Source organism: Rhizobium sp. CF122, assembly GCF_000282035.1.
GTDB lineage: Bacteria > Pseudomonadota > Alphaproteobacteria > Rhizobiales > Rhizobiaceae > Rhizobium.
The window spans coordinates 1-56,616 of record NZ_AKKA01000079.1 but is presented as its reverse complement, the minus strand read 5'-3'; the positions used below and the strand labels follow the sequence as shown (position 1 = coordinate 56,616).

At 59.6% G+C, this 56,616-nt stretch carries 56 protein-coding genes (1 of these 56 only partly in view); 29 read left to right on the top strand and 27 right to left on the bottom strand.

Annotation, left to right across the window (positions count from 1 at the left end; all coding sequences use genetic code 11):
• The 4 genes in view from PMI09_RS19185 to dnaQ are tightly spaced (each overlapping or abutting the next) and all read left to right on the top strand, a layout consistent with a single transcriptional unit that may run on beyond the window.
• Positions 1 to 358, top strand: the 3' portion of a protein-coding gene (locus tag PMI09_RS19185; RefSeq protein WP_007798131.1) for a Maf-like protein. The gene continues 242 nt to the left of window position 1, outside the view; 358 of the gene's 600 nt are visible here — the last part of the coding sequence; its start codon lies beyond the left edge, outside the window; its stop codon occupies positions 356 to 358.
• Positions 351 to 1,208: a shikimate dehydrogenase gene (locus PMI09_RS19180; protein ID WP_007798129.1), complete on the top strand. Its 858-nt coding sequence runs from the start codon at positions 351 to 353 to the stop codon at positions 1,206 to 1,208. The genes PMI09_RS19185 and PMI09_RS19180 overlap by 8 nt, the downstream gene beginning before the upstream one ends.
• Entirely contained in the window at positions 1,208 to 1,819 is a 612-nt protein-coding gene (gene coaE / locus PMI09_RS19175; RefSeq protein WP_007798126.1) for a dephospho-CoA kinase, read from the top strand. Before PMI09_RS19180 ends, coaE begins: the two co-directional genes overlap by 1 nt.
• A complete protein-coding gene (gene dnaQ, locus PMI09_RS19170; RefSeq protein ID WP_007798123.1) occupies positions 1,812 to 2,519 on the top strand; it encodes a DNA polymerase III subunit epsilon in 708 nt (235 codons plus the stop codon). Before coaE ends, dnaQ begins: the two co-directional genes overlap by 8 nt.
• Positions 2,520 to 2,577: 58 nt before the next feature.
• Here dnaQ and secB read toward each other — a convergent pair whose 3' ends face one another.
• Complete coding sequence (gene secB, locus PMI09_RS19165; RefSeq protein ID WP_007798120.1) at positions 2,578 to 3,060, bottom strand: protein-export chaperone SecB; 483 nt, start codon at positions 3,058 to 3,060, stop codon at positions 2,578 to 2,580.
• 92 nt (positions 3,061 to 3,152) lie between these two features.
• The gene (locus PMI09_RS19160; protein WP_007798113.1) at positions 3,153 to 3,641 is read right to left on the bottom strand and encodes an FxsA family protein; all 489 of its coding nucleotides are present in this window, start codon (positions 3,639 to 3,641) and stop codon (positions 3,153 to 3,155) included.
• Positions 3,642 to 3,766: 125 nt separating this feature from the next.
• On the opposite strand from PMI09_RS19160, the gene PMI09_RS19155 reads away from it, so the two are divergent.
• The 5 genes from PMI09_RS19155 (at position 3,767) to gyrB (ending at position 9,087) form a co-directional block, all read left to right on the top strand.
• The gene (locus PMI09_RS19155; protein WP_007798109.1) at positions 3,767 to 4,465 is read left to right on the top strand and encodes a Tim44/TimA family putative adaptor protein; all 699 of its coding nucleotides are present in this window, start codon (positions 3,767 to 3,769) and stop codon (positions 4,463 to 4,465) included.
• Positions 4,462 to 5,580 carry a murein transglycosylase A gene (gene mltA / locus PMI09_RS19150; RefSeq protein ID WP_007798106.1) on the top strand — a complete coding sequence of 373 codons (1,119 nt, stop codon included), beginning with the start codon at positions 4,462 to 4,464 and terminating at the stop codon, positions 5,578 to 5,580. Before PMI09_RS19155 ends, mltA begins: the two co-directional genes overlap by 4 nt.
• Positions 5,580 to 6,143, top strand: a complete 564-nt coding sequence (locus PMI09_RS19145; RefSeq protein ID WP_037083545.1) for a Smr/MutS family protein — start codon at positions 5,580 to 5,582, stop codon at positions 6,141 to 6,143. Before mltA ends, PMI09_RS19145 begins: the two co-directional genes overlap by 1 nt.
• Positions 6,140 to 6,517: a helix-turn-helix domain-containing protein gene (locus tag PMI09_RS19140; RefSeq protein WP_007798101.1), complete on the top strand. Its 378-nt coding sequence runs from the start codon at positions 6,140 to 6,142 to the stop codon at positions 6,515 to 6,517. The genes PMI09_RS19145 and PMI09_RS19140 overlap by 4 nt, the downstream gene beginning before the upstream one ends.
• Before the next feature lie 134 nt (positions 6,518 to 6,651).
• Entirely contained in the window at positions 6,652 to 9,087 is a 2,436-nt protein-coding gene (gyrB, locus tag PMI09_RS19135) for a DNA topoisomerase (ATP-hydrolyzing) subunit B (protein ID WP_007798097.1), read from the top strand.
• 69 nt (positions 9,088 to 9,156) lie between these two features.
• Here the strand turns inward: gyrB and PMI09_RS19130 are convergent, their stop codons facing one another.
• Both PMI09_RS19130 and PMI09_RS19125 read right to left on the bottom strand, forming a co-directional pair.
• Entirely contained in the window at positions 9,157 to 9,750 is a 594-nt protein-coding gene (locus PMI09_RS19130) for a nitroreductase family protein (protein WP_007798094.1), read from the bottom strand.
• Positions 9,751 to 9,770: 20 nt separating this feature from the next.
• Positions 9,771 to 10,067: a DUF2218 domain-containing protein gene (locus tag PMI09_RS19125; RefSeq protein WP_443216193.1), complete on the bottom strand. Its 297-nt coding sequence runs from the start codon at positions 10,065 to 10,067 to the stop codon at positions 9,771 to 9,773.
• Between the two features lie 145 nt (positions 10,068 to 10,212).
• Between PMI09_RS19125 and PMI09_RS19120 the strand changes: the two genes are divergently transcribed.
• The 10 genes from PMI09_RS19120 (at position 10,213) to PMI09_RS19075 (ending at position 20,159) form a co-directional block, all read left to right on the top strand.
• A complete protein-coding gene (locus PMI09_RS19120; RefSeq protein WP_007798087.1) occupies positions 10,213 to 11,166 on the top strand; it encodes a glutathione S-transferase family protein in 954 nt (317 codons plus the stop codon).
• A gap of 95 nt (positions 11,167 to 11,261) precedes the next feature.
• A complete protein-coding gene (locus PMI09_RS19115) occupies positions 11,262 to 12,104 on the top strand; it encodes a fumarylacetoacetate hydrolase family protein (protein WP_007798086.1) in 843 nt (280 codons plus the stop codon).
• Between the two features lie 206 nt (positions 12,105 to 12,310).
• Entirely contained in the window at positions 12,311 to 13,588 is a 1,278-nt protein-coding gene (locus PMI09_RS19110) for a polyhydroxyalkanoate depolymerase (protein WP_007798078.1), read from the top strand.
• A 145-nt stretch (positions 13,589 to 13,733) separates the two neighbouring features.
• The gene (locus PMI09_RS19105) at positions 13,734 to 14,168 is read left to right on the top strand and encodes a DUF2852 domain-containing protein (RefSeq protein WP_007798075.1); all 435 of its coding nucleotides are present in this window, start codon (positions 13,734 to 13,736) and stop codon (positions 14,166 to 14,168) included.
• Positions 14,169 to 14,263: 95 nt separating this feature from the next.
• Positions 14,264 to 15,025, top strand: a complete 762-nt coding sequence (locus PMI09_RS19100; protein ID WP_007798071.1) for a M48 family metallopeptidase — start codon at positions 14,264 to 14,266, stop codon at positions 15,023 to 15,025.
• 74 nt (positions 15,026 to 15,099) lie between these two features.
• Entirely contained in the window at positions 15,100 to 15,768 is a 669-nt protein-coding gene (locus tag PMI09_RS19095) for a phosphoribosylanthranilate isomerase (protein WP_007798068.1), read from the top strand.
• Between the two features lie 2 nt (positions 15,769 to 15,770).
• Positions 15,771 to 16,991 carry a tryptophan synthase subunit beta gene (gene trpB / locus PMI09_RS19090; RefSeq protein ID WP_007798065.1) on the top strand — a complete coding sequence of 407 codons (1,221 nt, stop codon included), beginning with the start codon at positions 15,771 to 15,773 and terminating at the stop codon, positions 16,989 to 16,991.
• 3 nt (positions 16,992 to 16,994) lie between these two features.
• Positions 16,995 to 17,834: a tryptophan synthase subunit alpha gene (gene trpA, locus PMI09_RS19085; RefSeq protein WP_007798061.1), complete on the top strand. Its 840-nt coding sequence runs from the start codon at positions 16,995 to 16,997 to the stop codon at positions 17,832 to 17,834.
• Positions 17,835 to 17,873: 39 nt separating this feature from the next.
• On the top strand, positions 17,874 to 18,779 hold the full coding sequence (gene accD / locus PMI09_RS19080) for an acetyl-CoA carboxylase, carboxyltransferase subunit beta (RefSeq protein WP_007798058.1): 906 nt from the start codon (positions 17,874 to 17,876) through the stop codon (positions 18,777 to 18,779).
• A gap of 27 nt (positions 18,780 to 18,806) precedes the next feature.
• A complete protein-coding gene (locus PMI09_RS19075) occupies positions 18,807 to 20,159 on the top strand; it encodes a bifunctional folylpolyglutamate synthase/dihydrofolate synthase (protein WP_007798055.1) in 1,353 nt (450 codons plus the stop codon).
• 49 nt (positions 20,160 to 20,208) lie between these two features.
• On the opposite strand, the gene trxA is transcribed toward PMI09_RS19075, so the two are convergent.
• From trxA to PMI09_RS19015, 12 genes are all read right to left on the bottom strand, one after another.
• The gene (gene trxA / locus PMI09_RS19070) at positions 20,209 to 20,529 is read right to left on the bottom strand and encodes a thioredoxin (protein ID WP_007798054.1); all 321 of its coding nucleotides are present in this window, start codon (positions 20,527 to 20,529) and stop codon (positions 20,209 to 20,211) included.
• A gap of 72 nt (positions 20,530 to 20,601) precedes the next feature.
• Positions 20,602 to 24,153, bottom strand: a complete 3,552-nt coding sequence (addA, locus tag PMI09_RS19065) for a double-strand break repair helicase AddA (protein ID WP_007798051.1) — start codon at positions 24,151 to 24,153, stop codon at positions 20,602 to 20,604.
• A complete protein-coding gene (gene addB / locus PMI09_RS19060; protein ID WP_007798049.1) occupies positions 24,146 to 27,340 on the bottom strand; it encodes a double-strand break repair protein AddB in 3,195 nt (1,064 codons plus the stop codon). The genes addA and addB overlap by 8 nt, the downstream gene beginning before the upstream one ends.
• Positions 27,341 to 27,343: 3 nt before the next feature.
• Positions 27,344 to 28,075 carry a nucleotidyltransferase family protein gene (locus PMI09_RS19055; RefSeq protein ID WP_007798046.1) on the bottom strand — a complete coding sequence of 244 codons (732 nt, stop codon included), beginning with the start codon at positions 28,073 to 28,075 and terminating at the stop codon, positions 27,344 to 27,346.
• Between the two features lie 13 nt (positions 28,076 to 28,088).
• Positions 28,089 to 29,603: a bifunctional tRNA (adenosine(37)-N6)-threonylcarbamoyltransferase complex ATPase subunit type 1 TsaE/phosphotransferase gene (locus PMI09_RS19050; RefSeq protein WP_007798043.1), complete on the bottom strand. Its 1,515-nt coding sequence runs from the start codon at positions 29,601 to 29,603 to the stop codon at positions 28,089 to 28,091.
• Positions 29,603 to 32,185, bottom strand: a complete 2,583-nt coding sequence (locus PMI09_RS19045; RefSeq protein ID WP_007798041.1) for a PAS domain-containing sensor histidine kinase — start codon at positions 32,183 to 32,185, stop codon at positions 29,603 to 29,605. Before PMI09_RS19045 ends, PMI09_RS19050 begins: the two co-directional genes overlap by 1 nt.
• A 203-nt stretch (positions 32,186 to 32,388) precedes the next feature.
• Entirely contained in the window at positions 32,389 to 33,789 is a 1,401-nt protein-coding gene (ahcY, locus tag PMI09_RS19040; protein ID WP_007798039.1) for an adenosylhomocysteinase, read from the bottom strand.
• 167 nt (positions 33,790 to 33,956) lie between these two features.
• Complete coding sequence (locus tag PMI09_RS19035; protein ID WP_007798031.1) at positions 33,957 to 34,232, bottom strand: HPr family phosphocarrier protein; 276 nt, start codon at positions 34,230 to 34,232, stop codon at positions 33,957 to 33,959.
• A 16-nt stretch (positions 34,233 to 34,248) separates the two neighbouring features.
• Positions 34,249 to 34,650 (bottom strand): PTS sugar transporter subunit IIA, encoded by a 402-nt coding sequence (locus PMI09_RS19030; RefSeq protein WP_007528763.1) that lies wholly within the window; start codon positions 34,648 to 34,650, stop codon positions 34,249 to 34,251.
• A gap of 153 nt (positions 34,651 to 34,803) precedes the next feature.
• Positions 34,804 to 35,256, bottom strand: coding sequence for an HPr kinase/phosphorylase (locus PMI09_RS19025; protein ID WP_007798027.1), 453 nt, complete (start codon positions 35,254 to 35,256; stop codon positions 34,804 to 34,806).
• The gene (locus PMI09_RS19020) at positions 35,253 to 37,043 is read right to left on the bottom strand and encodes a sensor histidine kinase (protein WP_007798023.1); all 1,791 of its coding nucleotides are present in this window, start codon (positions 37,041 to 37,043) and stop codon (positions 35,253 to 35,255) included. Before PMI09_RS19020 ends, PMI09_RS19025 begins: the two co-directional genes overlap by 4 nt.
• Before the next feature lie 79 nt (positions 37,044 to 37,122).
• The gene (locus PMI09_RS19015; RefSeq protein WP_193385410.1) at positions 37,123 to 37,854 is read right to left on the bottom strand and encodes a response regulator transcription factor; all 732 of its coding nucleotides are present in this window, start codon (positions 37,852 to 37,854) and stop codon (positions 37,123 to 37,125) included.
• Positions 37,855 to 38,195: 341 nt separating this feature from the next.
• Between PMI09_RS19015 and PMI09_RS19010 the strand changes: the two genes are divergently transcribed.
• From PMI09_RS19010 to PMI09_RS19000, 3 genes are all read left to right on the top strand, one after another.
• Complete coding sequence (locus PMI09_RS19010) at positions 38,196 to 39,806, top strand: phosphoenolpyruvate carboxykinase (protein ID WP_007798017.1); 1,611 nt, start codon at positions 38,196 to 38,198, stop codon at positions 39,804 to 39,806.
• Positions 39,807 to 39,902: 96 nt separating this feature from the next.
• On the top strand, positions 39,903 to 40,337 hold the full coding sequence (arfB, locus tag PMI09_RS19005) for an alternative ribosome rescue aminoacyl-tRNA hydrolase ArfB (protein ID WP_007798015.1): 435 nt from the start codon (positions 39,903 to 39,905) through the stop codon (positions 40,335 to 40,337).
• Between the two features lies 1 nt (position 40,338).
• Positions 40,339 to 40,950 carry an alpha-ketoglutarate-dependent dioxygenase AlkB family protein gene (locus tag PMI09_RS19000; RefSeq protein ID WP_007798011.1) on the top strand — a complete coding sequence of 204 codons (612 nt, stop codon included), beginning with the start codon at positions 40,339 to 40,341 and terminating at the stop codon, positions 40,948 to 40,950.
• Here the strand turns inward: PMI09_RS19000 and coaA are convergent.
• Genes coaA through hisB form a run of 7 tightly spaced genes read right to left on the bottom strand, consistent with a single transcriptional unit; the run spans position 40,947 to position 45,600 of the window.
• Positions 40,947 to 41,942, bottom strand: coding sequence for a type I pantothenate kinase (coaA, locus tag PMI09_RS18995; protein WP_007798008.1), 996 nt, complete (start codon positions 41,940 to 41,942; stop codon positions 40,947 to 40,949). The two genes, PMI09_RS19000 and coaA, sit on opposite strands and share 4 nt — an antisense overlap.
• A complete protein-coding gene (locus PMI09_RS18990) occupies positions 41,939 to 42,262 on the bottom strand; it encodes a phosphoribosyl-ATP diphosphatase (protein ID WP_007798005.1) in 324 nt (107 codons plus the stop codon). Before PMI09_RS18990 ends, coaA begins: the two co-directional genes overlap by 4 nt.
• 15 nt (positions 42,263 to 42,277) lie before the next feature.
• Positions 42,278 to 43,060: an imidazole glycerol phosphate synthase subunit HisF gene (gene hisF, locus PMI09_RS18985; protein WP_007798002.1), complete on the bottom strand. Its 783-nt coding sequence runs from the start codon at positions 43,058 to 43,060 to the stop codon at positions 42,278 to 42,280.
• On the bottom strand, positions 43,057 to 43,806 hold the full coding sequence (gene hisA / locus PMI09_RS18980; protein ID WP_007797999.1) for a 1-(5-phosphoribosyl)-5-[(5-phosphoribosylamino)methylideneamino]imidazole-4-carboxamide isomerase: 750 nt from the start codon (positions 43,804 to 43,806) through the stop codon (positions 43,057 to 43,059). The genes hisF and hisA overlap by 4 nt, the downstream gene beginning before the upstream one ends.
• A gap of 26 nt (positions 43,807 to 43,832) precedes the next feature.
• Entirely contained in the window at positions 43,833 to 44,483 is a 651-nt protein-coding gene (gene hisH / locus PMI09_RS18975) for an imidazole glycerol phosphate synthase subunit HisH (protein WP_007797996.1), read from the bottom strand.
• On the bottom strand, positions 44,483 to 44,968 hold the full coding sequence (locus tag PMI09_RS18970) for a DUF2628 domain-containing protein (protein WP_007797993.1): 486 nt from the start codon (positions 44,966 to 44,968) through the stop codon (positions 44,483 to 44,485). Before PMI09_RS18970 ends, hisH begins: the two co-directional genes overlap by 1 nt.
• A 23-nt stretch (positions 44,969 to 44,991) precedes the next feature.
• Positions 44,992 to 45,600 (bottom strand): imidazoleglycerol-phosphate dehydratase HisB, encoded by a 609-nt coding sequence (hisB, locus tag PMI09_RS18965; RefSeq protein WP_007797989.1) that lies wholly within the window; start codon positions 45,598 to 45,600, stop codon positions 44,992 to 44,994.
• Between the two features lie 179 nt (positions 45,601 to 45,779).
• On the opposite strand from hisB, the gene hslV reads away from it, so the two are divergent.
• The 6 genes from hslV to PMI09_RS18935 all read left to right on the top strand — a co-directional run bounded on the left by hslV (position 45,780) and on the right by PMI09_RS18935 (position 52,983).
• Positions 45,780 to 46,307, top strand: coding sequence for an ATP-dependent protease subunit HslV (gene hslV / locus PMI09_RS18960; protein ID WP_007797985.1), 528 nt, complete (start codon positions 45,780 to 45,782; stop codon positions 46,305 to 46,307).
• Positions 46,294 to 46,815 (top strand): GNAT family N-acetyltransferase, encoded by a 522-nt coding sequence (locus tag PMI09_RS18955; RefSeq protein WP_007797982.1) that lies wholly within the window; start codon positions 46,294 to 46,296, stop codon positions 46,813 to 46,815. The genes hslV and PMI09_RS18955 overlap by 14 nt, the downstream gene beginning before the upstream one ends.
• Positions 46,812 to 48,119: an ATP-dependent protease ATPase subunit HslU gene (hslU, locus tag PMI09_RS18950; protein ID WP_007797980.1), complete on the top strand. Its 1,308-nt coding sequence runs from the start codon at positions 46,812 to 46,814 to the stop codon at positions 48,117 to 48,119. Before PMI09_RS18955 ends, hslU begins: the two co-directional genes overlap by 4 nt.
• Positions 48,120 to 48,308: 189 nt before the next feature.
• Positions 48,309 to 49,256 (top strand): DUF1402 family protein, encoded by a 948-nt coding sequence (locus tag PMI09_RS18945; protein WP_007797976.1) that lies wholly within the window; start codon positions 48,309 to 48,311, stop codon positions 49,254 to 49,256.
• A gap of 52 nt (positions 49,257 to 49,308) precedes the next feature.
• Positions 49,309 to 50,721, top strand: a complete 1,413-nt coding sequence (locus PMI09_RS18940; RefSeq protein WP_007797974.1) for a cytochrome P450 — start codon at positions 49,309 to 49,311, stop codon at positions 50,719 to 50,721.
• 90 nt (positions 50,722 to 50,811) lie between these two features.
• Positions 50,812 to 52,983, top strand: a complete 2,172-nt coding sequence (locus tag PMI09_RS18935) for a malate synthase G (protein WP_007797972.1) — start codon at positions 50,812 to 50,814, stop codon at positions 52,981 to 52,983.
• Between the two features lie 75 nt (positions 52,984 to 53,058).
• Here the strand turns inward: PMI09_RS18935 and PMI09_RS18930 are convergent, their stop codons facing one another.
• A complete protein-coding gene (locus tag PMI09_RS18930) occupies positions 53,059 to 53,745 on the bottom strand; it encodes a L,D-transpeptidase (RefSeq protein ID WP_007797970.1) in 687 nt (228 codons plus the stop codon).
• 180 nt (positions 53,746 to 53,925) lie between these two features.
• On the opposite strand from PMI09_RS18930, the gene PMI09_RS18925 reads away from it, so the two are divergent.
• On the top strand, positions 53,926 to 54,420 hold the full coding sequence (locus tag PMI09_RS18925) for an MmcB family DNA repair protein (RefSeq protein WP_037083541.1): 495 nt from the start codon (positions 53,926 to 53,928) through the stop codon (positions 54,418 to 54,420).
• 2 nt (positions 54,421 to 54,422) lie between these two features.
• On the opposite strand, the gene PMI09_RS18920 is transcribed toward PMI09_RS18925, so the two are convergent.
• The 3 genes from PMI09_RS18920 to PMI09_RS18910 all read right to left on the bottom strand — a co-directional run.
• Positions 54,423 to 54,998, bottom strand: coding sequence for an ActR/PrrA/RegA family redox response regulator transcription factor (locus PMI09_RS18920; protein ID WP_007797961.1), 576 nt, complete (start codon positions 54,996 to 54,998; stop codon positions 54,423 to 54,425).
• Positions 54,999 to 55,067: 69 nt separating this feature from the next.
• Complete coding sequence (locus tag PMI09_RS18915; protein WP_007797957.1) at positions 55,068 to 56,378, bottom strand: ActS/PrrB/RegB family redox-sensitive histidine kinase; 1,311 nt, start codon at positions 56,376 to 56,378, stop codon at positions 55,068 to 55,070.
• Between the two features lie 24 nt (positions 56,379 to 56,402).
• Positions 56,403 to 56,616 (bottom strand): ATP-dependent helicase C-terminal domain-containing protein (locus tag PMI09_RS18910; protein WP_007797954.1); only part of this gene is annotated, 214 nt, incomplete at its 5' end.

Below are 56,616 nucleotides of genomic sequence, written 5' to 3'. Positions count from 1 at the left end.
CGGCCCGCAGACCTTTCATAAGCCTAAGGACATGGCCGATGCCGCGAACCACCTTGGAGTGCTGTCGGGCAAGACGCACCGGCTGAACAGCGCGATTGCGATCGCTTACGACGGCGACATCGTCTGGGAGCATGTTTCACACGCAGAGCTTACGATGCGTTCGCTCGGTGCCGATTTCATCCAGCGGCATTTGAAGCGCGTCGGAGAGAAGGCGCTTGCGAGCGTCGGCGCTTACCAACTCGAAGGAGAGGGGCTTCAATTGTTTTCGCGGATCGACGGCGACTATTTTACAATCCTGGGATTGCCGATGCTACCGTTGTTGGAGAAACTGAGAGAATTGGGTGCCATTGATGGATGATTCACGTGAAACATTTGGGCCTCGGGCCTTCGTCACGGGGTTTCCCATCAAGCATTCCCGGTCGCCTCTCATCCATGGCCACTGGTTGAAGACACTTGCACTCCCAGGGTCCTATCGCGCCCATGAAGTTGCGCCGGCCGATTTTCCAGCCTTTGTCGCGTCGCTGAAGAGCGGCGCCTCCGACTTCGTAGGCGGCAACGTCACCATCCCGCACAAGGAAATGGCGTTCAAACTTGCTGACGATCCGGACGCACTTTGCGAAGAGCTTGGTGCGTCCAATACACTTTGGATGGAGGAGGGTCGGCTCAAGGCGACGAACACGGATGGATGCGGCTTCACCGCAAATCTGGATGAGCGACATCCGCACTGGGATAAGGCGCAGTCGGCCGTCGTCCTCGGTGCCGGTGGCGCGAGCCGCGCCATCATCCAGGCTCTGCGCGATCGCGGTGTCAAGGAAATTCATCTGGTCAACAGGACGGTCGAGCGCGCTCAGGAATTGGCGGATCGGTTTGGGCCGAGCGTAAATGCGCATTCGATGGCGGCTTTGTCGGAAGTCATGCGCGGTGCCGGCCTTTTCGTCAACACGACCTCATTGGGCATGGACGGCGAGGATGCCCCACGGATCGATTTTTCGCCGCTGCTCTCGGATGCTGTCGTAACCGATATCGTCTATGTCCCTCTAAAGACGCCCTTCCTTATGCAAGCCGAGCAGCAAGGATTTGCCGTTGTCGACGGACTAGGCATGCTATTGCATCAAGCCGTTCCTGGCTTCGAGAAGTGGTTCGGGCATCGCCCCAAGGTCGACGAGAAGCTACGCACGCTCGTTATCGAGGACATGGACAAGCACTGATGTTACGGATCGGATTGACCGGCTCGATTGGGATGGGCAAATCAACAATGGCAAAGCTCTTCGCGGAAGCGGGAGTGCCTGTGAATGATTCCGATGCCGTCGTCCATGATCTCTATGCAGGGGAGGCAGCGCCCCTGGTCGACGCTGCCTTTCCCGGAACAATGAAGAACGGTGCTGTCGATCGCCAGGAACTCGGTCGCCAGCTGACTGGAAGTCCTGATGGGTTCAAGCGCCTTGAAGCCATCGTCCACCCGCTTGTGAGAAAGCGTGAGGCGGAGTTCATCGAACGCGAGCAGCAACGCGGCTCAGGGATGGTGCTGCTCGATATCCCGCTATTGTTCGAAACGGGAGCCGAGAGCAGGGTCGATGTTATCGTGGTCGTCAGCTGTGATCCACAGATACAGCGGGAGCGCGTACTTGCGCGGCCGGGTATGACAGTGGAAAAATTCAACATGATTCTTGCCCGCCAAACGCCGGACGTCGAAAAGCGGGCAAGGGCCGACTATGTGATCGATACCGGACACAGCATCGAAACGGCCAGAAAACGGGTCGCGGAGATTATCTCGGATTTGAGACGGCGGCTCGCCAGTGGGGAATTCCTGAATGCGTGAGATCATTTTCGATACGGAAACCACGGGGCTGGATAACCGCGTAGACCGGATTATCGAGATCGGTGGTATTGAGCTTTTCAATCATTTCCCGACCGGCAATACGATCCACATCTACATGAATCCGGGCGACCAGAAGGTGCACCCGGACGCGCTTGCCGTGCACGGCATCACCGATGAATTCCTGAAGGACAAGCCTTCATTCGCAGACGTTGCGCAGCAAATTATCGATTTCTTTGGCGACGCGAAGTGGATTGCGCATAACGCCACATTCGATATGGGCTTTATAAACGCGGAATTAGCCCGACTTGATTTGCCGCCGATCCTGCCCGACCGCGTGCTCGACACGCTGTCAATGGCGCGCCGCAAGCATCCGATGGGCCCCAATTCACTCGACGCGCTTTGCCGTCGCTATGGCATCGACAATGCGCATCGTACGAAGCACGGCGCGCTTCTCGACTCTGAACTGCTTGCCGATGTCTACATCGAGATGATCGGCGGACGCCAGGCCGCACTTGTGCTAGGAAACGCCGCAAGCAACTCGGCCGGGCAGGAAATAGTGGTCGAAGAGATCATCATCGCGCTCGAACGGCCGCGGCCCCTTGCGCCACGCCTCAGCGAAGCCGAGCAGCAAGCCCATGACGCACTGATTGCCAAACTCGGCGCGAAGGGTGTTTGGGGAAAATACGATCTCACAAACTAAAAATGCCCGGTCGTGACCCGGGCATCGCGTTTCGTTCTAGCGTGTTATACGCGCGCTGTCAGTTCGTGGTCGTCTGGACCTTGGCACGCGCCTGCTCTTCGGCAACCCGCTGCGCAAACATCTGAGAGAAATCGATTGGATCAATCATCAGCGGCGGGAAGCCACCATTGCGCGTGACATCGGCAATGATCTGACGTGCGAACGGGAAGAGCATGCGCGGGCACTCGATGAAGAGAACCGGTAGCATGTGCTCTTGCGGGAAACCGGCAATCCGGAAGACGCCGCCATAGACGAGTTCGGTATGGAATACCGTCTTATCGCCATCCTTGGCTTCGGCATTCAGAGACAGAACGACGTCGAAATCCGTATCGGAGAGCGGATTGGCGTTGACGTTGACATTGATGTTGATGGCCGGAGCCTTGTCACGCGCCTGCAGCGAACGCGGCGCACCCGGATTTTCGAAGGAGAGATCCTTGGTGTATTGGGCAAGGATAGTAAGGCTCGGGCTCGTTGCACCGTTATTGCTGTTTTCGTCGGCCATTGGCTTTTCCTCGAGGGCATTGGATGGTGCCGCTCTATCATTTCGGACATGGTGTTACAACCCTGGGCCAGTCGGCCGGCTGGGACGGTTCATCACTTGCCAAGATGCTTCCCTGACCAGGGAGAGTTGTCGTTGGGTTCGCGTCGATAATCCTCGTCGTCAAGGTCGACGATCTTGGAGTCCTTGGTGCGTCTTGACGAGTTGAAGCCGCTCGTTGACCCCACGACAACGAAACGGCGGCTAACATATTGCCAGGCGAGATCGCGCACAGCAGGAATGAAGATCAGCAACGCCACGATGTCGGTGATGAAGCCGGGGATCATCAGCAACAAAGAGGCGATCACGAGCATCGCCGGGCGAAGCAGCTCACGCCCGGGCACCATGCCGTTTCGCCCTTCGGCAGACATACGGCGGAGGATCCCGATGCCTTGGCGCCTGAGCAGGGCCATACCGAGCATGAAGCTCAGAATGACAAGCGCCAGCGTCGGCCAAAGTCCAATCGCCTTTCCGACAAGCACGAAACCAGCAATCTCGGCGAGCGGAAGCAGCAGCAGAAAACCAGGCAGGATCTTCAAGGGCATCGTTTTATTCCGGCGTGAGCCGGACTCCGTTGGAGGGTCGCGTTGCCGACCCTATTTGAATCATCTGTATAGGCGGACTATATGGGAGTACAAATCAGGGATGTTAACAGCGGCTGCGGCGGGATATGGGTTCAAACGACTTCATCACATTGTTTTTTTTGGTGGCGGCGGTGCTGATTTTTCTGCAGCTGCGCAGCGTCCTCGGTCGCCGTACGGGAAATGAGAAACCCCCGCGCGATCTCTATACGCCGCGCGATGCTGTGGGACCTGAGTCTCCGGACGCCGGAAAAGTGGTAACACTGCCGCGTCGTGATGCGACCGAAGAAGACGACCGCTTTGCGGCGATTGATGCCTTTGCCCCAGCCGGCACGGCGCTCAACGAATCGCTTCGCGAAATCAATAAGGCCGACTCCTCGTTCGATCCGAAGGAATTCGTGAACGGCGCCCGCATGGCCTACGAGATGATCGTGATGGCGTTTGCCGACGGTGATCGCAAGACGCTGAAGAACCTCTTGTCGCGCGAAGTCTATGACGGTTTCGACGCTGCCATCGCTGATCGCGAATCCAAGGGTGAGAAGGTGAAATCTACTTTTGTCGGTATCGACAAGGCTGAAATCACTAGCGCCGAGATCAAGGGCACGGAGGTTCAGATTACGGTTCGCATCGTCAGTCAGCTGATCTCGGCTACTTACGACAAGGCTGACAAGCTGATTGACGGCGATGCAGAGAATGTCGCTGAGATCAATGATCTCTGGACGTTTGCGCGCGATACCCGCTCGCGCGATCCGAACTGGAAACTCGTGGCCACCGAATCGGAAACATGAGTGAAGACACCTCGGGCTTTGCCCTCCAAGCAATAGGCTTCGATGATCTGGAAGGCTGGAAGGATGATGATCCCTCCGGCCTTTTTGAAGCGATGGAGGCATGCCGGCGGCAGATCAATGAGATTAAGCCATATCGGACTGGCTCACTGGGGCTTGCGGTGCAGGATCTGCTGCCGTTGCTTGAGGCAGCTCAGAGTGAGAAAATATCATCGGCAGCCGATGCCCGGGCCTTCTTCCAGTCCCACTGTCGACCTTTCAGAATTCGCCCGACGGATGGCAGTCCGGGTTTCGTCACCGCCTTCTACGAGCCTGAGATTATGGTTTCAGCCGTAACGGATGATGAATATCGCTTTCCCTTCTATCGTCGCCCCGACGAGCTGATCGATCTTGACGAGGTCAATCGTCCGGCATGTCTGCCCGACAGCTACGCCTTCGGCAGGCTAAGCGACGGCCGGATTGAAGCCTATCCGGATCGGCGTGCGATCGATGAGGGATGCCTCGCAGGAAGGGGGCTGGAGATTGCTTGGGCAAAGTCGAAGGTCGATGTCTTCTTCGTCCATGTTCAAGGCGCCGCGCGCTTACGCTACCCTGATGGCAGCATTGGACGTATTAGCTATGCCGCGAAGGCGGGCCACCCTTTCTCGGCGATCGGCAAGTTGCTCATCGAGCGTGGAGAAATCGAACGATCCGAGATTTCGATGCAGGCCATTCGGCGATGGCTGGACGCCCACCCCCATCAGGTGGATGAGGTTCTTTGGCACAATCGCTCCTACATTTTTTTCCGTGAGGTTCCGACAGCAGACCTGAACGCCGGCCCTGTTGCCGCGGCAAAAGTGCCGTTGATCGCCGGACGTTCGCTCGCCGTCGATCGGCTCATTCATACTTTCGGCTTTCCGTTTTTCGTTCGCTCCGAGAATCTTGTCCATCTCGATGATGGCAAGCCGTTCGCGCGGCTAATGCTTGCTCTCGATACTGGCTCTGCGATCGTCGGTCCGGCGAGGGGTGATATCTTCACCGGATCCGGCGATCGGGCGGGAGAGCTTGCCGGAACAGTACGCCATGACGCCGACTTCGCTATCCTGCTCCCCAACGCGGCAGCGGCGAGGTTCGCCTGATGGCACGAGACCGGAAACTCAATGCCGATGAAAGGATACTTTGGGGTAAGGTGGCGCGGAGTACACGGCCAATGCCTGGCAAAAAGGATGAGTTGGCCGAGCTCGATGCGTTTCTGGCAGAGGCAGAGGTAGAAAAGAAAACGGCGGCAAGCGCGAAACAGACGTCTGCAGGTGTGGGCGGGGCGGCTACACCTGCGGCTCCCAAATCGCGATCCGGTGTTCACCACCCGCTTGAAAGACCCGTCAAACGTAAGATCGCAAAGGGCCAACTGCCGCTGGAGGCCCGGATCGACCTGCATGGGCTGGTCCAGAGCGAAGCTCACATTCTGCTTCTCGAGTTTCTGATGCGAGCCCATGAACGGGGAATGAGACATGTCCTCGTGATTACCGGCAAGGGCAGTTCGCTTGGCAGCGAAGGTGCTCTGAAGCGCGCCGTCCCGATGTGGTTTTCGAAGCCCGAGTTTCGGTATTTCATCTCTTCCTATGAAACGGCGGCCCAGCATCACGGGGGCGAGGGCGCTCTTTACATCAGGCTGTCGCGTCGCCATGGAGAGAGAGCATGACGCCGTTCGGCGAGGCGGTTCGCAAGCTGCGCGAGCGCAAGGGCGTCTCCCAGAAAGAGATGGCTGCGGCTCTCAATGTTTCTCCGGCCTACCTCTCGGCCCTCGAACATGGGCGGCGCGGCTTACCAACCTTCGATCTGCTCCAGCGGATCGCCGGTTACTTTAACATCATCTGGGACGAGGCAGAGGAACTCTTCCTTTTGGCCCGTTCTTCCGACCCCCGGGTGGTTGTCGATACGTCGGGTCTATCGGCCGAACACACCGCATTTGCGAACCTTCTGGCGGGTCGCATTCGGGATCTTGATCGTGCGACGCTCGGCGAACTGACGAACATTCTTAAAAGCGGCAGAAAAGCGGACGGAAAACGGTCATAATCCCCTGATTTATGGCCAGTTTGAGCGCGCCGGCATTGGGAACTGTGATCAAAAACCCTATATTCTGGCATGTAAAAGGCAGGTGATTCGCAAGTCTCGCCTCAGCCCCGACAACAGGGAAATTCTCGAAAAGTATGACCGATATACCCACGACGGAAAACGGCGTTAGCACCGAATATGGCGCAGACTCAATCAAGGTTCTGAAGGGCCTTGATGCAGTGCGCAAGCGCCCGGGTATGTATATCGGTGATACCGATGATGGCTCGGGTCTTCATCACATGGTCTACGAAGTCGTCGACAACGCGATCGATGAAGCGCTCGCAGGCCACGCCGATATCGTGACCGTAGCGCTCAATCCTGATGGTTCGGTCACCGTCACCGACAACGGCCGCGGCATCCCGACGGACATTCATACCGGCGAGGGCGTGTCGGCGGCTGAAGTCATCATGACGCAGCTTCATGCCGGGGGTAAGTTCGATCAGAATTCCTACAAGGTTTCCGGTGGTCTGCACGGCGTTGGCGTTTCCGTTGTCAATGCGCTCTCCGTCTGGCTGAGGCTGAAGATCCGCCGTCAAGGCAAGATCCACGAGATGAGCTTCACGCATGGCGTGGCCGATGCGCCGCTGAAAGTGACCGGCGACGCTCGCGATGAGACTGGCACGGAAGTCAGCTTCATGCCGAGTTCCGAAACCTTCACGATGACCGAATTCGACTACGGCACGCTGGAACATCGTCTGCGCGAGCTCGCGTTCCTGAACTCGGGCGTCCGCATCCTCCTGAGCGACAAGCGTCATTCGGATCTCAAGCAGGAAGAGATGATCTATGACGGTGGCCTGGAAGCCTTCGTCTCCTATCTCGACCGCGCCAAGAAGCCGCTCGTCGACAAGCCGGTGGCAATCCGAGGCGAGAAGGATGGGATTACCGTCGAAGTCGCGATGTGGTGGAACGACAGCTACCACGAGAACGTCCTTTGCTTCACCAACAACATTCCGCAGCGCGATGGCGGTACGCACATGGCTGGCTTCCGCGCTGCGCTGACGCGCCAGATCACCTCCTATGCCGATACGTCGGGCATCACAAAGAAGGAAAAGGTGACGCTGACTGGTGACGATTGCCGCGAGGGCCTGACCGCCGTTCTTTCCGTCAAAGTACCGGACCCCAAGTTTTCGTCGCAGACCAAGGACAAGCTGGTTTCTTCGGAAGTTCGCCCCGTTGTCGAGAACCTCGTCAGCGAAGCGCTAAGCACGTGGTTGGAAGAGCACCCGACGGAAGCCAAGGTTTTGGTCGGCAAGGTGGTCGAAGCTGCCGCGGCGCGCGAAGCTGCCCGCAAGGCGCGTGAACTGACCCGCCGTAAGGGCGCTCTCGACATTGCATCTCTGCCCGGCAAACTCGCCGATTGCTCCGAGCGCGATCCATCCAAGTCTGAAGTCTTTCTTGTCGAGGGCGATTCGGCAGGTGGTTCGGCCAAGCAGGGACGTTCGCGTGAAAACCAGGCGATCCTGCCCCTGCGCGGCAAGATCCTCAACGTCGAGCGCGCTCGCTTCGACAAGATGCTTTCAAGCCAGGAAATCGGCACGCTGATTACCGCCCTTGGTACAGGCATCGGCAAGGACGAGTTCAACGCTGAAAAGCTGCGCTACCACAAGATCATCATCATGACGGACGCTGACGTCGACGGCGCCCACATTCGAACGCTGTTGTTGACCTTCTTCTTCCGCCAGATGCCGGAATTGATCGAGCGTGGTCATCTCTATATCGCCCAGCCGCCGCTCTATAAGGTCTCGCGCGGCAAATCGATCCAATACGTGAAGAACGAGAAGGCCCTCGAGGACTATCTGATCGGCCAAGGCCTGGACGATGCTGCCTTGAAGCTCGGCAGCGGCGAGGTGCGGACCGGCCAGGACCTTGGAGAAGTGATCGGCGATGCATTGCGCCTCCGTGCGCTGCTCGACAATCTGCACTCGCGCTACAATCGCGCTGCCGTCGAACAGGCAGCGATTGCCGGCGCTCTCAATGCGGAAGCCGTCAGCGACCGCTCAAGGGCAGAACAGCTCGCCGGTGAGGTTGCCCGACGCCTTGATCTGATTGCTGAAGAAACCGAGCGCGGTTGGGAAGGCGGCCTGACGAGCGAAGGCGGGCTCAAGCTTGAGCGCATGGTGCGCGGCGTGAAGGAAGTCGTCGTGCTCGACATGGCGTTGATCGGTTCGCAGGACGCGCGGCTTCTCGATCAGCTGTCGGTTCGACTGAAGGAGATCTACCAGACACCGCCGTCACTCTCTCGACGCGACGGTGAGCTGGAAATTTCCGGCCCACGGGCGCTGCTGGATGCGATTTTTGCAAGCGGCCGCAAGGGTCTGACGATGCAGCGTTACAAGGGTCTCGGCGAAATGAATGCCGAACAGCTCTGGGAGACGACGCTCGATCCGAACGTTCGGTCGCTGCTGCAGGTCAAGGTCGCCGACGCGACTGATGCCGATGGCCTGTTTGCGCGCCTGATGGGTGACGAAGTCGAGCCTCGCCGGGAATTCATCCAGGACAACGCGCTGAGCGTTGCAAACCTCGACATCTAAGTGGAACTAGTTTCCCCTGCACGTTGCATCAAAAGCCCCGCGCCGAAGCGCGGGGTTTTTGTTTGAACACTAGTTCGCGATGAACTTGCCTCGGAAGGCGATATCCGAAAGGGGCTTGCGCTGGCTCGGAACTTCCCGCTCTTGGTTACGCTCCGAAAGCACACTCTTGTCGGCAAGACGTCCCACCGCCACGCCTGCTTCGACCCGATAGCCTTCGGGAATAGCAAAGGTTTCCTGGATTTGCTCGTGTTTGATGCCGCCCATTCCGTGTGCGTAGAAGCCTGAGAGCCGGGCCTGCAGGGCGAGATAGCCCCACGCGGCTCCGGCGTCGAACGAGTGCGTGTAGCTCTTCCGTCCTTCGGAAAAATCGCCGCTGAACCCCCTCGAGACGACGTAGATCAGCGCCGAAGCGTTCTTCGCCCATTCCTGATTGGATTCGACGAGGAGATTGACGAATTTGTCCCAGTCTTCGGAACCCTTGAGCGCATAGATGAAGCGCCAGGGCTGTTGGTTGGCGGATGACGGTGCCCAATGCGCGGCGTCCAGAATTGTCAGGAGATCTGATTCATCGATCACTTCGCCGGTAAAGGCACGCGGCGACCACCGTTCCAAGAACAACGGATTGATCGGGCATTGGGATTCGCGATTATTGCTCTTTGTCATGGCTCTTCCGAGTGCGTTTGTCAGGTATTCCAGGTAATGTGCAGTTCTTCGCGGAAAGCAAATCGCTTCAAATGGTCGGCGACGACAGTTTCATATCGCTCAAGCTGTGACGGCTCGGCGACCGATAGCGTCACGTGAAGTGCATTGGCATCAGCCGCAAACGTCACCTCCGCCGTGTCGCTGAAGGGCACGCGGCCATGTTCCGCGGTGAATTCCACGGCAAACTTGTGGCTCCAGTGCTTACATAGTTGCTGAAGGTACTTGCTGGCGTGCGCGGTGGCGACCGTAGACGTTGAAACAGGCATATCAAGCTCCATCTGCCCTGTCTTAGGCCCCATCCAATCGACTTGGCAAGCGAGCTTTGCTCCGCAGGCGGTGACAGTCTGTTTCAACAATAGTGGCCTCCCACGCGCGTAAGGGCACGCTAAGTTTGGCCAAAATCAGCAACCAGAGGAAAGCGTCTTGCTCGTAAATGGGAAGTGGACGGAAGATTGGCAGCCGGTACAGGCGAAGGACGAGAAGGGCGGCTTTGTTCGCCAGACGTCCAGCTTCCGCAATTGGGTAACGCGGGACGGTGCTGCAGGCCCGACGGGGAAAGCTGGGTTCAAGGCGGAAGCTGATCGCTACCATCTTTACGTGGCCTACATCTGCCCGTGGCCGTCACGGACGCTGATCGGCCGAAAGCTTAAAGGGCTGGAGTCGGCCATCTCAGTTTCCATCGTTGAACCGGCGTTGACGAAGCAGGGCTGGCGCTTTGGCGCCTATCCCGGCGCCACGCAGGATCATATCCAGGGCGCAACCTATCTGCACGAGATCTATACCAGTGCTGCGCCCGACTTTACCGGCCGCGCGACAGTGCCGGTGCTCTGGGACAAGCAGCTGCGGACGATCGTCAACAACGAGTCGGCTGACATCCTGAGAATGATGAACGATGGTTTCGGCGATCTTGCTCGCCATCCGATCGATCTCTATCCCGCGGATCGCCGTCCTAAGATCGATGCTTTCAACGAGCGGATCTATTCGAGGCTCAACAACGGCGTCTACCGTGCAGGCTTTGCCACCACGCAGCTCGCCTATGAAGAAGCGTTTGCCGGCGTGTTCGAGTGCCTCGACTGCGTGGAGAAAGAGCTTGGCGATCGGCCGTTCTTGTTTGCTGACCACCCAACCGAAAGCGACATTCGCCTTTTTGTGACGCTGGTGCGTTTTGACACCGCCTATCACGGCTTGTTCAAATGCAATCTGAGGCGTCTTTCCGAGTATGCCAATCTTCGCCGCTTCTGCCGGCGGATGCTCGACTGGCCGGGTGTCGTCGAAACGGTCAATTTCGACCATATCAAGCGCGGCTATTACTCAATCGAAAGCCTCAACCCGACGAGGATCGTGCCGGCGGGGCCTGATCTGGCAGAAATTTTCTGAAGCGGCGTACCGCTTCGGCAAAAAGCCATAATGACACCGGTGAATATCTCGTTCATAGGTGATCAACACTTCGATCTTGCTGAGGAGGAAATGTTATGAAGCTTATGCGTGTTGGAGAAGTTGGCCGGGAGAAGCCAGCCATGCTTGATTCCGATGGCAAGATCCGCGATCTTTCAGGCCACGTTTCGGACGTTGGCGGCGATGCGATTTCTCCTGAGGGCCTGTCGAAGCTCAAGGCGCTCGACCCGAAAAGCCTGCCGGAACTCCTGCCTGGCCGCATTGGTGCCTGCGTTGCCGGTACCGGAAAGTTTATCTGCATCGGGCTAAATTTCTCCGACCATGCTGCTGAAACCGGTGCTACGGTCCCGCCGGAGCCTGTCATCTTCATGAAGGCAACATCGGCAATCGTTGGGCCGAACGACAATGTCTTGATCCCTCGCGGCTCGGAAAAGACCGATTGGGAAGTGGAGCTCGGCGTCGTCATCGGCAAGACGGCGAAGTATGTTAGCGAAGCCGATGCGCTTGATTATGTTGCCGGCTACTGCGTTTCCCACGACGTCTCGGAGCGCGCCTTCCAGACGGAGCGTGCGGGCCAGTGGACTAAGGGCAAGTCTTGCGACACATTCGGTCCGATCGGCCCCTGGCTCGTGACCAAGGACGAGATTGCCGACCCGCAAAACCTCGGCATGTGGCTGAAAGTTAATGGCGAAACCATGCAGAACGGCTCGTCGAAAACGATGGTTTATGGTGTCGCCTTTGTGGTGTCTTACCTCAGCCAGTTCATGTCACTGCATCCGGGCGACGTGATTTCGACCGGTACGCCTCCGGGTGTCGGCATGGGCATGAAGCCGCCGCGTTTCCTCAAGGCTGGCGATGTGGTGGAGCTCGGTATCGAAGGCTTGGGCACGCAAAAGCAGACCTTCCTGGCCGATCGCTGAGCCCGATTTCGCAATCGTTAAGCATTCGAGCGCACCATCATGCCGGGGGTGATTTTCCCGGCATTTCTTTTTGCGGTGCGGATAGCAATGTTGCTGCGCAACAAAAACCTGTTAATCTGCGTTGAGGTGCCAGCACGTCGTTGGAATGAATCCGATGCCTTTTCAATCGGCGTCGTCTTCCAGGTTAGAGAAAGGTGGCGCATCTCATGTTTTACCAGCTTTACGAATTGAACCATGCCGCATTGGCGCCTTATCGTGCTTTTGCCGATATTATGCGCATGGTCTATGCCAATCCGCTCAATCCTATTTCGCAGACGCCCTGGGGGCGTACGATGGCGGCAAGTCTCGAAATGTTCGAGCGCACGACCCGCCGTTACGGCAAGCCGTCGTTTGATCTGAATGACACCGTCATTGGCGACCGAAAGGTTGCCGTGCGGGAAGAGGTCGTATGGTCGCGGGCTTTCTGCAATCTGCTTCATTTCGCGCGCAACGTTCCAAGCGTTCATACGACTGATCCGCGCATTCTCATCGTTGCGCCGATGTCCGGCCACTATGCGACGCTGCTGCGCGGCACGGTCGAGGCGTTGCTGCCTAACGCCGACATCTACATCACGGACTGGATCGATGCGCGAATGGTGCCTATGACGGAAGGCACCTTCGATTTCGATGATTACGTCGACTACGTCATCGAAATGCTCCGCTTCCTCGGCCCGGATACCCACGTGATTGCCGTCTGTCAGCCCTCCGTGCCTGTGTTGGCTGCAGCTGCGGTGATGGAGGCGGACAACGATCCATTTTCGCCTTCCTCGATGACATTGATGGGTGGACCGATCGACACGCGCATCAACCCGACAGCCGTCAACCAGCTTGCCAAGGAACGGCCGCTGGAGTGGTTTGCCGACAATGTGATTATGAACGTGCCATGGCCGCAGCCGGGTTTCATGCGCCCCGTCTATCCGGGATTCCTGCAGCTGTCCGGCTTCATGTCGATGAACCTCGATCGGCACGTGATCGCCCACAAGGAGTTCTTCATGCATCTCGTGAAGAACGACGGCGAGCCAGCCGAGAAGCACCGCGACTTTTATGACGAATATCTCGCTGTCATGGACTTGACGGCGGAGTTCTACCTTCAGACGGTTGACCAGGTGTTCAAAAAACATGCCTTGCCGAAGGGCGAGTTGCTCCACCGCGGCAAACTTGTCGATCCGGCCGCGATCCGCAATGTGGCGCTCCTCACTGTGGAAGGGGAAAACGATGATATCTCCGGCGTCGGCCAGACGAAGGCCGCCCAGACGATCTGCGTCAACATTCCCGAGAACATGCGCATGCACTACCTGCAACCCGATGTCGGCCACTATGGTGTCTTCAACGGATCGCGCTTCCGTCGCGAAATCGCGCCGCGCATCGTCAACTTCGTGAAGGAACATGCACGGACGGGAAAGCCTGTGGTGAAGAGGGTTATCAAGGGCGGAAAGTCCGGCTGATTTAGGAGCATCTGAATTAGTGATTTCATTTCAAAGTGTTGTCCGATTTGGGCGCGGACTGCCTTGAAGCTGGCTGGGGGTGTAACCACATCGATTCCAGCGTTCGGCATCTCGCCGGGCGCGGAAAATGCGAGGACACCGCACGATGAACCAGTCAGCATTGCTTCGGCCGGATTGGACTCCGGCTACCATTGCCCTGATGATCCTCGGCTTCGTGGTTTTCTGGCCTCTGGGTCTCGCCATGCTCGCCTATATCATCTTTGGGGAGCGTTTGCGCGGTTTCAAGCGTGATGCAAACAGCACCGCCGATGGATTCTTCGCCGGCTGCCGACGTTCGCATGGCCGTTATCGCCCTCATTTCTCGACAGGCAATGTCGCCTTCGACGATTGGCGGAAGGCCGAGCTCGACCGGCTGGAAGAAGAGCGTCGCAAGCTTGATGAAATGCGCGAGGAATTCGATTCCTACGTACGCGAACTGCGCCGCGCTAAGGATCAGGAAGAGTTCGACCGCTTCATGCGCGATCGCAAGAACGCCAAGCGCGACGACAACGGTCCGGTAGCAGAATACCAGACTCCGTGATCCCCAGGACTGTTCAGCACTGAAACTTTGAACCGGCATCCTCGATGCCGGCTTTTCTTTGCCCGCAATTCCAGCGAATCATGTAGAAAATGCCGATGTCCCCGCTCCTCGCAAAGCCACGCCGTAGCGTTCGAAAACCGGCTCCGCCCGAGACGCGAACGCTTGAAGTGGCCGGCCGCCGGATGCCGCTGACAATCAAGCAGCACGAGCGGGCAACCCGCATCACCTTGCGCATCGAGCCAGGCGGACGAGCCCTGAGGATGACAATCCCGAGCGGGTTGGCGCAACGTGAAGTGAACGCCTTCCTCGACCGCCATCAGGGCTGGCTACTCACCAAACTTGCCAAATTCTCGAGCGACTGTGGCCTGCGGGACGGTGGCACCATTCTAATTCGTGGCGCATCTCATCGTATTCACCACACCGGCAGCCTTCGCGGCCTGACGGAAGCGATCGTCGTTGATGGCAAGCCGGTGTTGAAGGTCAGCGGCATGCCTGAGCATCTCGGCCGCCGGATTGCCACGTTCCTGAAGAAGGAAGCGCGGGCCGATCTCGAGAGGCTGGCAACACTGCATGCCCGCTCGATTAATGCGCCGATCAGGTCGATCGCCGTGAAGGACACCCGCAGTCGATGGGGTTCCTGCTCGTCGGAGGGAAACCTGAGCTTTTCCTGGCGTATCATCATGGCGCCGCCGTCCGTCGTCGACTACCTGTCGGCCCATGAAGTCGCGCATCTCAAGGAGATGAATCATGGACCGCGCTTCTGGGCGCTCTGCAAAAAGCTCTGCCCGCACATGGAAGAGGCGAAGGCCTGGTTGAAGCGCCATGGCAGCCAGCTTCATGCCATCGATTTCGAGTGACGTAAGGCTTCTAAAATTCAGCTTTTGTCGCGATTTGGCTCGACTCCAATCGCATTTCGTGTCACTTCGCTGCCATGAAACCGGATATCAAAATCTGCGGGCTGAAGACGGCTGAAACAATCGATCGCGCCCTCGCGCGGGGTGCCACGCATATCGGCTTCATCTTCTTTGAGAAGAGCCCTCGCTACGTCGAGCCCGACATTGCTGGCAAGCTTGCGGAGCCTGCCCGCGGCAAGGCCAAGATTGTTGCTGTCGTCGTCAATCCAAGCAACGACGATCTCGATGAAATCGTAGCGCTCCTTAGACCCGATATCCTGCAACTGCATGGCGACGAAAGCCCCGAGCGCGTTCTGACCATAAAGGCGATCTACGGGCTACCTGTCATGAAGGCGTTTTCTGTGCGGACGGCCGATGATCTGAAGCGGGTCGAGGCCTATATCGGCATTGCCGACCGCTTCCTCTTCGATGCGAAGCCGCCGAAAGGATCGGATTTGCCCGGCGGCAACGGGGTTTCCTTCGATTGGAGCCTGCTCACTTGGCTTGACGACAATGTGGATTACATGCTTTCCGGTGGCTTGAACAAAGGTAACATTGCCGAGGCGCTTGCCATTACGAAGGCGCCGGGGATCGACGCGTCCTCCGGTGTCGAAAGCGCACCCGGCGTCAAGAACGTCGCAATGATCGATGAGTTTTTCGATGCGGTCGAGAGGGCCAATCAACCCGAAACGGCCTCAGGGAGTTGAGAGTGAACCAGACGCCAAAACCGAATTCCTTCCGCTCCGGCCCCGATGAAGACGGCCGTTTCGGTATCTACGGCGGCCGTTTCGTCGCCGAGACGCTGATGCCTTTGATCCTCGACCTGCAGGACGAGTGGAACAAGGCGAAGAACGATCCGGAATTTCAGGCTGAACTGAAGCATCTCGGCGCTCACTATATCGGCCGACCGAGCCCGCTCTATTTCGCCGAGCGCCTGACGGCTGAACTCGGTGGCGCGAAGATCTACTTCAAGCGCGAGGAGCTGAACCACACCGGTTCGCACAAGATCAACAATTGCATCGGCCAGATCCTGCTTGCCAAGCGCATGGGCAAGACCCGTATCATCGCTGAAACCGGCGCCGGCCAGCATGGCGTTGCATCTGCGACCGTCGCCGCCCGCTTCGGGCTCCCCTGCGTCGTTTACATGGGCGCGACCGATGTCGAGCGCCAGGCGCCGAACGTGTTCCGCATGAAGCTGCTCGGTGCCGAAGTGAAGCCCGTGACTGCCGGCCACGGCACGCTCAAGGACGCCATGAACGAGGCGCTGCGCGACTGGGTCACGAACGTCGACGACACTTACTACTTGATCGGCACGGCTGCCGGCCCGCATCCCTATCCGGAAATGGTCCGCGACTTTCAGGCCGTCATCGGCACCGAAGCCCGTGAACAAATCTTGGAAGCCGAAGGCCGCCTGCCGGATCTCGTCATCGCTGCCGTCGGCGGCGGTTCGAACGCGATCGGCATTTTCCATCCGTTCCTCGATGACGAGGGCGTCAAGATGGTCGGCGTCGAGGCCGGCGGCAAGGGCCTCGACGGCGACGAGCACTGTGCCTCGATCACCGCGGGTTCGCCGGGCGTTCTGCATGGCAATCGCACTTACCTGCTGCAGGATGGCGACGGTCAGATCAAGGAGGGCCATTCGATTTCCGCGGGTCTCGACTATCCCGGTATCGGCCCCGAGCATTCCTACCTGAACGACATCGGCCGTGTCGAATATGTACCGATCATGGACCATGAGGCGCTCGAAGCCTTCCAGACGCTCACACGCCTTGAAGGCATCATTCCGGCGCTCGAGCCATCGCACGCTCTGGCCGAAGTCATCAAGCGCGCCCCGAAGATGGGCAAGGACGAGATCATCCTGATGAACCTCTCCGGCCGCGGCGACAAGGACATCTTCACTGTCGGCAAGATTCTGGGAATGGGTGAGTAAGTCATGACCGCACGTATGGATAAACGCTTCGCCGATCTGAAGGCGGAAGGCCGGCCGGCACTCGTCACCTATTTTATGGGCGGGGATCCGGACTACGAAACCTCGCTCGGCATCATGAAGGCGCTCCCCGAAGCTGGCTCTGACGTCATCGAGCTCGGCATGCCGTTCTCCGATCCGATGGCCGATGGCCCGGCGATCCAGATGGCAGGCCAGCGCGCTCTGAAGGGTGGCCAGACGCTGAAGAAGACGCTGCAGCTTGCCGCCGATTTCCGCAAGACCGACGACGCCACTCCGATCGTGATGATGGGGTATTACAACCCGATCTACATCTACGGCGTGGAGAAGTTCCTGGACGACGCGTTGGCAGCCGGCATCGACGGGCTCATCGTCGTCGACCTTCCGCCGGAGATGGATGACGAACTCTGCATTCCCGCCCTCAAGAAAGGCATCAATTTCATTCGTCTCGCAACACCGACGACCGACGAGAAGCGCTTGCCGACCGTTCTGCGGAACACTTCCGGCTTCGTCTATTACGTCTCGATGAATGGCATCACCGGTTCGGCCCTGCCGGACCCCTCTCTCGTGTCGGGTGCCGTCAAGCGCATCAAGCAGCACACCAATCTGCCCGTCTGTGTCGGTTTCGGCGTGAAGACCGCCGACCACGCAAAGGTCATTGGCAGCTCGGCGGATGGTGTTGTTGTCGGCACCGCAATCGTCAATCAGGTGGCAACGAGCCTCACCAAGGACGGCAAGGCGACCGCCGATACCGTCCAGGCCGTCGCCACGCTTGTTCGTGGATTGTCAACGGGTACACGCTCGGCGCGCCTTGTTGCTGCCGAATAGTTTCCCCACATTGGCAAGAGTCAATCAGGAGTTTTCGACTTGAACTGGATCACCAACTACGTCCGCCCCCGCATCAATTCCATGCTGGGCCGCCGCGAAGTGCCGGAGAACCTCTGGATCAAGTGCCCGGAAACGGGTGAGATGGTTTTCCATAAGGATCTGGAAGACAACAAGTGGGTCATTCCGGCCTCCGGCTATCATATGAAGATGCCGGCGAAGGCTCGCCTTACCGATCTTTTCGATGAGGGCGCCTTTGAAGCGCTGGTACAGCCGAAGGTCGCGCAGGACCCGCTGAAGTTTCGCGATTCAAAGAAATACACCGATCGCCTTCGCGACAGCCGCATCAAGACCGATCAGGAAGACACGATCGTTGCCGGCGTCGGCAAGGTTCGCGGTCTGAAGCTCGTCGCTGTCGTCCATGAGTTCAACTTCATGGGCGGTTCGCTCGGCATTGCTGCCGGCGAGGCGATCGTCAAGGCATTCGAACGTGCCATCGCAGAGAAGTGCCCGCTGGTCATGTTCCCGGCTTCGGGTGGCGCTCGCATGCAGGAAGGCATCCTGTCGCTCATGCAGCTGCCGCGCACGACCGTTGCAGTCGACATGCTGAAGGAGGCGGGGCAGCCTTACATCGTTGTTCTGACGAACCCGACGACCGGCGGCGTCACGGCGTCTTACGCGATGCTCGGCGACCTGCACCTGGCCGAGCCCGGCGCGGAGATCTGCTTTGCCGGCAAGCGCGTCATTGAGCAGACGATTCGCGAAAAGCTTCCGGAAGGCTTCCAGACGTCCGAATACCTGCTGGAACACGGCATGGTCGATATGGTGGTCAAGCGCCACGATATTCCGGATACGCTGGCACGTGTCTTGAAGATCCTGACGAAGAAGCCGGCTGCGGCGCTTTCCAAGGAAAACAGCGGGACGCTCGCGATAGCCGCGAGCGCCTGATCAAACCAATCACAGGCGGGTTGAGCGATGATACCCAGGGGCCAAGCCGCAGTGAGTGAAGCAGCGCAGGAAATCGACAAGCTCATGGGATTGCATCCCAAGGGCTTTGATCTTTCCCTGGATCGCATCACACGGCTCCTTTCCATCCTCGGTGATCCGCAGACGAAGCTGCCGCCCGTCATCCATGTGGCAGGCACGAACGGCAAGGGCTCCGTGACGGCGTTTTGCCGGGCGTTGCTTGAGGCTGGCGGTTACAGCGCCCATGTCCATACCTCTCCGCATTTGGTCAACTGGCACGAACGCTACCGGATCGGCGTCAAGGGTGGCCGTGGGCAACTCGTGGATGATGCCGTTTTTGCAGAGGCGGTGCGGCGCGTCGCGGCCGCCAATGACGGGCAGAAGATCACCGTTTTCGAGATCCTGACGGCCGTCACCTTCATACTGTTTTCAGAGCATCCGGCCGATGCCGCCATTATCGAGGTTGGCCTCGGCGGCCGTTTCGATGCGACGAACGTCATTTCCGATCCCGCCGTCTCGGTCATCATGCCGATTTCCTTGGACCACCAGCCCTATCTCGGGGATCGGGTCGAACTGATCGCGGCCGAAAAGGCCGGCATCATGAAACGTCGTTGCCCGGTGGTCATCGGCAAGCAGGAATACGATGCCGCACTCGACGTTCTGATGTCGACCGCCGAACGGTTGAACTGCCCGACCGCCGTCTTCGGCCAGGATTATATGGCACATGAGGAATATGGGCGCCTCGTTTATCAGGATGAGTTCGGTCTCGCCGACCTGCCCTTGCCGCGCCTTCCGGGCCGTCACCAATATGCCAATGCCGCTGCCGCGATGCGTGCCGTCAAGGCTGCGGGCTTCACGGTGACCGAAGCGATGATGGAAAAGGCGCTGCTGTCGGTCGAGTGGCCGGGCCGCCTTCAGCGTCTGAACGAAGGACACCTGATGGCCAGTGCCCCGGCCAAGGCAGAAATCTGGGTTGACGGCGGCCACAATCCCGGTGCAGGCGAGGTCATCGCCGAAGCTATGGCAAATTACGAGGAAAGGCAGCCGCGGCCACTCTTCCTGATCATAGGCATGATCAACACCAAGGATCCGGTTGGATACTTCAAGGCTTTCAAGGGATTGGCGGAGAAGGTCTATTGCGTGCCGATTCGCGGCAGCGAGGCGATGATAGACCCGGTCATCCTGGCAAACGCCGCCTACGATGCGGGTCTCGTCGCAGAACCGATGTCGACCGTCAGTGACGCGTTGGAGGCAATCAAGGAAGGTGCCTTTGAACAGGCCCATCCGCCGCGCATCCTGATAGGCGGCTCTCTTTATCTTGTAGGCGATGTGCTTGCTGACAATGGCACGCCTCCGAAATAAAAAAAGCCCGGTCAAATGCCGGGCTTCTTCGTATCTGCTTATGGGTAAATTAAGCGGCGCTTGAGATCCAGCTCGAAAGAGCGGTCTTCGGGGCAGCGCCAACCTTGATGTCAGCAACTTCGCCGGCCTTGAATATGGCGAGTGTCGGAATGGAACGGACGCCAAACTGGGCGGCGAGTTCCGGGTTCTCATCGATGTTGAGCTTGGCGACTTTCACCTTGCCCTGAAACTCGATGGCGAGTTCTTCGAGGCTGGGGGCGATCATCTTGCACGGGCCGCACCATTCAGCCCAGAAATCGACGACGACGGGTTCTGCGGATTCCAGAACTTCCGACTGGAAGTTGTTGATATCGACTTTTACGGTAGCCATAGGCTGCTCCTTTACGGATTCCTGTTGAAACACATGTGAGCGTGCGGTGCGGGCATTTCAATGCCCGGTATTTCACTTTGTCTCAAGTTGCGCAAGCGCCGACGCCAAAGCGTCCGGCGTCAGCGTGTGAACGGAGCCGTTTTCGGTATAGACGAGCACGCAATCGATACGCTTGCCAGGGTAGAGCGGTGCCAGGATTTCACGATAGATGGCAAGCTGCGCCTTGTGGGCAAAAGGGATCGCCTCTGCCGTCTGCGGCGGGACACGATTGGTCTTATAGTCGAGCACCACGACGCGCTCGTCGAAGACTGCCATTCTATCGACGCGACCCGAAACAGCGTGGTCGACTCCGCCGATCGTCAGCGTGCCCATGACCGAGACTTCCGCCTGTGCATGGGTTGAGAATACGGATTCGAGGCTCGGGTCCCGCAATAGTTTCACCACCGAATCGACCAGTTGCTGCCGTTCCGCTTCCGGCCAGAACGACGCGGCACGCTTGGTGTAGCGCACAGCCGCATCCGCCTGTTCACCACGCGGCACATCCGGCAGCGTCTGCAGCATGCGGTGGAGAAGCCGCCCCTTCTCGAGCGAGCGATCGGGCTTGCCTTTTTCGGCGAAAAGCGGGGAGGCGATGAGGAGGTCATCGGCACCATCATCAACGATAGTTCCGACGCCGGACGGGCTAAGCGGGCGAGGCAGTTGTTTGCGCGGCGGCAGCGGCCTGTCCAGGCTGGGCGGGATCGACTCTTGCCTGGCGGTCTGTTGGATGCGTCCGAGCCGTTCAAAGCTTCGCTCCACCCGCGGAACTCTCCATTTGATACCAGCCCAGCTATCGTCCGGTCCGGAAAATGTCGCGGCCGACACATGCGGATGACTGTCCGTCATCGCGGCGGAAATCATCGCATGCCAGGTGTCGGTGTTGGGCCGAATTCCCCGGTAGCCGCAAACGGTCAGCCGGTCGGCGGCCCGGGTCATCGCGACATAGAGCAGCCGTCGATACTCCTGTTCCGCCAGCGATTGGATACGCGTCGCATCGGCTTGGGTCAGGGAGTTGCTGAGATCGCCGAGGGGAACCCAGGCCGGCATGGGCGGTTCGCCCTGTTCCTGCTCAAGTAGCCGAAGTTTTGGCATGTGCGAGGGCGTGAAGGCCTTGGACCCGCCGTCGACCAGGAACACGATCGGTGCCTCAAGGCCCTTTGACGCGTGCACGGTCATGATCCGGACTTCGTTGCGACCCTTGTCCTGCTCACGTTTTACCTCTGGTGCTTCGATCTCAAGCGTTGAAATGAAGGACTGTAGGCCGGGTAGGCCCGCGCTTTCGTGGTCGAGCGCGAATGTCAGGAATTCATCGAGAATATCGCTGACCTCGGTTCCGAGCCGCGCAAGGAATTGTCGTCGCCCGCCGTGGCATCCCAGAACGCGCGCATAGAAGTCATGGACCGACAGGCTCTTAGATTCATCTAGGAAGAGCTTGAGGCGCGTGACGGCCGTTTCGAAGCGCGCGCTGCCGTCGGCGGCGAACTTCTGAACGTGAGTCCAGGCAGTCTCGCCCTCCGCGCGAAGGGCGGCGACTGCGAACACGTCGTCTTCGCCCAGATCGAGAAGCGGGCTCTTCATGAGCGCAGCCAAGGAGAGGTCATCTTCGGGCAATAGCAGGAAGCGGCCGAGCGCCACCAGGTCCTGCACTGCGATGTGGCTCGTCAGGCGCAGGCGGTCGGCGCCGGCAACCGGTATGTCGCCGCGTCGCTTCAACGCACGCGTCAGTGCGTTGACGAAGGCGTCGCGCTTGCGTACCAGCACAAGGATATCGCCGGCCTCGATCAGCCGCTCCTTGCCCTTCTCGACGATGGTTTCCTTGCCGACAAGATTGCCGATCGTGTGGGCAATGCGACGCGCGAGAACGGATGCCGGGGCGCTCTCCGGCGTGGCGTCAAAAGGTGCGGTCCAGTCCTCTTCCTTTATCGTCACCTCAGGCGCAACCATCTCCCAGAGGTCGACCGCGCCGGGGTGGCCGATGCGGTTGGAACGGTGAACCACGGGCTCGCCCGTCGCGCTCAGCCCACGAGCGTTCTCGGCCGGCGTGAAGATATGATCGACGGCGGCGAGCACATCCGAGGTCGATCGGAACGAGAGCGGAAGCCGCACCGTCGAGAAGGCAAGCCCGCCCTGGGAGACGCGCCGGCGCGTCTGCTGGCTTTCCTGCGAGAAGCGTTCGGGACGGGCGCCCTGGAACGAATAGATAGATTGCTTTTCGTCGCCAACGGCAAAAAGCGTCCGCACCGCATTGCGGGCACTTTCGCCGGAAAAGAAATCCGCCGCCAGCGACTGGATGACGCTCCACTGGATCGGGCTCGTATCCTGTGCCTCGTCGACGAGAATATGGTCGATACCCTGGTCGAGCTTGTAGTGGATCCACGGCCCCACGTCGCTCTTGTTCAAGAGCTCGGCCGTTCGCGTTATCAGATCCTCGAAGTCGAGTTGGCTGCGCTGCTTCTTGAGGTCGTCGTAGTCCTTGTTAAGACGGTCGGCGAGAATCAGTGCAGCACGCGTTGCCTCGTACATGCGCGCCGTTTTCAACCGATCCCGGCACAGTACGACGTGCGCTCGCGCCGCTGCCACGGCGTCGATGAGCTCCGGCGCTTCGCTCGACATCGCCTTCACGAGAAACTGCGAATCCGTCTTCGGTTCTCCCTTGCCTGTCAGAAAGATTTTCTCCAGCAGCGAAGCGCGTCGCGCCGAGTCGCGCTCGCGCACCAGCGACCGTAGGCCAGCGGCAATTTCGTGCGCCTTGGCACCGCCCTTTTGGTCAGCGACGTCCAAATACCGGTCGAGTACACTGCCGGTCAGGCCAGGAAGCGGCCAATACTCCTCGGCGATTCCAGTCGCAGTGTCATTGGCGGAAAGGCGAAGCTTCTTGCGCAGTACCACATCGAGGCCACCCTTGCGTTCCGCATCTTGCGTAAAGGCGCGGATTGCATTGCGATTGGCGATGATCTCTTCCAGCAGATTTTCCAGGCCCGACTCATCGCCAAGGTTGAGAACATAACCAAAGGCCTCCGCGAGCGCTGGGTCGTCCTCTGGCGTCGTCGCGGTGAGGAGGAACCGTCGTGCATCCGCGAGAAGCGTTGCGGCTGCCCGATCGTCGAGCACGGAGAAGTGCCCGGCGACATTGGCTTCCAGCGGAAACTGGTGCAGCAGGGCCTCACAAAATGCGTGAATGGTCTGGATCTTCAGGCCGCCCGGTGTCTCCAGCGCTTTGGCAAAAAGCCGCCTCGCTTCCGCGCGCTTTCCCGCGTCCGGCGCCTTGCCCTCGATCCGCGCAATGCGTTCTTCAAGTTCTTCATCTGGCAGGACGGCCCACTCTGAGAGTCGTTCGAAGACGCGGTTCGACATTTCCGAGGCTGCCGCCTTCGTATAGGTCAAGCACAGGATTGCTGACGGACGTGCCCCGGCAAGCAGCAGCCGAATGACACGCTGCGTCAGCACATGCGTCTTTCCGGAGCCGGCATTCGCCGAAACCCAGGCCGAGCGTTGCGGATCGGATGCGATCGATTGCTGGATGGTCGTCCAACTCGTCCAGGCGAGGGGATCGTCGTCCTCGGGCAATGTTGGTTCGTCATTCATCGCCGGCTGCCTCATCGCTCTCTGCGGCTGACCATTCGGAAACGCGCGCCAGATGATCGTAATCACCGCCGAAGTCGAACTGTTGTGCCGGCACAAGCCGCGAGGTGAAGCCCTTCTCGCCCGACTGCAGAAGCGCGACAAACTTTATCAATTGATCGATCGAGTCCGCGCCCAGATCCATCGCCGACTTCGCCTTATCGTTCCTGGTCGATGTCTCGTTGTTAACGGTATCGACCTTGAAGCGATCTCCCGGCCGCAGACGCACATAGAGAAGATCCTGCGGAACCAGACTACCCGCGTCCCGGAAGGCGCCGGCATGGAGCGCGGCCGCCTCCAGCGCCAACTGGGGATCGAGAAGGGCGCGCGCCTGCGCCGGAGAGGGATTGTGTCCAGTCTTGTAGTCGATGATGTCGGCGGTGCCGGTTCCGGTGATGTCGATCCGGTCGGCGACGCCGCTCAGGCGGACATTGATGGGCTCCAACTCGACACCGCCACGCACCTCTGTCAGCGTTCTTCGAATGACCGGTCGTCGCTGCGCCTCCCACTCGAGAAAGGCACGGGCAACTTCCCGGAAACGCGGACGCCACACCGCATCGATGTGCGCGGAGAGCTGCTCCGTATCGAAGAGCTCGGTCAGAATAATCTCCATCGCCGTTTGCGCTGCCGGTGTTCCGGCAACGTGGCCTTCGCGTACGAAGCGGTCGATGATCTTGTGATAGAGCGTTCCGCGTTCCGCAGCGCCAGGGTCTCGGTTGAACGGAGCGACTGGATCGAGGCGTAAAACGCGGCGCGCATAGATCGCATAGGGGTCACGACGCAGGCGTCCGACCTCGCTGAACGAGTACGACTTCGGCTGCATTTCCCGCGGTGGCGCCGGACTTGGACGCTGCGCCGTTGCCTGGCGGTCGCCTTGGTCGATCAGGTTTGCCCAATGCACGAAATTGTCGCCGCGACCCTTGAGTTCGGCTTCGAACACCTTTCCACCGAAGGCAAGCAGTCGCTGCAACCACCGCGACGCGACCGTCGGCGTCGACCCTTGCCTGAGCGCGCGCGAATAGAAGAGATGGCGCGTGCCATTGGCCATTTCGAAATCGTGCGCCAGTTGACCGATTCGCCGCTCCGGCGGCTCCAGGCCAATCTCCGTCTTCATCGTGCGCGAGACGAACGGGTTATTGGACGTTTGTCCAGGCCATGATCCTTCGTTCAGCCCTCCCAGGATGAGCGTATCTACGCTCTGGAGACGTGCTTCCAACGTGCCGAAGATGAACAACCTTGGATGGCTCAGTGCTCGTGGCTTTGCCGCCTGACCCGCCAAGAGTGCCGCGATGATATCGATCCACTGCGGACCGTCGGCGTCGATCTGCCCCTCGGTTTCGATGACTTCGCCGAGCATTGAAGCCAACGCGTTGCCAGCCTCGCCCGACCAGAGTGCCGCAAGGCAGCCACGCTCGTCGCCGACCGCTGCCTCCAGCGCGCGCCCGGTACGTCTTGCCCAATCGGAAAGCGCAAAGCTGGTCGTCAGGCCGCGTTCTTCTGGCAAGCTTCGGACAAGCGCGGAAGCCAGTGGTTCGGTGGCCGTAGCAACCCGGCGGGCTAGCGCGCGCGCGCGATCGACGGCATCGACCGCGAGCGCTTTACGCCATTGCGGCGCATGACGATCCAAGGCGTGCTCCGACAACTGTTGTTCAAGAAGCGGCTCCAGCGCTGCGATGTCGACATCGGCGACGCCACCTCGCAGCGCCAGCAGCTCGAGTGCCGTTACCGCTTCGACAAGCGCGCTGCGCTCCAGTCCGAAGTGTGCCAACGGATGCTTGAGCAAGCCGACAATGGCGACGGGATCACCCGGGCGAAGCGTTGCCTCGAGCAGCAGTTGCAGCAATGTTCCCTGCGGTGTCGCGGAAAGCGGCGTGCCCGCGGAGTCATCCGCAATGATGCCGAAGCGTGACAATTCAGTGGTCACGCGGCGCGCCAGATTCCGATCAGGGGTAATCAGTGCCGCTCGGCTCTCGCCATCCTTACCGGGCCGTTCGAGTGCCAGGCGGAGCGCGATGGCAATGGCAGTGGCCTCCTCTCGCTCATTGCCCGCTTCGATCAACGAGACGTCTGCAAATGCTGAAGAAATGGCAGTATCGGGCAGCCTTGCCTTCCAGGCGCCCCAATCACTGGTGGCTTCAGCCGGCGAGAGGGCATGCGATAGGATTTCGCTGCGCTGCCGTAACTCCTCGGCGGGCTCTGCCAACGACACTACGTCGTCGCGAGTAAGGCTAAGCCGTTTCAGAAGTTGAGCGAGGCCGTATTGCGAGTGGCTGCGGCTTGCTGGATCCGCGGGATGACCTTTCTGATCTTCTGGCGCCACCATTCGCCAATGTTCTTCCGGCATAGTGAGATCGAGACCTGGCAGCACGACAACGCCGTCCTGAAGATTGGCTACTGCCGCAATCAAGTCGGCCGTCGCCGGCACCGAGCCCGTCGATCCTGCAATGATAATGGGTCCCATCGGCGGGACCGTCGCAAAGCGATTTGCTTCGGCACGAAGGATGGCGTTGCGATGCCTTGCGGGAGACGATTTGCCGAGCTCGTTCAGTCTTTCCGGCCAGAAGGCGCTGGCGATCTGCAGGAATTCGGAGGTCAGCTGCCACCAGAGCGCATAGTCTTTCGCGTTCAATCGGGACAGTTCGGTCCAATCCCGATCCTCGGTCTCGATGGCGTCGATCAATTCGGCAAGATTGCGCGCAAGCCAAATGGCGTCGGCCGGGCTCGCGGGAGCGACGAGCGGCGAATCGGAGTGGATGCTGCGCACGATCTCCGGCAGCCTGTTTCGCCAGGCAAGAATGAGGCGCGCGAGCTCCAGCAGGCGCGCAGTGTTCGATAGCGGCTGCGCAAGATCCAACGTCGCCGGCAGGGCTTCATCGAAATACCCGCTGTCGTCGTCGGTTTCGCCGAGCGGGCGGATGACCGGCAAGATTGCCGATCGCCCGCCAAGAAAGTCGACGAATTCGGAGCGAAGGACGCGTGCAGCACGTCTCGTCGGCAGATAGATGGTGACCTTTGAAAGCGACAGAGGGTCGTCGGGATCATACCGAAAACGGGGCGTCAATCTGCCGTCACAGAGGCCTTCCGCAAGGGTCTTCAGGAAAGGAAGCCCTGCTGGGATGGTCAAAATCCTTGGCCGGTGCTGCTCGGCCATCCGTCATGCAAACGTCCGGTAGCGCCGGATCGTTTCCTCCGCTTCGCCGATTGCCTCGGGCGTGCCGACGGTAAGCCAGTGTCCTTGGAGCACTGTGCCGTAGAGCCGTCCCCGAGAGATCGCCTTGTCGAAATAGAGATTGAGGTTGAACGGATCGGCCGGAGCGTCATCGAGGAACGATGTGTCCATGGCGATCGCGCCGGCGTAAACGACCGGGCTCGGCCCGGAATCGGCAAAGCGCGTCAAACGGCCATCCTTGGCCATATTGAAATCGTTCTTGCCGTTGTGCCCGGTGGTATCTTCCAACTTCACGCAAAGCATGGCCATGTCCATGCTTTGTGGTTGAAAGAATCCGGCTAAACGTGTCAAGTTGCTCGGAACACCGGGACGCTCTCCGATCCAGAAAAGGTCGGCATTCGTGACGAATACCTTGCCGGGAGCAAGCAGCTTCAGGCCCTTTGCAAGCCCACCGCCGTTGTTCATCAGCTTCTCGCGCTCGTCGGAGATAATGATCTCGAGGCCTTTGTATGAAGCCAAATGAGCCAGCATCTGGTCGACGTGGTGATGAACATTTACCACGGCCCTTTCGACGCCGGCTTCCACAAGCGAATCCAACGCGTAATCGATCATCGCCTTACCGTCGATCTTCACGAGCGGCTTCGGGATGGTGTCGGTGATTGGCCGCATGCGGGTTCCAAGACCTGCAGCGAGAACCATGGCTTGCTTGATGCTCATCTGATCCGAGAAATTATGATTCGCCTGACACTATTCCAGCCCTTACGAACCAGTCGCGCAAGGGGGCAAGCGTTTCGTGTTTCAACGCTACCGAAAGATAGGAGAGCGTGCGCGGCAGATGCTTCATGTAGCCGGGCTTTCCGTCCCTCTGCATCAAGCGAACCCAGAGGCCGGCAAGCTTGCAGTTGCGTTGCGTCGACATGATTGCCCAACTCTTCAGGAAGCGGGCCTCGTCGAATCTCCCCTGTGCTCTGCGCAGCGCTAGGTAGTCATCCATCAACTGCTGGAACATATCGGGCGCGATTGTGACGCGCGCGTCTTGTGCGATCGAAGCGAGATCGTAAGCCGTGGGGCCGATCATCGCATCTTGGAAGTCGATCAATCCGACGCGCGCAATGCCCGTCTCGTTCTCTCGCCAGATGATATTCGGCGAGTGAAAATCACGAAGGAGAAGCCCCTTTTCGGAGGTCTCCAATTCGTCGATGAGCCCGTCCCAGATGGCGAGGTATTCATTGCGCTCTGCATCGCTGGCAGCAGTGCCCCCGCGCCGCCAGGGGAGATGCCAGTCGAGAACGAGGCGCACTTCCATCTTCATCGCCGTTCGGTCGAAGTCCGGGATGTGGTGGACATGGCTATCCGTGACGCGGATGTCCTGTGGGATTGTCAGCGAATGGAGATGCGCTAGGCAAGCGACGCTTGCCCGGTAGCGATCGCCGATGGGCTGGCCTTGCGTATCCAGAACACCGCCGGTGCCGAGGTCCTCCAGAAGCAGAATGCCTTGGTCGTAGTCGACCCGGTAGACCTCGGGCGCGGCAAAGCCCTCCTGTCGCAGCACATTCGCAATGGCGACAAAGGGATAGGCATTTTCCGCGATATGCGCGACTTTCGGATATGGCTTGCCGTCCAAGACCGGCGGTCCTTCCGGAAGCGGTGGCCAGTCCATCAGGATACTTCGCGTCCCATCGTCAGTATAGACGGCCTCGTAGGCCCGAAGAGAGGCGTCGCCTGTCAGAAAACGACGCTTCGCGCCGGGATATCCCGCGTCAACAAGGAAATCACGTATGGCAAGGACCCGACGGATTCGCGCGGTCTGCTTTTCCGGTGCTGCAATGGTCACACGACGCCCTTGGCCCTCGTGCTCCAGCTTCAGTGCGATCCGGTCTGCCGGCAGCTCGTCGCTCGCCATCTCAGGCCACTCCACCAGACAGATGCCGTCGTGGAGTGCTTCATCGAAGCCGAGTTCTGTCAGTTCGGCCGGATCGCTGAGACGGTAGAGATCGAAATGCGCGACGGGTATGCGCAGGTCATAGGCCTGCACTAGGGTGAAGGTGGGGCTTGGCACCTCAAGGTCGTCGTCAGCCGCCATCGCGCGAAGGAACGCACGGGCAAGTGAGGATTTCCCAGCGCCAAGGTCGCCCGAAAGGGCAAGGCAGTCTCCCAGCTTCAACGCCAGCGCCAAATCCTCCCCAAAGCGGATTGTTTCCGCTTCATCCTTCAGGAAGAGAGAAATGACAGGAGTACGCGCCATTATTCGGCTGCGACGGATGTCGGGAGATCGACCGAAGGAATCCGGCAGGTCACGATCGTGCCCTTGCCCGGCTGGCTGTCAATGGTGACCGTCCCATGGTGAAGACTGACGAAGCTGTCGACGATCGACAGTCCGAGCCCGGCGCCACCTCTCTTGCCGCTCTTTGCGCCAGTCGAGAACCGGTCGAACACGTTGGCGATCATGTCCTGCGAAATGCCGGGGCCGCGATCGCGTACGGAGAAGACAAAATCCGTCCCCTCGCGTCTGCACTCGAGCGAGATCGACGAGCCTTCTGGAGAGAAGTTGGATGCGTTGGAAAGCAGCTTCACAAGGATCTGCTTCAGTCTCTGCGGATCGGCAACGAGCGATCCCAGATGTGCTGGAGCGGTAATCTCGAGCGTCACGCCGCTTTCCTGAAGCCTGTCGGCGATCTGCATCGATACGTCGTCGAGCAGGTCTCCGAGATCGATCGGCGAGTAATTGAGCCGCATGATCCCCGCGTCGACCGTGGCAAGATCGAGGATGTCGTTGACCAACGTCAGCAGGACTGAAGAGGAGGTGGAGATGTGATCGATGTATTCCGCCTGCCGGTCGTTCAGCGGTCCGAGTCCCGGCGTGCGCAGCAGATCGGTGAAGCCGATGATGTTGGTCAGTGGCGAGCGCAGCTCATAGGAAACATGCTGGACGAAGTCGTTTTTGAGCTCGTCCGCCTTGCGCAGCGCTTCGTTCTTTTCCGTCAGGGCGCGCTCGGCTCGGACGCTGTCGGTCATGTTGACGAAAGTCAGCATCGTCTGTGCATTCGGCAACGGAATGACGGCATAGTCGAGCACGAGACCTGAGAACAGCTCGAGCGTTCCCTGGCTGGAGCGGCGCTCGTCGTCGAAGCTGGTGATCAGCTCTGCAAAGGTCTTCCATCCGTCAGGACGATCATAGGACTGAGAGCATGCCTCGCCAAGGGCGCGGATATGCGTGCTGGGTTTTGCCTCGGCCTCAGTGATTCCCCAGAGTGCGCGGAATGCGGGGTTTGAGAGGCGAATGCGCCCGTCCGGCCCAAAGACAGCAACACCTTCCGAGAGATGGTCGATCGTCTCGCCTTGAACCTTGAGCAGCGTATTGTAGCGTGTCTCGAGGTCGACCTGTTCGGTTAGGTTCTCGAACACCCAAGTGGCGCCGCCCTGCGGATGCGCTGTCGCAAAGACCCGCAGTGTCTGGCCGTTCGGCAAGTGCCAGAGGTCTGACTGAGTATCGAGCGCCCGGTAGACCGAAAGCGCGGCTTCCTTCCAGGATTTCCAGTTCAGTTGGTCTGGCAGCTTCTTGGCCGCACGCAGGCGCTCCAGCAGTTCCGCATTGTCGGGGCGCCTCTCGAGGAAGGCGATGTCCAGCTCCCAGAGGGAGACGAAAGCCTGGTTGTAGAACTGTAGCCGACGTTCGCCATCGAAGATCGCCACCGGCGTTGCGAGATGATCGAGTGTTTCGGCGTGGCTTTTCAGCGTCCGCTCCAATTCGGCGCGAACAGCTTCGATGCCGGAAACGTCGACGGCTATGCCTGCGGAGCCGCTTGGGACTTTCACATCGACAACGTCGAAGAAGGTGCGGTTGCCACGCACGACGGTCGAGATCTTGTCGTGGAATGGCGATTCAGTCGTCGCCGTGGCGCGGATGCGCTCGCGGGCAACCGTGGTCAGGAACTCGCGGCCTTCACTGACCGCCTGCTCTGGTGTCGGGGCCTCGACGGCTTCGCCATAGGCGTGATTGACCCAGGTCAGCCGCCCTTCGGTATCACGCTGCCATGCCGGCAGATCGATTGCATCGAGCATGCCCTGGAACGCTGAGATCGACGACAACAGCCTGTCCCGTTCGATCTTGAGCTCGGCAAGTTCGGCACGAAGATTGTTCAGTGCGACAAACCGGACGAATGCCCGACCGCCGGAAACCCGGCCTTGCGCTTCAAGGATTTCCTCGCGGTGGGTCTCAACGACCATGTCGAAGCTGTGGGCTGACCCGCGCAGGCCGTCGATCGCGTGCTCGAGCTCGGATGCAGAGCGGGACTTGAGCCACAGGCCGAAAGCAAGGAATTCGCCGTCCTGTGGTGCTCCGGTTTCGGCTGGAAGCTGACCGATAAGCTCAGGACGCTCATTGCCATCCCAGATTACAATCCGGCGATTCTTGTCGGCAATCAGCGCCTGGTACTGCGAGATCCGCTGTTGCGCGTCCGAGAGGGCGGAGCGGATTTCACGGCTTTCGCTTTCGAGGTTGCCGCGCTGGCGTACAACCCAGAGAGTTGAAAGCAGCGCGGCGGAGATTACGCCGATGACGACGGAGAGGCCGACAACCTGCGACGAGGTGAAGAGATGCGCGGATGCGACAGCCTCGGCCTCGACCTGCGCGAAAACCGGTGGCGCAATCGATGCGATTGCGGTGCCAGCGGCAAAAATCCGCGCCACACGAGCCAATATTCCTGGCCTCTCGGCGACGGTCTTTGAACTGTCGACAGGTTTCCGTTCACCTGAATAGAGCGGGCAGGAGCCAGCGTGAGCGCCGTCCTCCGCCTGTTCGACCAGGCTGTGCATCATTTCCGACATGCGCGGTATGTCTCCGTCCTTTAATGTGCCGCATCACGACAAGACATCCCATTTTCGAAGCAAACGGACACGTCCGTGGCCACGAATCGAGTGTTAAAACAATACTTCGGAAGGGAATCGGCGGGAAGGTGTGTGTCAAAAAATAAGGGCGCCGCATTTGTCAATGCGACGCCCCCTAGATGTTGTGGATATCAATCTGACGGTTAGTATCTGTAGTGGTCGGCCTTGAACGGACCTTGCGGCGTGACGCCGATATAGGCCGCCTGTTCTGCAGAAAGCTGCGTCAGCTTCACGCCGAGCTTGTCGAGATGCAGGCGTGCAACCTTTTCGTCGAGGTGCTTCGGCAGGATGTAGACCTGGTTCTGGTACTGCCCGGGCTTGGTAAACAGCTCGATCTGCGCCAGCGTCTGGTTGGTGAACGAAGCCGACATGACGAAGGACGGATGACCCGTGGCATTGCCGAGGTTGAGCAGGCGGCCTTCGGAAAGAAGGATGATGCGATTGCCCTTCGGGAATTCGATCAGGTCGACCTGCGGCTTGATGTTGGTCCACTTCAGGTTACGCAGCGCCGCAACTTCGATTTCATTGTCGAAGTGGCCGATGTTGCCGACGATCGCCATGTCCTTCATCTGACGCATATGGTCGATGCGGATGACGTCCTTGTTGCCTGTTGTGGTGATGAAGATGTCCGCCGACGACACGACGTCTTCAAGCGTGACGACTTCGAAACCGTCCATGGCTGCCTGGAGCGCGCAGATCGGATCGACTTCCGTGACTTTGACGCGGGCGCCGGCACCCTGAAGCGAAGCGGCCGAGCCCTTGCCAACGTCGCCATATCCGCAGACAACAGCGACCTTGCCGGCCATCATCACGTCGGTGCCACGGCGGATGCCGTCGACCAGCGATTCCTTGCAGCCGTACTTGTTGTCGAACTTCGACTTGGTGACGGAATCGTTGACGTTGATCGCTGGGAAGGGCAGGAGGCCCTTCTGGCTGAGCTGGTAGAGGCGGTTGACGCCTGTCGTGGTCTCTTCAGTCACGCCCTTGATGGCGTCGCGCTGCTTTGTGAACCAGCCCGGCGATGCGGCCAGACGCTTCTTGATCTGTGCGAAGAGGATTTCTTCCTCTTCGGAATGCGGGTTTGACAGCACGTCCTCGCCGGCTTCAGCTCGTGCACCGAGCAGGATGTACATCGTGGCGTCGCCGCCATCATCAAGGATCATGTTGGAAAGGCCACCGTCAGCCCACTGGAAGATCTTGTCTGTGTAAACCCAGTAGTCTTCCAACGACTCGCCCTTGATGGCGAAAACCGGAACGCCGGCAGCAGCGATTGCGGCTGCGGCATGATCCTGCGTCGAGAAGATGTTGCACGAGGCCCAGCGGACTTCGGCACCGAGTGCGACGAGCGTTTCGATGAGAACAGCCGTCTGAATCGTCATGTGCAGCGAACCGGTGATGCGCGCGCCCTTGAGCGGCTTTGCTTCGCCGAATTCGGCACGGCAGGACATCAGGCCCGGCATCTCGGTTTCTGCGATCGTGATTTCCTTGCGGCCGAAGTCCGCGAGGCCGATGTCGGCGACGACATAATCTTTTTCAGTGCTCATTGGATTCTCCAGGCTGAAAAGCGGCTCAAAATTCGAAAGCGCACGTGCATGCGCCAGATAGCGTCCACGCGGCATGCGCAGCTATGGTGGCCGTTTAGCAGGCTTCTATGGCGAAGGCAATGATGATATAAAGAAGTCTTTATATGTTTATATGAGCCGCGAGGGGCTCACATTTCCTCGCCGAACCGGTTCTGGATCAGCTCGTCGAGCGCGTCGAGCGCCTGTGCTGCCTGGTTACCGCTGGCGGAAACAAGGACGCTGGAACCGGGGCTTGCCGCCAGCATCATCAATCCCATGATCGACGTTCCGCCAACCGTCATTCCGTCTTTCGACACAGTGATGGCGGCATCGAAATTCTCCACCAGCTGAACGAACTTTGCCGAAGCGCGTGCGTGCAGTCCGCGCTTGTTGATGATCAGAATTTCTCGGGAGAGTGCCGTCATGGGCGCGGTGTGCTCACTATTTGCCACTGAGGACGCGGCTCGCGACGTTGATGTATTTCCGTCCGGCTTCGGAGGCTTCGACGAGTGCCTTTTCCATGTTGTTCTCGCCGCGTACGCCGGCAAGCTTGATCAGCATCGGCAGATTCATGCCGGCGATGACTTCCGTGTGGCCACTGCTCATAACGGATATTGCCAGGTTGGAGGGGGTACCACCGAACATGTCAGTCAGGATGACGACTCCATGGCCGTCATCGGCACGGGACACTGCTTCCAGAATATCTTGTCGCCTCTGGTCCATGTCGTCTTCGGGACCGATACAGACCGTTTCGATGAATTTCTGAGGACCGACGACGTGTTCGACCGCATGACGAAACTCTTCAGCCAGCTTGCCATGAGTGACAAGCACAAGTCCGATCATGATACTACTGCTCCTAATGGCATATGCAAACGGTGGGCCCAATATCGCAATGCAGCAATCGCGTCCACCGTGGGGGCACATCTTGGCGATGAAAAGCCGAAGCGCAAGACAAAAATACGACTTTATAGGCCGGATTTGCCGATTCCGCAGGCATTACTCTCCTATATCGGGCGCTTTTGCCATCAATACCGCCAGCGGCAAGGGAGTATTAGCCAGCAACCGAATGACTGGCAGATCTATGCCGTCGGCAATAGTTGTCCGCTCGCCTACAGGCGGCAACCGTCTTTCTCCGGACACGCTTCCTGGAAGAACAGCATAGTGCATCACCGCGCTTTCCGTGTGCGGCAGTCGGACGATGCCGGTGCCGCGCAATTCGATCAAACCGGCAATCGTTGCAGGGCACGTCGCAATCACCGTTCCATCCTGTTTTGAGATCAGCACTTGGTCGTCGGCAACGAGTATCGCCGACATGCCCATGCGCTGCGCTTCGTTGATGCAAGCAAAGGCGAGCATCGACTTTCCCCATCCCGAAGGACCCATGAAAAGAAGACCGGTGCTGCCGACGACGATAGCGGTTGCGTGGATGTTCGAAGGGGTGTCCGTCATGCGGTGGTATTGGCGGGAAGGGCGAGGATGAAGCGCGCTCCGAGCAGCTTTTCGCTCTCGGGATCGATAATGTTCTCCGCGCGCAGCGAACCGCCATGTGCCTCGGCGATCTGGCGGCTGATTGACAGGCCGAGGCCAGAATTCTGCCCGAAGCCCTCAGATTCCGGCCTATCGGTATAGAAGCGCTCGAAAATACGATCGATGTTTTCGGCCTGAATGCCCGGCCCGTTATCCTCGACGTAAACGATGCAGCGAGAGCGCGTTCTGACCAGCCGCACGGTAATCCTGCCGTCATGCTCCGGCACGAAGGAGCGCGCGTTCTCAATCAGGTTGGTAACGATCTGGCCGATGCGCAGGTCGTGGCCGTTCACCACGAAGCGCGTCTTGACGCCCGGCTTGCGCTCGATGGCGAACTCAATCTGCACTTCTTTCTTGCGACTGCGAATTTGCCGAGACACGTCGATGAGGTCGCGAAGCAGGATTTCCAGATCGACCGAACCTGCATCGACCCGCGCCAACTCGGCATCGAGACGGGAGGCGTCGGAAATATCGCTGATCAGGCGGTCGAGGCGGCGAACGTCATGTTGGATGACGTCAAGCAGCCGTTTCTTGGAATCGTCCGTTTTGGCGAGTGGGAGTGTCTCGACGGCGCTGCGGAGCGACGTCAGCGGGTTTTTCAGTTCGTGGCTGACGTCGGCCGCAAAGCTTTCGATTGCGTCGATACGGTCGTAGAGAGCCGTTGTCATCTCGCGCAGCGCAATTGAGAGGTTGCCGATCTCGTCCTGACGTGCGGAAAAGTCCGGAATTTCCTCGCGTTCCTTTGCGCCGCGGCGAACACGGATGGCGGCGGCGGATAGACGCCGCAGTGGGTTGGCGATTGTCGAGGAGAGAACAAGAGACAGCAGAACGTTGACAAGCGTCGCGACCCCGAACACGCGCATGATGCCGAGGCGCTCGGCGTGGACGATATTATCGATATCGCCTGCCTGCGTGGACAACAGCAGCACACCGAGAACAGCGCGGAAGCGCTGGATCGGAACGGCGACCGAAACGATCAGCTCGCCTTTCTCCGTGGTGCGAACCACGGCGCCGCGCACGCCGGTCAGCGCGTTCATCACCTCGGGATAGATGGAGCCATCACCGCCCGGCGCTTCCTTGTACAGCGGCAGGTTTCCAGGCTGCAGAACCTTGTTGAAGATCGTCGTGAACCACTGGTTCCAGGTCTGCTCCTCGTCATCCACCGGCGGCAGATCAAAACGCAGGACCTGGCCGCGCGAATAGAGGTGGCGAGAGTCGAGCAGCAGGTTGGCGTCGGCATCGAAAATGCGCGCACGGGTTCTCGTCGGTGAAATCAAGCGGCGCAAGACCGGCGCGACCTTTTCCGGGTCGATCGGGAACTCGAGGTCCTCGTCGTTCGGCACCGGGGTAATGCTCTGGCCAGCCTGCAGTTCGAGCAGCTTTTCCGGGTCGATCGTGATCGAGTTCGTGTCGACCGAAGCGGAAGCCGAGACGGCGCCCGCGATGATTTCGCCCTGCGTCAGAAGGCTTTCGACGCGGGCGTCGATCAGCCCTTCGCGGAACTGATTGAGGTAGAGAATGCCGCCGACCAGAACGACAAGCGCCGCGAGATTGAAGAAGAGGATGCGGCGTGTCAGGCTGGAAAAGACGGCATTGCCGAAGATGCGGCGGATGATCGTGAAGGGATGTGACCAGCGTCGTCCCCTGACGCGGCGACTGCTTACGCCTTCCGCCTCATCCAGATCCCTTTCCTGCACCAACTGTGCCAACGACAGGCCCTTTCGGAGAGCGGGCCGCTTTCGCGATCACCAGCTCTCGACAATTCTCAGATGCCGCGCCGCTTCGGCGTCAGGCTGCTTCGCGGAAGCGGTACCCCACTCCGTAGAGCGTTTCAATCATATCAAAGTCGGTATCGACCATCTTGAATTTCTTGCGGAGCCGCTTGATGTGGCTGTCGATGGTGCGATCGTCGACATAGACCTGCTCGTCATAAGCCGCATCCATCAATGCGTCACGGCTTTTGACGACGCCCGGACGCTGGGCCAGCGAATGCAGAATGAGGAATTCGGTCACCGTCAGCGTCACCGGCTCACCTTTCCATGTGCAGGTGTGGCGTTCCTGGTCCATAACCAGTTGGCCGCGCTCCAGCGAGCGGGCAAGCTGCTGTGCGGTGCCCGGTTTTGGAGCAGCACCGCCGGCCGCGGCGGCAGCCTCGCGGCTCGATGCGCGGCGCAGGACGGCGCGCACACGCTCGACCAGAAGACGCTGCGAGAACGGCTTGGTAATAAAGTCGTCGGCGCCCATCTTCAGGCCAAACAGCTCATCGATTTCCTCATCCTTGGAGGTGAGGAAGATAACCGGCATGTCGGATTTCTGTCGCAGGCGGCGCAGGAGTTCCATGCCGTCCATGCGAGGCATCTTGATGTCGAAGATGGCAAGATGCGGCGGGCGGGCGAGGAGACCGTCGAGGGCGGAGGCGCCATCGGTATAGGTCTCGACCTTGTATCCTTCGGCCTCGAGTGCGATCGATACCGAGGTGAGGATATTGCGGTCGTCGTCAACGAGGGCGATTGTCGGCATGGTATTCGTCTCCGTCATCTATGCGCGTCTCCAGGTATTTAGAAGGTCCCCAGGCGGCCTTTGTGAACCGGATGCGCTTATGGGGATAAAGGTGGAACAAATTGTGGCAAAGATAAAGGGTGAGATTGTTGTAAAGTTTTGAAGGCAACCAAAAGTGGTGTCTCCATTTAATCCAGCCATTTCTGATTCAAACGATTTAAAATATCACGGGAAAATTTAAATCGATTAATAGTTTGATATTACTACGTTTTATTGATTTTCTGCTATTGCGTTTTAAAAAAGCCGCCCGTACGGTCAGCCTCAGTTCTTAACGGCACGAGCCTCAAGGGAAGGGAAAGACCATGGAGCTGTTCGGAGTCCACAACCCGGCGATAGAGCTGGCGACGATCGGTTTGGGGAGTGCAAACAGCGCTCGCTATAACTTTACGGCCGCCTCCCTCTATGAAGAATCGATTCGCCGGGGTGAGGCTGAACTCACCGCGCATGGTGCGTTGCGCGCGTTGACGGGTCAGCACACCGGCCGCTCGCCGAGGGACAAGTTCGTCGTTCGTGACGCCAACACCGACGGTCAGATCTGGTGGGACAACAACAAGCCGATGTCGCCGGAGAACTTCGCGCTCCTGAAGCAGGACATGCTCGCGCACGCCGCCGGCAAGGATCTGTTCGTTCAGGATCTCATCGGCGGTGCCGATGAGAAGAATGCGCTGCCGACGCGTGTCGTCACCGAGTTGGCCTGGCATTCGCTGTTCATTCGTAACCTGCTGATCCGCCCGGAGCGCTCGACCCTCAAATCTTTCGCTCCGAAGCTGACGATCATCAACCTGCCGACCTTCAAGGCCGACCCCGAGCGCTATGGCTGCCGCACGGAAACCGTCATCGCTTGCGACCTGACGAATGGCGAAGTGCTGATCGCCGGCACCTTCTATGCCGGCGAGATGAAGAAGTCGGTTTTCACCGTGCTGAACTATCTGCTCCCGGCAAAGGGGGTGATGCCGATGCACTGCTCGGCCAATGTTGGCCCGGCTGACGATGCCGCGGTCTTCTTCGGCCTCTCGGGCACCGGCAAGACGACGCTCTCGGCCGATCCAGCTCGCACGCTGATCGGTGACGACGAGCATGGTTGGGGCGAGGACGGCATCTTCAATTTCGAGGGTGGCTGCTACGCCAAGACCATCCGTCTGTCGGCGGAAGCGGAACCGGAAATCTATGCAACGACGCAGCGTTTCGGCACCGTTCTCGAGAACGTCGTTCTGAACGATCAGCGCGAACCTGATTTCAACGATGGCTCGCTGACGGAAAACACGCGCTGTGCCTACCCGCTGGATTTCATTCCGAACGCCTCGAAGACCGGTCTTGCCGGTCACCCGAAGACGATCATCATGCTGACTGCCGATGCCTTCGGCGTCATGCCGCCGATCGCCAAATTGACGCCGGATCAGGCCATGTACCACTTCCTGTCGGGCTACACCGCCAAGGTGGCCGGCACCGAGCGGGGCGTGACCGAGCCGGAAGCGACCTTCTCGACCTGCTTCGGTGCGCCGTTCATGCCACGCCATCCGTCGGAATACGGCAATCTCCTGAAGGATCTCATCGGCCGCCACGGGGTTGAATGCTGGCTGGTCAACACCGGCTGGACCGGCGGCGCTTACGGCACCGGAAAGCGCATGCCGATCAAGGCAACGCGCACGCTGCTTGCCGCAGCGCTCTCGGGCGAACTCGGCAAGGCGGACTTCCGCCTTGATCCGAATTTCGGCTTCGCGGTTCCCGTCGCGGTGCCGGGCGTCGAGACTGCCATCCTCGATCCGCGTTCCACGTGGCAGGATCCGATCGCCTATGACGCACAGGCCGGCAAGCTCGTGACGATGTTCATCGAGAACTTCGCCAAGTTCGAAGGCCACGTCGATGGCGGGGTGCGCGATGCGGCCCCGGGGTTTCGCGCCGCGGCTGAATGACGCGCCAAAACATTGATGATTCACGTGAAACCCGGCGGCGTTCGCCGGGTTTCTTTGTCTGTTCCCAAGCGCCGGCCGATGTGAGATAGAAATCGCATGGCCAGCGACCCGCTTTACATCAACGATCGAATCACCATCGCCGGATGGGAGTTGACGGAGCAGTTCGTCCTGGCGGGTGGCCCCGGCGGACAGAACGTCAACAAGGTCTCGACATCAGTCCAGCTGTTCTTCAACATTCCCAACTCACCCTCCCTGAATGAGCGCGTGAAGGTGAATGCCGTGAAGCTTGCTGGCAAGCGCCTGTCGAAAGAAGGTGTGCTGATGATCGAGGCAAGCCGCTTCCGCAGCCAGGATCGCAACCGCGAAGACGCGCGTGAGCGGCTGAAGGAGCTGATTCTCGAGGCGGCAAAACCGCCGCCGCCGCCCCGTAAGAAAACCAAGCCGACAAAAGGATCGATCGAACGCCGGCTGAAGGAGAAGTCGGGCCGCGCCGAGGTGAAGAAGATGCGTGGGCGCCCGCTCGGAGATTGATATGCTGAAGCTGCCGAACGGCGTCAGTCACCTTCCGGACTGCCTGGACCGACCGCGGCAGCAGGCATTGGTCGATATCATCCGGTCGATCGTGGCGGACGCACCGCTTTTCGTGCCCGTCATGCCCGGCACCGGCAAGCCGATGTCGGTGCGTATGACGAATTGTGGGCCGCTCGGCTGGGTCACGGACAAGGAGCGCGGCTATCGCTACCAGTCAACTCATCCCGTTACGGGCAAGCCCTGGCCGGATATGCCCACGGAGTTGCTGGAAATCTGGAACGACGTCTCCGGTTGCGACAAGCCTCTGCAGGCCTGCCTCATCAACTTCTATTCCGACGAGGCGCGCATGGGCCTGCATCAGGACAAGGACGAACAGGATCTCGCAGCACCGGTGGTGTCGATATCGCTCGGTAACAGCTGCCTCTTTCGCGTCGGTGGTCTAGCGCGCAACGACCGTACGCTTTCCTTCAAACTTTCAAGCGGCGATGTCGTGGTCTTGGGCGCGGAAGGGCGCCTTTGTTTCCACGGCGTCGACAAGGTCTATCCATCGACATCGACGCTGCTGAAAAACGGTGGCCGGATTAATCTCACACTTCGCCGGGTAACGCCTTAGAGTTTCCTCAGGGCCACCTGTTCGATCAGGTGATTGTTGCCCTTGCGCAGGATCAGGTCGGCGCGCGGACGCGTCGGCAGGATGTTTTCCCGCAGGTTCTTCAGGTTGATGTTTTCCCAGAGGCCTTCGGCGATCGTCAGCGCCTCCTTCTCGCTGATCGAAGCATAGCGATGGAAGAAGGAGTGGGGATCGCGAAACGCCGTTTCACGCAGCCGCATGAAGCGCGTCACGTACCAGTCGTGAATCCGGCTTTCGTCCGCATCGATGTAGATGGAAAAGTCGAAGAAGTCGGAGACCATGGGCACGATCTTGCCGCCGGCCGGCAGGTCGCGCGATTGCAGGACGTTGATGCCCTCGAAGATCAGGATGTCCGGCCGGTCGACGATCTTGTATTCGTTCGGAAGGACGTCATAGACCAGATGCGAATAGGATGGCGCTTTGACGTTCGGCTGTCCGGCCTTGATCGCGGCCAGGAAGCGCAAGATCGCGCCGGTATCATAGCTCTCGGGAAAGCCCTTGCGCTGCATCAGGTTTTCACGCTGCAGCACGGCGTTCGGGTGCAGGAAGCCGTCGGTGGTCACGAGATCCACCTTCGGGCTGGATGGCCAGCGCGTCAGCAGTTCCTTCAGGATACGGGCAGTTGTCGATTTGCCGACGGCCACCGAACCCGCGATGCCGATCACGAACGGCGTCTTCGCGACGTCAGAGAGACTGAGGAAGCGGTTGCGCTGCTCGAAAAGCAACTGCGACGATTCCACATGGGCAGAGAGAAGGCGCGAAAGCGACAGATAGATCCGCCGCACTTCATCAAGGTCGATCGGGTCGCCCATGGAGCGCAGCCGCTTGACCTCGTCCCCTTTCAGGGTCAGCGGCGTATCCGCACGGAAGCGCGCCCATTCCTCGGAGGAAAAGAAGTGGTAGGGCGAATAGGCATTCGCCTGAAAATGATCGAGCGTCTCGGGCGCTCCGATGAGCTGTCTAGCGATACTCATGAACTTTGCCGGCTCGCCTTTTCCTTCAGGCCGGATTGAGCGGTACGGCGCTCAAGCTCCGCCATGACAGTTTGCAACGGAATGCCCGCCACCTTCAATACGACCAATAGGTGATAGAGCAGGTCGGCGGCTTCATAGGTGAGGTTCTCGCGGTCATCGGCGATCGCCGCCATCACGGCCTCGATTGCCTCCTCGCCGAGTTTCTTGGCAGCTTTCGGCTGACCGGCGGAAACAAGCTTTGCCGTCCAGGATTCCTCCGGCGAGGCCTTGGATCGTGCATCGACAATCTTTTCCAGGTCGGCGAGGGTAAATTCACTCATGATTCCGCTTTCCACTCAGTCCAGACGCATGTCGATGCCGCAGGACGACATATAGCGCTTCGCTTCGCCGACGGAATAGGTGCCGAAGTGGAAGATCGATGCGGCCAGAACGGCGTTGGCATGTCCTTGCTTGACGCCCGCCACGAGATCGTCGAGGTCGCCGACGCCGCCCGAGGCGATAACCGGCACCCGAACCGAATCCGCAATGGCCCGCGTCAGCTCGAGATCGTAGCCGACCTTCGTTCCGTCGCGGTCCATCGAGGTAACAAGCAGTTCACCGGCCCCACGCTCGACCATTTTCCGAGCGAAATCCACGGCGTCGGTGCCGGTCGCATTGCGGCCGCCATGCGTATAGATCTCCCAGGCGCTGACATCGCCTTGCGCCGGCGTAGTCCGTCGCTTTGCATCAATCGAAACGACGATGCACTGGTCGCCGAACTTATCCGCCGCTTCCGCAACGAAATCCGGATTGTTGACGGCGGCCGAATTGATCGAAACCTTGTCCGCGCCGCAAAGCAGCAGCTTGCGAATGTCAGCGATGGTGCGAACGCCGCCGCCGACGGTGACAGGCATGAAGCACTGCTCGGCGGTACGAGCCACGACGTCGAAGATCGTTTCGCGATTGTCCGAAGAAGCGGTGATGTCGAGGAAGCAGAGCTCGTCGGCGCCGGCAGCATCATAAGCCTTGGCGGCCTCGACCGGATCTCCGGCATCTACCAGATTGACGAAGTTGACACCCTTGACGACGCGGCCGTCCTTGACGTCGAGGCACGGAATGACACGGGCCTTCAGGGTCATTGAGCAATCTCCTTTGCGCGTGCGGTCGAAATCAGCGCCAGCGCCTCGTTCGGATCGATACGTCCATCATACAGCGCGCGGCCGGAGATCGCACCTTCGAGCTTGCGTGCGTCGGGCTCGAGCATCCGCTTCACGTCCTCGATCGAAGCGAGGCCGCCGGACGCGATCACCGGGATCGATACGGCTTCGGCAAGTTCGAGCGTCGACGCCCAATTGATGCCGGCGAGGATGCCATCGCGATCGATGTCGGTATAAATGATCGCGGCAACGCCGGCACCTTCGAACTTCTTCGCCAGCTCGATGACGCCGAGCTCGGATGCTTCGGCCCAACCCTCAACGGCAACTTTGCCGCGCTTGGCATCGATGCCGACGGCAACGCGGCCGGGAAACTTCTTGCAGGCTTCGATCACCAGTGCCGGATCGCGAACGGCGATGGTGCCGAGAATGACGCGGGCGAGGCCACGCGACAGCCAGTTCTCGATATGGTCGAGCGTGCGGATGCCACCGCCGAGCTGGACGGGGTTCTTCGTCGCCTTCAGGATCGCATCGACTGCCGCGCCATTGACGCTTTCACCGGCAAAAGCGCCATTCAAATCAACGACATGCAGCCACTCGAATCCCTGATCTTCAAACGCCTTCGCCTGGGCACCAGGGTCGGGATTATAGACGGTCGCTTGGTCCATATCGCCGAGTTTGAGGCGAACGCACTGACCGTCTTTGAGGTCGATTGCAGGAAATAGGATCATTCTGTCTGTCCTTGCAGTGCGCGAGCCTAAGGCTTCCAGCGCAGGAAATTGGCAATCAGGGCGAGGCCGAGCTTCTGGCTCTTTTCGGGATGGAACTGGGCTCCCGCTAGGTTGTCGCGGCCGACGAAAGCAGTGATCGGTCCGCCGTAATCGGCCGTCGCAATTACGTCGCCGGGGTTCTTCGCCGCCAGATGATACGAATGCACAAAATAGGCATGCAGCCCATCCGGCCCGGTCGGAATGCTGTCGAACAGCGGGTGAGGGGATTTCAGATCCAGCGTATTCCAGCCGATTTGCGGAATCTTCAGATTGGCGTCCGCAGGCGTCATTTCAACGACGTCACCGGGAATCCAGTCGAAACCATCAGTGACAGTCTTCTCGAGACCGCGCGACGACATCAGCTGCATGCCGACACAAATGCCAAGAAACGGCCGGGCCTTCTTCTCGACCGCATCGATCAGTGCTTCCGACATACCGGAAACGGCATCGAGCCCGCGCCGGCAGTCGGCATAGGCGCCGACACCCGGCAGCACCACGCGATCGGCGGCCGCTACGGCCTCGGCCCTGTCAGTCAGATCGATCACAGCATCGATGCCAGCTTCCCGCGCGGCTCGTTCAAAGGCCTTTGTCGCCGAACGCAGATTGCCGGAACCGTAATCTATAATTGCGACGCGCATCAGCGTCCTCCATCAAAACCAAAGAGACCGAGCGAGGTGGCGTTGCCGTGTCGCGGGGCATGGGATGTGGGATCCCATTGCGGCGAGGGCGCCGCGCGGCTGTCGCCGGTGTCGGTCGGAACATTCGAAAAGTAGATCTCTTCCGCGGTCCGCAGCGAGTCGGCCGAAACCAGGTCGGCTTCGTTCCAGCCCTTCGCGACCAGATTGCGTACACGAAGGTTCTGGCCCTCGAGCGCGACCAGCAGACTGGTGCCGAAGGTGATGGCGACGCCGACTGGCCAGAGGTCTGCGCGGTCTGCCAGAGCACCGCCGAGGCTCTGCAGGAGAAATGCCGCAATGGCGTAAAGCCAGAGCCGGTGGAAGGCCAGCCATATCCAAGGGAAGAGAAACCCGAGCACGGTGAACCCGTCGCGGATGAAGCGCGTCTTCTCGTGGTTGGTGTCCGTTCCGCCGGGCGCGGTCAGCACCAGGTAGCTGGAAGTCATATCGTCAAGCTCCCTCGGGGGGCTCAGACGAGCGTGCCCTTCGTCGAGGGAACACGGCCCGCCTGCCTCGGATCTATCTCTGTCGCCGTACGCAGCGCGCGGGCAACGGCCTTGAAGCATGTCTCCGCAATATGGTGGTTGTTGGCACCATAATGGTTGAGAATATGCAAGGTGATGCCGGCGTTCTGGGCAAGCGCCTGGAAGAATTCGCGAACGAGCTCGGTGTCGAATGTGCCGATCTTCGGCGCGCTGAAGGCGACGTTCCAGACGAGGAAGGGACGACCGGAAAGGTCTACGGCTGCCTTCGTCATCGTCTCGTCCATGGCGAGATCGATCGATGCGTAGCGCGTGATACCGCGGCGGTCGCCGAGTGCCTTGGCAATCGCCTGGCCGATCGCGATGCCGGTGTCTTCGACCGTGTGATGATCGTCGATATGCAGATCACCCTCGGTCTCGATCTCCATGTCGATGAGCGAATGTCGTGACAATTGGTCGAGCATATGGTCGAAGAAGCCGACGCCAGTCGAAATCTTCGACTTTCCGGTGCCGTCGAGATTGACGGAAACGGAAACCGAAGTCTCGTTCGTCTTGCGGGACACGGTACCCGTGCGGCTTGCTGCGGTCTCGGCCATATGGCTGCTCCATCGGGAAATACGGGCGTTCCTTATCAGGCAAGCCGCTAAATATCCAGAACCGCGGAGCCAGAAAACGACGCCATTTGCAATCGGCATTCACGCACTTACATAGGGCTCGACAGGGCCGGTGTTCGGCCCGACGTAGCGAGCCCGGGCAGACGGGCAAAGGTGTATTGATGACAACGATTATTACAGTCCGAAAGGGCGGCAAGGTCATCATGGCCGGCGACGGCCAGGTGAGCCTCGGCCAGACCGTGATGAAAGGCAATGCCCGCAAGGTGCGGCGCATTGGCAAGGGCGAAGTCATTGCCGGTTTCGCGGGCGCCACCGCGGACGCCTTCACGCTTCTCGAGCGGCTTGAAAAGAAGCTCGAGCAATATCCGGGCCAGCTGATGCGCGCGGCCGTCGAGCTCGCCAAGGATTGGCGCACGGACAAGTACCTCCGCAATCTCGAAGCCATGATGCTCGTCGCCGACAAGCAGGTGACGCTGGCGATCACGGGCAACGGTGACGTTCTTGAGCCGGAGCATGGTGCCATGGCGATCGGTTCGGGCGGCAATTTTGCGCTCGCTGCAGCTCGCGCCCTGATGGACACGGACAAATCAGCGGAAGAGGTGGCGCGTCGCGCCCTCGATATTGCCGCCGATATTTGCGTCTACACGAACCATAGTGTGGTGGTGGAAACCCTGGATGCTGAAAGCTGAGCACGCCCCGAATTACCGTTTCCGCGACATCAGCCATGAGGATTTTGGCCTCGTGGCAAAATGGCTGGCAGAGCCGCATGTTGCGAAATGGTGGGGCGCGCCCGAGACAGAGCTTGCGTCGATCGAAGAGGCGATGGAGAGCGTCGAGACAAGGCCGATGATCGTGGAAATGGATGGGCAGCCGATAGGCTACCTGCAAAGCTATGATCCTCATCTGGAAGACGGTCATCCCTATCAGGATCAGCCGAAGGGGACGCTGGGCGTCGATATTTCGATCGGAGTTCCCGAGCTGACGGGCAAGGGTCATGGCACGGCCATCATCCGCCAGTTGGCGGCTGAGCTCTTTGCGAGCGGCGCCAGGCGCATCGTGATCGATCCGGATCCCGAAAACCGTCAGGCGATCAGGGCCTACGAAAAAGCAGGCTTCCACTACGTCGATACAAGAACTTCCATTTACGGTCCGGCGCATTTCATGGCGTTGGACGCACCCGGAGTAACGGACACATGACCACTTTTTCCCCTCGCGAGATCGTTTCCGAGCTCGATCGCTATATTATCGGCCAGCATGAGGCCAAGCGCGCGGTGGCAATCGCGTTGCGCAATCGTTGGCGCCGCCATCAGCTCGATCCAGATCTGCGCGACGAAGTCATGCCCAAGAACATCCTGATGATCGGTCCGACTGGTGTCGGCAAGACGGAAATCTCCCGCCGTCTCGCCAAACTGGCGGGTGCGCCCTTCATCAAGGTCGAAGCGACTAAGTTCACCGAAGTCGGCTATGTCGGCCGCGACGTCGAGCAGATCATCCGCGACCTCGTCGAGGTCGGCATCGGGCTCGCCCGCGAGAAGAAGCGCAGCGAAGTTCAGGCCAAGGCGCATATGAGTGCGGAAGAGCGCGTTCTCGATGCGCTCGTCGGTGCCACGGCCTCGCCGGCGACGCGCGACAGCTTCCGCAAGAAGTTGCGCAGCGGCGAGCTTGACGACAAGGAGATCGATATCGAAATCGCCGATACCGCCACCGGTATGGGTGGCTTCGACATTCCCGGCATGCCTGGCGCCAACATTGGCGTGCTCAACCTTTCCGAAATGTTCGGTAGGGCGATGGGCGGCCGCACCAAGAAGGTCCGCACGACGGTCAAGGCGTCCTATACGGATCTGATCCGTGACGAGTCCGACAAGCTGATCGACAACGAAGTCATCCAGCGCGACGCGGTCCGTGCGGTCGAGAATGACGGCATCGTCTTCCTCGACGAGATCGACAAGATCGCTGCTCGCGACGGCGGGATGGGTGCTGGCGTTTCGCGAGAAGGCGTGCAGCGCGACCTTCTTCCGCTGGTCGAAGGTACGACGGTGTCGACGAAGTACGGCCCAGTGAAGACGGACCACGTCCTTTTCATCGCCTCCGGCGCATTCCATGTCTCCAAGCCGTCCGATCTGTTGCCGGAATTGCAAGGTCGTCTGCCGATCCGCGTCGAGCTGCGCGCGCTCACCAAGGAAGACTTCCGCCGTATCCTGACGGAAACCGAGGCGAGCCTTATCCGCCAGTACAAGGCGCTGATGGAGACCGAGGGCCTCAGCCTCGAGTTCACGGATAACGGCATCGATGCCTTGGCCGATGTCGCTGTCCACCTGAACTCCTCGGTCGAAAACATCGGCGCACGCCGCCTCCAGACCGTCATGGAACGTGTTTTGGATGAAATCTCCTTCAACGCTCCGGATCGCGGCGGCTCGACCGTGGCGATCGATGCCGACTATGTCCGCAAGCACGTCGGCGACCTAGCGCAGAACACGGATCTGTCCCGCTTCATCCTGTGATGAACAAGCATCGGGTCATGTCTTTACTGATGTGATGCGGCGATTTTGACAGCTTGAACTCTCGACAGCGGGCCTTTTACTTTTTAGTGAAGGGCCCGTTTAGTTGTGGGCGCCAGCATCATTCGGCCAAGATTGTGGTCCAGTCAGCGCGTTTCGCGACAATGCCATGAACCGATGGGAACGCTGATAGTGCGACGCCTTCTGACAAGCCTCCTGATTGCTGCTGCCGTGCTGACCACGGCGCCCGCTTTTGCCATGCAAGTGGTACCGCCAGGCAATCGTCATGCAGAGCAACCGGATGTTCCAGGCGCCTCGGTTCGCCGCACCAAAGGCACGAAGACCTCGTTCGATCGCAAATACGAGAAGGTCCGTGACCTTCTGGCGTCGGATCACGAGCTGACGGGCAAGATCAAGAAGATTTCGGCCGCTTACGGCATCGACCCAATCCACGTGATCGGCGCGATTGTTGGCGAGCACACCTATAATGTCGACGCCTATGACCGCTTGCAGTCTTATTATGTGAAGGCCGCATCCTACGCCGGCGAGAGCTTCCGCTTTGCCTATAATGGCGAGGACGTGGACGACTTCATCAAGCGACCGCAGTTCGCCGAATGCAACGGCAAGGGCGATTCCTACACGCTTTGGAGCTGCCGCGAGGATATCTGGGAGAGCGATTTCCGCGGCAAGACGGTCGACGGCAAGAGCTTCCCGAACAACCGCTTCAGCGCCGTTTTCTTCCAGCCCTTCTACGCCGGTCAGACCTTCGGGCTTGGCCAGATCAACCCGCTGACGGCCCTCATGCTCTCGGACCTCGTCTCCAAGGTGTCGGGCTATGGGAAGCTGAACGAGAAAGATGCCGGTTCCGTCTACAAGGCGATCATGGAGCCTGATGTCTCGCTCGCTTTCGTTGCCGCCTCCATCCGTCGGTCGATCGACGACTACAAGCAGATCGCCGACATGGATATCTCCAGAAATCCAGGCCTGACCGCCACGCTCTACAATGTCGGCAATTCGCGCCAGCGCGCGGCCGCTCTTGCCGCCAAGAACCACGCTTCGGGCGAAACGGTCTGGCCTGAAGAGAACTATTACGGCTGGTTGGTCAATGATAAACTGGACGAGTTGGAGCGCCTGCTCTAGCTTTTGCCTTGCCGGAAGAGCTTAAAAATCTTCCGCGAAAGGCTGAATTCTCATGGACATGCGTCCGGATCCATTTGAGCCACCAGCGCCGCTGCCGCGAACAGTGCCGCCGGGCCGTCTTGAGATCATCCGCACGATCCTGCGCAACCCACTGGAGCTCTGGGGTGAGCCTTCCTATACGCTCCCGTGGATCCAGACGCGGTTCTTTCGTGAAAGAACCCTGATCGTCAACGATCCCGGCCTGATCCGCCATGTTCTCGTCGACAATGCCGCGAACTACCGTATGTCGGACATTCGCCAGCTTATCCTGCGTCCCATCCTGCGCGACGGACTGCTGACGGCGGAAGGGGATGTTTGGAAGCGCTCGCGCAAGGCGGTTGCACCAGTTTTCACGCCGCGCCATGCAAGCGGCTTTGCCGGGCAGATGCTGCGTCAGTCCGAGGACTATGCGAGGAAATACGAGGCGGCCGGCAGCGAGGGCAAGGTCTTCGAGATCGCCGCCGACATGACGGAGCTGACCTTCGCCATTCTCGCCGATACGCTGTTTTCGGGTGAGATCGTCACCTCCTCCGACAGCTTTGCCGATGACGTCAACGCCCTCTTGCACCGAATGGGGCGCGTCGATCCGATGGACTTGCTGCGCGCGCCGTCCTGGGTTCCGCGCGTGACCCGCATCGGTGGCCAGAAGGTGCTCGACAAGTTCCGCAACATTGTGCGCCAGACCATGGACGCCCGGCTCGCGCGCATGCGGGCCGATCGAACTGCCGCGCCGGACGACTTCCTGACCCTCCTCCTTGAGCAGGCCGAAAGCGGCGGACTGACAAATGACGAAATCGAAGACAATATTCTCACCTTCATCGGTGCCGGCCATGAGACCACGGCACGCGCGCTCGCCTGGACCCTTTACTGCGTGGCAAATACGCCGCATTTCCGCGACGCGATGGAGGAAGAGATCGATCGCGTGCTGGCGCAGGACGTCGAGCCGGTGAAGTGGCTCGATCTGATGCCTTACACCCGCGCGGCGTTCGAAGAAGCGCTGCGGCTCTATCCGCCGGCACCGTCGATCAATCGCGCCGCCATTGCTGCCGATCGCTGGACCGACGCGAAAGGTGAAACGGTCGAGATCGAGTCCGGCGTCACCGTCCTCATCATGCCGTGGACACTACATCGCCACGAACTCTATTGGGACAAGCCGCGCGCCTACATGCCGGAGCGGTTCCTACCCGAGAATCGCGGCAAGATCGGTCGTTTCCAGTTCCTGCCGTTCGGCGCCGGCCCGCGCGTCTGTATCGGTGCAACCTTTGCCCTGCAGGAAGCCGTCATCGCTCTGGCGGTGCTCATGCATCGTTTCCGCTTCGATCTAACGGAGCAGACGAAGCCCTGGCCGGTGCAAAAGCTGACAACGCAGCCGCAAAACGGCCTGCCGATGCTCGTCACGCTGCGGTCTTTGCCTAAATCGGCATAAATCTTTCGAACTATTGCATAATTGACTATGAATGAAAGCCGGGCAAAGTGGCAGCATGCGAAAAACTGCGTGGGTGCTAGGAGACATTGAATGAGCCGCATCGATAAAAACGGTCTTGCTGTTGAAGCTGTCCTTTATGAGTTTCTGGTCAAGGAAGCGCTGCCCGGGCTGAAGATCGATACCGACAAGTTCTTTGCCGATTTCTCGGCCATCGTTCACGATCTGGCGCCGCGCAATCGGGAGCTGCTCGCAAAGCGCGATGCGCTCCAGCTTCGTATCGATGATTGGTACCGCCAGCACGGCGCGCCGACTGATATGGAAGCCTATCAGGCCTTCCTCCGAGACATTGGCTATATCCTGCCGGAGGGTTCCGACTTTCAGGTGACGACCACGAACGTCGATTCGGAAATCGCCTCGATCGCCGGACCGCAGCTTGTTGTCCCCGTTATGAATGCGCGCTACGCGCTGAATGCCGCCAACGCCCGCTGGGGCTCGCTCTACGATGCGCTCTATGGGACGGATGCGATTCCCGAGACCGACGGTGCCGAGAAGGGCAAGGGCTACAATCCGAAGCGCGGTGGGAAGGTCATTGCCTGGGTTCGCGATTTCCTCGACACCGCCGCTCCGCTCGACGGCTGGAGCTGGAAGGATGTTGCGACGTTTGCTGTCCGGGAGGGTGCTCTGGCCGTCACCTCAACCGATGGTGAGTATCTTTCACTGACCGATGCGGCGCACTTTGCCGGCTATCAAGGTGATGCCGCGACGCCGACTCACATCCTGCTGAAGAACAACGGCATCCATATCGACATCGTCATTGATGCCTCAACAGCGATCGGCAAGAGCGATCCGGCGCATATTTCCGACGTCTGGCTGGAATCAGCGATCACGACGATCATGGACTGCGAAGATTCGGTCGCGGCGGTCGATGCCGAAGACAAGGTCGTCGTCTATCGCAATTGGCTCGGCCTCATGAAGGGTGACCTTCAGGAAGAGGTATCGAAGGGCGGCTCGAGTTTCATTCGCAAACTCAATCCCGATCTACAGTACAGCGATCCGGCCGGCACGCCTTTCGAGGTGCATCGCCGCTCGCTGATGCTGGTGCGTAACGTCGGCCATCTCATGACGAATCCGGCTATCCTTGATCGCGACGGCAATGAAGTGCCGGAGGGCATCCTGGACGCGATGGTCACCGGCACGATTGCGCTCTACGACGTCGGCCCGAACGGCCGCCGCAAGAATTCCCGCACCGGCTCGGTCTACGTCGTCAAGCCGAAGATGCATGGCCCCGAGGAAGTCGCCTTCGCCGCCGAGATCTTCTCGCGCGTCGAGGACGCCCTCGGCATGGCTCGCAATACGATCAAGATGGGCATCATGGACGAGGAGCGCCGGACGACCGTCAATCTCAAGGAATGCATCCGTGCCGCCCGCGAACGTGTGGTCTTCATCAACACCGGTTTCCTGGATCGCACCGGGGATGAAATCCACACCTCAATGGAAGCCGGCCCGATGATCCGCAAAGGTGACATGAAGCAGGCCGCCTGGATCGCTGCCTACGAAAACTGGAATGTCGATATCGGCCTCGAATGCGGCCTCTCTGGCCATGCGCAGATCGGCAAGGGCATGTGGGCCATGCCGGATCTGATGGCGGCGATGCTGGAGCAGAAAATCGCGCACCCGAAGGCAGGCGCCAACACCGCCTGGGTTCCGTCCCCGACGGCCGCGACGCTGCACGCGACGCACTATCACCGCGTCAATGTCGCCCGTGTCCAGCATGGTCTCAAGGATCGTGCGCGCGCCAAGCTCTCCGATATTCTTTCGGTCCCCGTCGCGGTCCGTCCAAATTGGACGCCGGAGGAAATCCAGCGCGAACTCGACAACAATGCCCAAGGCATATTGGGTTACGTTGTCCGCTGGGTCGATCAGGGCGTCGGCTGCTCCAAGGTGCCTGACATCAACAATGTCGGCCTCATGGAGGACCGTGCGACGCTGCGTATTTCCGCCCAGCATATGGCCAACTGGCTGCACCACAAGGTCACGACCGAAGCGCAGATCGTCGAGACGATGAAGCGCATGGCCGCCGTCGTCGACCAGCAGAATGCCTCCGATCCAGCCTACGCGCCGATGGCTGCCGATTTCGACGGTTCGATTGCCTTCCAGGCGGCACTTGACCTTGTTTTAAAGGGCAGGGCGCAGCCGAACGGCTATACTGAGCCAGTCCTGCATCGCCGCCGCCTCGAGCTGAAAGCCAAGCAGGCGGCCTGACGAGGATAAATCAATAGAAAAGGCCGCCGAAACAATGTCCCGGCGGCCTTTTTAATACCCTATTTCAGCGACAGCTTACTGGATAACGATGACCTTCGAGGTCGTCTTGCCAGGGCGCACGCGGCTGTAGAGGTCGATGACGTCCTGGTTCATCAGGCGAATGCAGCCGGAGGAAGCAGCGGTGCCGATCGAAGCCCATTCCGGTGTACCGTGCAGGCGGAAGAGGGTATCCTGACCCTTTTCGTTGAAGAGGTACATGGCGCGCGCGCCAAGCGGGTTGCTGAGGCCCGGGCCCATGCCCTCCTCGACATACTTCGCGACTTCGGGCTTGCGCTCGGCCATTTCCTTCGGCGGGTGCCAAGTCGGCCATTCCTGCTTCCAGGCGACGTAGGCCGTGCCTTCCCATGCAAAGCCCTGCTTGCCGACGCCGATGCCGTAACGCATCGCCTTGCCGCCGGGCAGGATGTAGTAGAGGAAGCGCTCGCGCGTGTTGACGATGATCGTGCCCGGGCGTTCGGTGGTTTCGTAAGAGACGATCTGCCGGCGGAACTGCGGCTTAACCTTCTGGATCGGGATCGCCGGAAGCGAATATCCCGCATCCGTCGTCAGGCCGTAAGCGTCGTCGAAGATCTGCGCGGTCTGGACGGTCGGCCCCGGGGTGCCCTCGTCTTCGACGGAGGCGCTCTCGGTAGTCGAGGAGCAACCGGCCAGAGCGAGCGTCGCCATCAGGCCGAATACAGAAAATGCATTGCGGATGCGCATGGATGTCTCTTAAGAAATAGACTGGGAGGAACGGTCTTTTGAACCATCTTTGAATATGGTTTATTTTCGATTAACTTTGCCTTTGCAAGCTGTTGCAGTGCGGCAAAACCAATACGCAGCGGCAAATTAGAAGCGCATGGTTTTTTTGCAACAACGCGCGCGCCGGACCGATGGTTATCCATGACGATTTTGAGTGTTTACAATAACAATCCGTTAATAGACGGCCGGCAGTCGGACAGAGCTATGCTCGTGCGCCGCGGGACTCAGATTTTACTTCATGAGATGCGTCACGCCGTCTTGCCCGAACTGTCGCTTGCAAGCGGGCGACGGGCAGATCTGATCACCATTTCGGAGAAAGGCGAGATCTGGATCATCGAGATCAAGACCTCGATCGAGGATTTTCGTGTCGACCGCAAGTGGCCGGACTATCGCCTGCATTGTGATCGGCTGTTCTTCGCGACACACAAGGATGTTCCGCTCGATATCTTCCCTGACGATTGCGGCCTGTTTCTCTCTGACGGTTACGGCGCACATATGATCCGCGAAGCGCCGGAGCATCGCCTTGCGCCCGCCACACGCAAATCGGTCACCCTGAATTTCTCTCGCGCAGCTGCCCAGCGCCTGCTGCTGGCCGAGTGGGCAAACGGCAAGCCTTTCGAAGTCGACGATATCTAGAGTTATTTGGGCGCGCGCTTGGCAAGAATCCGCTGCAGCGTGCGGCGATGCATGTTGAGCCGCCGCGCCGTCTCCGAGACATTGCGCTCACACATCTCATAAACCCGCTGGATATGCTCCCAGCGTACCCGGTCGGCTGACATTGGGTTTTCCGGCAGCTCCGCCTTCTCGCCGGCCCGCTGCGTCAACGCGGCATATACGTCGTCGGCATCGGCAGGCTTTGCCAGGTAGTCGACGGCGCCGAGCTTCACCGCCGTGACGGCTGTCGCAATATTGCCGTAGCCGGTCAAAACGATGATCCGCGTGTCGTCCCGACGCTGCCGGATCGCCTCGATCACATCCAGCCCATTGCCGTCGCCAAGTCGTAGGTCGACGACAGCGTATTTCGGCGGATGGATCTTTGACTTGGCAACACCCTCGGCGACCGACTCGGCTGTCTCGACCTTAAAGCCGCGCGTCTCCATCGCGCGTGCCAGGCGGCGCAGAAACGGCCCGTCATCATCGACAATCAGCAGGCTGGCGTCCGGACCAATATGATCCGCATCTGCAAGGGAGGATTCGTGGTCAAGCTCGTTCATATTCGTCAATCCCGGCAACCGCCTGCCTGATATAAGTCAAGTATCCCGCTTTTCATTATGCCGATAGCGTCATTTTGTCGAATTTGCATCGATCAGCATGCGCGGCCATTCGACACGGACACGCGCTCCGGCCGTCTCCGGCATGCGGTTCTCGAACACAAGCGACGCGCCGGATCGCTCCAGAAGCGTCTTGGCGATGAAGAGGCCAAGTCCCAGCCCGCCGGCGCGGTCTTCCCGCTGTCTCTTTGTGACATAGGGTTCGCCAATCCGGGTCAGAATATCGGAAGAGTAGCCCTCGCCGTCGTCCTCGACCGTGATGAGGACTTTTCTAGCATCATGCTCGACCGTCACTGTGACCTTGGCGCGGGCGTAGTCGACGGCGTTTTCGATCAAATTGCCGAGCCCATACATGATACCGGCATTGCGATCGGTTACGGGCTCGCCCTTGCGCGGGCTCTTCTCGATCAGTTCGAGTTTGATGCCGAATTCCCTGTGTGGTGCCACGATCTCTTCCATCATGGATGAAAGCGGCAGCCGCCGAAGATGTGCCTCGCCTTCCGCGGAAAGTGTCGCCAGGCGCCGCAGGATATCGCGACACCGCTCACTCTGGCTGCGCAAGAGCTGCACATCCTCGCGAAAGCGATCGTCGTCTTTCAACTCTCGCTCCATCTCCTTGGCGACGACGCTGATAGTGGCGAGCGGCGTGCCAAGCTCGTGTGCTGCAGCGGCGGCAAGGCCGTCCAGCTGTGAAAGGTGTTTCTCCCGCTGCAGCACAAGTTCGGTTGCAGCCAAGGCGTCGGCCAGCTGGCTCGCCTCCATCGAGACGCGGTAGGCATAGAAGGCGGCGAAGGCCATGGTCGATGCGATCGAGCACCAGACGCCGAACTGCATCACGGTATGGACATTGATCTCGACCCCGTCGAACCACGGCAAGGGAAAGGGCGAGAAGGCGAGGATGGTAATGCAGACCATCGCAACGAGAATGAGCACCGTGCTGAAGCGGATCGGCTGCGATGCGAAGGAAATGATGACAGGAACACAGACGAGGGCGGCGAAGGGATTGGCAAGGCCACCAGTGATGAAGAGCAGCGCGCAAAGCTGCAGAAGGTCGAAGCCGAGCAGCGCGAAGGCCGCGCCCGGGTAGAGCCGATGCGTCGGCGGATAGCGGATCATCAGGTAGAAATTGACCGCTGCCAGTGCTGCGATCAGCACCGCGCATGCGATAAGCGGAAGCGGAAACTTCAGCCAGAAGGCAACGATGAACACCGTCACGGCCTGGCCACCGACGGCAAGCCACCTCAATCGCACCAGTGTCTGCAGTCTCAGGCGTCTGCTGCTGTGCCTATCCTCTTCCGGCGAACTCTCGACATTATCGACCATGTGGCATCCCTTGCTTGCTAGGGCTCATGTACCACGCGGTTTCACCCTTGTCGTCGGCATGGCGTCCTCCGGCCGCTCAGGCCAGGGGTGCTTGGGATAGCGGCCGCGCATCTCGGTGCGCACGTCCTTCCACGAGCCGGCCCAGAAGCCGGGCAGATCGCGGGTTGTCTGGATCGGCCTGTGCGCCGGCGATGTCAGCTCAAGGAGCAGCGGCAGGCGTCCGCCGCCGGTGACGACC

Coding starts and splice junctions, on each gene's coding strand:
- PMI09_RS19180 (WP_007798129.1), top strand. CDS start 351: ATGGATGATTCACGTGAAACATTTGGGCCTCGGGCCTTCGTCACGGGG.
- coaE (WP_007798126.1), top strand. CDS start 1,208: ATGTTACGGATCGGATTGACCGGCTCGATTGGGATGGGCAAATCAACA.
- dnaQ (WP_007798123.1), top strand. CDS start 1,812: ATGCGTGAGATCATTTTCGATACGGAAACCACGGGGCTGGATAACCGC.
- secB (WP_007798120.1), bottom strand. CDS start 3,060: ATGGCCGACGAAAACAGCAATAACGGTGCAACGAGCCCGAGCCTTACT.
- PMI09_RS19160 (WP_007798113.1), bottom strand. CDS start 3,641: ATGCCCTTGAAGATCCTGCCTGGTTTTCTGCTGCTGCTTCCGCTCGCC.
- PMI09_RS19155 (WP_007798109.1), top strand. CDS start 3,767: ATGGGTTCAAACGACTTCATCACATTGTTTTTTTTGGTGGCGGCGGTG.
- mltA (WP_007798106.1), top strand. CDS start 4,462: ATGAGTGAAGACACCTCGGGCTTTGCCCTCCAAGCAATAGGCTTCGAT.
- PMI09_RS19145 (WP_037083545.1), top strand. CDS start 5,580: ATGGCACGAGACCGGAAACTCAATGCCGATGAAAGGATACTTTGGGGT.
- PMI09_RS19140 (WP_007798101.1), top strand. CDS start 6,140: ATGACGCCGTTCGGCGAGGCGGTTCGCAAGCTGCGCGAGCGCAAGGGC.
- gyrB (WP_007798097.1), top strand. CDS start 6,652: ATGACCGATATACCCACGACGGAAAACGGCGTTAGCACCGAATATGGC.
- PMI09_RS19130 (WP_007798094.1), bottom strand. CDS start 9,750: ATGACAAAGAGCAATAATCGCGAATCCCAATGCCCGATCAATCCGTTG.
- PMI09_RS19125 (WP_443216193.1), bottom strand. CDS start 10,067: ATGGAGCTTGATATGCCTGTTTCAACGTCTACGGTCGCCACCGCGCAC.
- PMI09_RS19115 (WP_007798086.1), top strand. CDS start 11,262: ATGAAGCTTATGCGTGTTGGAGAAGTTGGCCGGGAGAAGCCAGCCATG.
- PMI09_RS19110 (WP_007798078.1), top strand. CDS start 12,311: ATGTTTTACCAGCTTTACGAATTGAACCATGCCGCATTGGCGCCTTAT.
- PMI09_RS19105 (WP_007798075.1), top strand. CDS start 13,734: ATGAACCAGTCAGCATTGCTTCGGCCGGATTGGACTCCGGCTACCATT.
- PMI09_RS19100 (WP_007798071.1), top strand. CDS start 14,264: ATGTCCCCGCTCCTCGCAAAGCCACGCCGTAGCGTTCGAAAACCGGCT.
- PMI09_RS19095 (WP_007798068.1), top strand. CDS start 15,100: ATGAAACCGGATATCAAAATCTGCGGGCTGAAGACGGCTGAAACAATC.
- trpA (WP_007798061.1), top strand. CDS start 16,995: ATGACCGCACGTATGGATAAACGCTTCGCCGATCTGAAGGCGGAAGGC.
- PMI09_RS19075 (WP_007798055.1), top strand. CDS start 18,807: ATGATACCCAGGGGCCAAGCCGCAGTGAGTGAAGCAGCGCAGGAAATC.
- trxA (WP_007798054.1), bottom strand. CDS start 20,529: ATGGCTACCGTAAAAGTCGATATCAACAACTTCCAGTCGGAAGTTCTG.
- addA (WP_007798051.1), bottom strand. CDS start 24,153: ATGAATGACGAACCAACATTGCCCGAGGACGACGATCCCCTCGCCTGG.
- addB (WP_007798049.1), bottom strand. CDS start 27,340: ATGGCCGAGCAGCACCGGCCAAGGATTTTGACCATCCCAGCAGGGCTT.
- PMI09_RS19055 (WP_007798046.1), bottom strand. CDS start 28,075: ATGAGCATCAAGCAAGCCATGGTTCTCGCTGCAGGTCTTGGAACCCGC.
- PMI09_RS19050 (WP_007798043.1), bottom strand. CDS start 29,603: ATGGCGCGTACTCCTGTCATTTCTCTCTTCCTGAAGGATGAAGCGGAA.
- PMI09_RS19045 (WP_007798041.1), bottom strand. CDS start 32,185: ATGTCGGAAATGATGCACAGCCTGGTCGAACAGGCGGAGGACGGCGCT.
- ahcY (WP_007798039.1), bottom strand. CDS start 33,789: ATGAGCACTGAAAAAGATTATGTCGTCGCCGACATCGGCCTCGCGGAC.
- PMI09_RS19035 (WP_007798031.1), bottom strand. CDS start 34,232: ATGACGGCACTCTCCCGAGAAATTCTGATCATCAACAAGCGCGGACTG.
- PMI09_RS19030 (WP_007528763.1), bottom strand. CDS start 34,650: ATGATCGGACTTGTGCTTGTCACTCATGGCAAGCTGGCTGAAGAGTTT.
- PMI09_RS19025 (WP_007798027.1), bottom strand. CDS start 35,256: ATGACGGACACCCCTTCGAACATCCACGCAACCGCTATCGTCGTCGGC.
- PMI09_RS19015 (WP_193385410.1), bottom strand. CDS start 37,854: ATGCCGACAATCGCCCTCGTTGACGACGACCGCAATATCCTCACCTCG.
- PMI09_RS19010 (WP_007798017.1), top strand. CDS start 38,196: ATGGAGCTGTTCGGAGTCCACAACCCGGCGATAGAGCTGGCGACGATC.
- arfB (WP_007798015.1), top strand. CDS start 39,903: ATGGCCAGCGACCCGCTTTACATCAACGATCGAATCACCATCGCCGGA.
- PMI09_RS19000 (WP_007798011.1), top strand. CDS start 40,339: ATGCTGAAGCTGCCGAACGGCGTCAGTCACCTTCCGGACTGCCTGGAC.
- coaA (WP_007798008.1), bottom strand. CDS start 41,942: ATGAGTATCGCTAGACAGCTCATCGGAGCGCCCGAGACGCTCGATCAT.
- PMI09_RS18990 (WP_007798005.1), bottom strand. CDS start 42,262: ATGAGTGAATTTACCCTCGCCGACCTGGAAAAGATTGTCGATGCACGA.
- hisF (WP_007798002.1), bottom strand. CDS start 43,060: ATGACCCTGAAGGCCCGTGTCATTCCGTGCCTCGACGTCAAGGACGGC.
- hisA (WP_007797999.1), bottom strand. CDS start 43,806: ATGATCCTATTTCCTGCAATCGACCTCAAAGACGGTCAGTGCGTTCGC.
- hisH (WP_007797996.1), bottom strand. CDS start 44,483: ATGCGCGTCGCAATTATAGATTACGGTTCCGGCAATCTGCGTTCGGCG.
- PMI09_RS18970 (WP_007797993.1), bottom strand. CDS start 44,968: ATGACTTCCAGCTACCTGGTGCTGACCGCGCCCGGCGGAACGGACACC.
- hisB (WP_007797989.1), bottom strand. CDS start 45,600: ATGGCCGAGACCGCAGCAAGCCGCACGGGTACCGTGTCCCGCAAGACG.
- hslV (WP_007797985.1), top strand. CDS start 45,780: ATGACAACGATTATTACAGTCCGAAAGGGCGGCAAGGTCATCATGGCC.
- PMI09_RS18955 (WP_007797982.1), top strand. CDS start 46,294: ATGCTGAAAGCTGAGCACGCCCCGAATTACCGTTTCCGCGACATCAGC.
- hslU (WP_007797980.1), top strand. CDS start 46,812: ATGACCACTTTTTCCCCTCGCGAGATCGTTTCCGAGCTCGATCGCTAT.
- PMI09_RS18940 (WP_007797974.1), top strand. CDS start 49,309: ATGGACATGCGTCCGGATCCATTTGAGCCACCAGCGCCGCTGCCGCGA.
- PMI09_RS18935 (WP_007797972.1), top strand. CDS start 50,812: ATGAGCCGCATCGATAAAAACGGTCTTGCTGTTGAAGCTGTCCTTTAT.
- PMI09_RS18930 (WP_007797970.1), bottom strand. CDS start 53,745: ATGCGCATCCGCAATGCATTTTCTGTATTCGGCCTGATGGCGACGCTC.
- PMI09_RS18925 (WP_037083541.1), top strand. CDS start 53,926: ATGACGATTTTGAGTGTTTACAATAACAATCCGTTAATAGACGGCCGG.
- PMI09_RS18920 (WP_007797961.1), bottom strand. CDS start 54,998: ATGAACGAGCTTGACCACGAATCCTCCCTTGCAGATGCGGATCATATT.
- PMI09_RS18915 (WP_007797957.1), bottom strand. CDS start 56,378: ATGGTCGATAATGTCGAGAGTTCGCCGGAAGAGGATAGGCACAGCAGC.